Annotated in this window: 44 protein-coding genes; 10 read left to right on the top strand and 34 right to left on the bottom strand. The window is 62.6% G+C overall.

Features of this window, described 5'->3' with window-relative positions; genetic code table 11:
• Window positions 1-206: 206 nt before the first annotated feature.
• Both AC1DUB_RS23390 and AC1DUB_RS23385 read left to right on the top strand, forming a co-directional pair.
• Window positions 207-521: a hypothetical protein gene (locus AC1DUB_RS23390; RefSeq protein ID WP_477731554.1), complete on the top strand. Its 315-nt coding sequence runs from the start codon at window positions 207-209 to the stop codon at window positions 519-521.
• A 310-nt stretch (window positions 522-831) separates the two neighbouring features.
• Window positions 832-1,041, top strand: coding sequence for a DUF1059 domain-containing protein (locus AC1DUB_RS23385; RefSeq protein WP_477717261.1), 210 nt, complete (start codon window positions 832-834; stop codon window positions 1,039-1,041).
• A 174-nt stretch (window positions 1,042-1,215) separates the two neighbouring features.
• Here AC1DUB_RS23385 and AC1DUB_RS23380 read toward each other — a convergent pair whose 3' ends face one another.
• The 8 genes from AC1DUB_RS23380 to AC1DUB_RS23345 form a co-directional block, all read right to left on the bottom strand.
• A complete protein-coding gene (locus AC1DUB_RS23380; RefSeq protein ID WP_477731553.1) occupies window positions 1,216-1,755 on the bottom strand; it encodes a hypothetical protein in 540 nt (179 codons plus the stop codon).
• Between the two features lie 67 nt (window positions 1,756-1,822).
• The gene (locus AC1DUB_RS23375; protein WP_477731552.1) at window positions 1,823-3,853 is read right to left on the bottom strand and encodes an ABC-F family ATP-binding cassette domain-containing protein; all 2,031 of its coding nucleotides are present in this window, start codon (window positions 3,851-3,853) and stop codon (window positions 1,823-1,825) included.
• Window positions 3,854-3,948: 95 nt separating this feature from the next.
• On the bottom strand, window positions 3,949-4,839 hold the full coding sequence (gene prmB, locus AC1DUB_RS23370) for a 50S ribosomal protein L3 N(5)-glutamine methyltransferase (RefSeq protein WP_477731551.1): 891 nt from the start codon (window positions 4,837-4,839) through the stop codon (window positions 3,949-3,951).
• Window positions 4,836-6,125, bottom strand: coding sequence for a succinyl-diaminopimelate desuccinylase (dapE, locus tag AC1DUB_RS23365; RefSeq protein ID WP_477731550.1), 1,290 nt, complete (start codon window positions 6,123-6,125; stop codon window positions 4,836-4,838). Before dapE ends, prmB begins: the two co-directional genes overlap by 4 nt.
• Before the next feature lie 23 nt (window positions 6,126-6,148).
• Window positions 6,149-7,336, bottom strand: a complete 1,188-nt coding sequence (locus AC1DUB_RS23360; protein WP_477731556.1) for a PilT/PilU family type 4a pilus ATPase — start codon at window positions 7,334-7,336, stop codon at window positions 6,149-6,151.
• Between the two features lie 48 nt (window positions 7,337-7,384).
• Window positions 7,385-8,224 (bottom strand): 2,3,4,5-tetrahydropyridine-2,6-dicarboxylate N-succinyltransferase, encoded by an 840-nt coding sequence (dapD, locus tag AC1DUB_RS23355; protein ID WP_477731549.1) that lies wholly within the window; start codon window positions 8,222-8,224, stop codon window positions 7,385-7,387.
• A gap of 23 nt (window positions 8,225-8,247) precedes the next feature.
• Window positions 8,248-9,537: a succinyldiaminopimelate transaminase gene (dapC, locus tag AC1DUB_RS23350; protein ID WP_477731548.1), complete on the bottom strand. Its 1,290-nt coding sequence runs from the start codon at window positions 9,535-9,537 to the stop codon at window positions 8,248-8,250.
• A 286-nt stretch (window positions 9,538-9,823) separates the two neighbouring features.
• Entirely contained in the window at window positions 9,824-10,876 is a 1,053-nt protein-coding gene (locus tag AC1DUB_RS23345; RefSeq protein ID WP_477731547.1) for a quinone-dependent dihydroorotate dehydrogenase, read from the bottom strand.
• A 109-nt stretch (window positions 10,877-10,985) separates the two neighbouring features.
• On the opposite strand from AC1DUB_RS23345, the gene rpiA reads away from it, so the two are divergent.
• Window positions 10,986-11,669, top strand: coding sequence for a ribose-5-phosphate isomerase RpiA (gene rpiA, locus AC1DUB_RS23340; protein ID WP_477731546.1), 684 nt, complete (start codon window positions 10,986-10,988; stop codon window positions 11,667-11,669).
• Window positions 11,670-11,705: 36 nt separating this feature from the next.
• Here rpiA and AC1DUB_RS23335 read toward each other — a convergent pair whose 3' ends face one another.
• From AC1DUB_RS23335 to AC1DUB_RS23325, 3 genes are all read right to left on the bottom strand, one after another.
• The gene (locus AC1DUB_RS23335) at window positions 11,706-12,377 is read right to left on the bottom strand and encodes a glutaredoxin family protein (RefSeq protein ID WP_477731545.1); all 672 of its coding nucleotides are present in this window, start codon (window positions 12,375-12,377) and stop codon (window positions 11,706-11,708) included.
• A 53-nt stretch (window positions 12,378-12,430) separates the two neighbouring features.
• Complete coding sequence (locus AC1DUB_RS23330; RefSeq protein ID WP_477731544.1) at window positions 12,431-14,491, bottom strand: M3 family metallopeptidase; 2,061 nt, start codon at window positions 14,489-14,491, stop codon at window positions 12,431-12,433.
• A 157-nt stretch (window positions 14,492-14,648) separates the two neighbouring features.
• Window positions 14,649-15,122 (bottom strand): YhbY family RNA-binding protein, encoded by a 474-nt coding sequence (locus tag AC1DUB_RS23325; protein ID WP_477717250.1) that lies wholly within the window; start codon window positions 15,120-15,122, stop codon window positions 14,649-14,651.
• Between the two features lie 42 nt (window positions 15,123-15,164).
• Between AC1DUB_RS23325 and AC1DUB_RS23320 the strand changes: the two genes are divergently transcribed.
• The 4 genes from AC1DUB_RS23320 (at window position 15,165) to glmM (ending at window position 20,490) form a co-directional block, all read left to right on the top strand.
• Window positions 15,165-15,908, top strand: coding sequence for an RlmE family RNA methyltransferase (locus AC1DUB_RS23320; RefSeq protein ID WP_477731543.1), 744 nt, complete (start codon window positions 15,165-15,167; stop codon window positions 15,906-15,908).
• Between the two features lie 176 nt (window positions 15,909-16,084).
• Window positions 16,085-18,007, top strand: coding sequence for an ATP-dependent zinc metalloprotease FtsH (gene ftsH / locus AC1DUB_RS23315; RefSeq protein ID WP_477731542.1), 1,923 nt, complete (start codon window positions 16,085-16,087; stop codon window positions 18,005-18,007).
• A gap of 117 nt (window positions 18,008-18,124) precedes the next feature.
• Window positions 18,125-18,982 (top strand): dihydropteroate synthase, encoded by an 858-nt coding sequence (gene folP / locus AC1DUB_RS23310; protein WP_477731541.1) that lies wholly within the window; start codon window positions 18,125-18,127, stop codon window positions 18,980-18,982.
• Window positions 18,983-19,158: 176 nt separating this feature from the next.
• Window positions 19,159-20,490 carry a phosphoglucosamine mutase gene (gene glmM / locus AC1DUB_RS23305; protein ID WP_477731540.1) on the top strand — a complete coding sequence of 444 codons (1,332 nt, stop codon included), beginning with the start codon at window positions 19,159-19,161 and terminating at the stop codon, window positions 20,488-20,490.
• A gap of 78 nt (window positions 20,491-20,568) precedes the next feature.
• Here glmM and AC1DUB_RS23300 read toward each other — a convergent pair whose 3' ends face one another.
• The 15 genes from AC1DUB_RS23300 to AC1DUB_RS23230 all read right to left on the bottom strand — a co-directional run bounded on the left by AC1DUB_RS23300 (window position 20,569) and on the right by AC1DUB_RS23230 (window position 36,355).
• A complete protein-coding gene (locus tag AC1DUB_RS23300; RefSeq protein WP_477731539.1) occupies window positions 20,569-21,543 on the bottom strand; it encodes a tripartite tricarboxylate transporter substrate binding protein in 975 nt (324 codons plus the stop codon).
• A 106-nt stretch (window positions 21,544-21,649) separates the two neighbouring features.
• Window positions 21,650-23,098 (bottom strand): aldehyde dehydrogenase family protein, encoded by a 1,449-nt coding sequence (locus tag AC1DUB_RS23295; protein WP_477731538.1) that lies wholly within the window; start codon window positions 23,096-23,098, stop codon window positions 21,650-21,652.
• A gap of 181 nt (window positions 23,099-23,279) precedes the next feature.
• Window positions 23,280-24,278: a TRAP transporter substrate-binding protein gene (locus tag AC1DUB_RS23290; RefSeq protein ID WP_477731537.1), complete on the bottom strand. Its 999-nt coding sequence runs from the start codon at window positions 24,276-24,278 to the stop codon at window positions 23,280-23,282.
• 25 nt (window positions 24,279-24,303) lie between these two features.
• Window positions 24,304-25,263 carry an amidohydrolase family protein gene (locus tag AC1DUB_RS23285; protein WP_477731536.1) on the bottom strand — a complete coding sequence of 320 codons (960 nt, stop codon included), beginning with the start codon at window positions 25,261-25,263 and terminating at the stop codon, window positions 24,304-24,306.
• A complete protein-coding gene (locus AC1DUB_RS23280; protein WP_477731555.1) occupies window positions 25,254-26,159 on the bottom strand; it encodes an amidohydrolase family protein in 906 nt (301 codons plus the stop codon). The genes AC1DUB_RS23285 and AC1DUB_RS23280 overlap by 10 nt, the downstream gene beginning before the upstream one ends.
• 79 nt (window positions 26,160-26,238) lie before the next feature.
• Window positions 26,239-27,246, bottom strand: coding sequence for a TRAP transporter substrate-binding protein (locus AC1DUB_RS23275; protein ID WP_477731535.1), 1,008 nt, complete (start codon window positions 27,244-27,246; stop codon window positions 26,239-26,241).
• Between the two features lie 42 nt (window positions 27,247-27,288).
• Window positions 27,289-28,233, bottom strand: coding sequence for a YncE family protein (locus tag AC1DUB_RS23270; protein WP_477731534.1), 945 nt, complete (start codon window positions 28,231-28,233; stop codon window positions 27,289-27,291).
• 40 nt (window positions 28,234-28,273) lie between these two features.
• Window positions 28,274-29,242 (bottom strand): DctP family TRAP transporter solute-binding subunit, encoded by a 969-nt coding sequence (locus AC1DUB_RS23265; RefSeq protein WP_477731533.1) that lies wholly within the window; start codon window positions 29,240-29,242, stop codon window positions 28,274-28,276.
• A 70-nt stretch (window positions 29,243-29,312) separates the two neighbouring features.
• Window positions 29,313-30,590, bottom strand: a complete 1,278-nt coding sequence (locus tag AC1DUB_RS23260) for a TRAP transporter large permease subunit (RefSeq protein WP_477717238.1) — start codon at window positions 30,588-30,590, stop codon at window positions 29,313-29,315.
• 15 nt (window positions 30,591-30,605) lie between these two features.
• Window positions 30,606-31,097, bottom strand: a complete 492-nt coding sequence (locus AC1DUB_RS23255; RefSeq protein ID WP_477731532.1) for a TRAP transporter small permease — start codon at window positions 31,095-31,097, stop codon at window positions 30,606-30,608.
• A 33-nt stretch (window positions 31,098-31,130) separates the two neighbouring features.
• On the bottom strand, window positions 31,131-32,114 hold the full coding sequence (locus tag AC1DUB_RS23250) for a TRAP transporter substrate-binding protein (protein WP_477731531.1): 984 nt from the start codon (window positions 32,112-32,114) through the stop codon (window positions 31,131-31,133).
• A 44-nt stretch (window positions 32,115-32,158) separates the two neighbouring features.
• Entirely contained in the window at window positions 32,159-33,076 is a 918-nt protein-coding gene (locus AC1DUB_RS23245) for a dihydrodipicolinate synthase family protein (RefSeq protein ID WP_477717235.1), read from the bottom strand.
• Window positions 33,077-33,081: 5 nt separating this feature from the next.
• Window positions 33,082-34,254 carry an L-rhamnonate dehydratase gene (locus tag AC1DUB_RS23240; protein WP_477717234.1) on the bottom strand — a complete coding sequence of 391 codons (1,173 nt, stop codon included), beginning with the start codon at window positions 34,252-34,254 and terminating at the stop codon, window positions 33,082-33,084.
• 69 nt (window positions 34,255-34,323) lie between these two features.
• Window positions 34,324-35,379 carry a 4-hydroxythreonine-4-phosphate dehydrogenase PdxA gene (locus tag AC1DUB_RS23235; protein ID WP_477731530.1) on the bottom strand — a complete coding sequence of 352 codons (1,056 nt, stop codon included), beginning with the start codon at window positions 35,377-35,379 and terminating at the stop codon, window positions 34,324-34,326.
• Window positions 35,380-35,383: 4 nt separating this feature from the next.
• Window positions 35,384-36,355: a Bug family tripartite tricarboxylate transporter substrate binding protein gene (locus AC1DUB_RS23230; RefSeq protein WP_477731529.1), complete on the bottom strand. Its 972-nt coding sequence runs from the start codon at window positions 36,353-36,355 to the stop codon at window positions 35,384-35,386.
• Window positions 36,356-36,542: 187 nt separating this feature from the next.
• Between AC1DUB_RS23230 and AC1DUB_RS23225 the strand changes: the two genes are divergently transcribed.
• Window positions 36,543-37,493, top strand: a complete 951-nt coding sequence (locus AC1DUB_RS23225; protein ID WP_041388832.1) for a LysR family transcriptional regulator — start codon at window positions 36,543-36,545, stop codon at window positions 37,491-37,493.
• 11 nt (window positions 37,494-37,504) lie between these two features.
• On the opposite strand, the gene AC1DUB_RS23220 is transcribed toward AC1DUB_RS23225, so the two are convergent.
• The 8 genes from AC1DUB_RS23220 to AC1DUB_RS23185 form a co-directional block, all read right to left on the bottom strand.
• Window positions 37,505-39,205 carry a hypothetical protein gene (locus AC1DUB_RS23220; RefSeq protein ID WP_477731528.1) on the bottom strand — a complete coding sequence of 567 codons (1,701 nt, stop codon included), beginning with the start codon at window positions 39,203-39,205 and terminating at the stop codon, window positions 37,505-37,507.
• 175 nt (window positions 39,206-39,380) lie between these two features.
• The gene (locus tag AC1DUB_RS23215) at window positions 39,381-40,526 is read right to left on the bottom strand and encodes a cystathionine gamma-synthase (protein ID WP_477731527.1); all 1,146 of its coding nucleotides are present in this window, start codon (window positions 40,524-40,526) and stop codon (window positions 39,381-39,383) included.
• Window positions 40,527-40,549: 23 nt separating this feature from the next.
• On the bottom strand, window positions 40,550-41,548 hold the full coding sequence (locus AC1DUB_RS23210; protein WP_477731526.1) for a PLP-dependent cysteine synthase family protein: 999 nt from the start codon (window positions 41,546-41,548) through the stop codon (window positions 40,550-40,552).
• Window positions 41,549-41,766: 218 nt separating this feature from the next.
• On the bottom strand, window positions 41,767-43,212 hold the full coding sequence (locus tag AC1DUB_RS23205) for an efflux transporter outer membrane subunit (protein WP_477731525.1): 1,446 nt from the start codon (window positions 43,210-43,212) through the stop codon (window positions 41,767-41,769).
• Window positions 43,213-43,408: 196 nt separating this feature from the next.
• Complete coding sequence (locus AC1DUB_RS23200; RefSeq protein WP_477731524.1) at window positions 43,409-46,732, bottom strand: efflux RND transporter permease subunit; 3,324 nt, start codon at window positions 46,730-46,732, stop codon at window positions 43,409-43,411.
• A gap of 709 nt (window positions 46,733-47,441) precedes the next feature.
• Window positions 47,442-50,531: an efflux RND transporter permease subunit gene (locus AC1DUB_RS23195; RefSeq protein ID WP_477731523.1), complete on the bottom strand. Its 3,090-nt coding sequence runs from the start codon at window positions 50,529-50,531 to the stop codon at window positions 47,442-47,444.
• 79 nt (window positions 50,532-50,610) lie between these two features.
• Window positions 50,611-51,999, bottom strand: coding sequence for an efflux RND transporter periplasmic adaptor subunit (locus AC1DUB_RS23190; RefSeq protein WP_477731522.1), 1,389 nt, complete (start codon window positions 51,997-51,999; stop codon window positions 50,611-50,613).
• A 354-nt stretch (window positions 52,000-52,353) separates the two neighbouring features.
• A complete protein-coding gene (locus AC1DUB_RS23185; protein ID WP_477731521.1) occupies window positions 52,354-53,184 on the bottom strand; it encodes an AraC family transcriptional regulator in 831 nt (276 codons plus the stop codon).
• Between the two features lie 109 nt (window positions 53,185-53,293).
• Here AC1DUB_RS23185 and AC1DUB_RS23180 point away from each other — a divergent pair, with 109 nt between their 5' ends.
• The gene (locus AC1DUB_RS23180; RefSeq protein ID WP_477731520.1) at window positions 53,294-54,562 is read left to right on the top strand and encodes an MFS transporter; all 1,269 of its coding nucleotides are present in this window, start codon (window positions 53,294-53,296) and stop codon (window positions 54,560-54,562) included.
• A 449-nt stretch (window positions 54,563-55,011) separates the two neighbouring features.
• Window positions 55,012-55,965: Ig-like domain-containing protein (locus AC1DUB_RS23175; protein WP_477731519.1), on the top strand; the 954-nt coding region annotated here is incomplete at its 3' end.

Here is a 55,965-nt window from a genome sequence, read left to right as displayed (position 1 = left end):
AAGAAACACCGGGCTAAAAAAAGCGCAGAACTGTGATGCCGTTCTGGACTGCCTTTTTTGGAGTATGGGTAAAAACACACTCCAATTATTTACATAGTCTTTTTGGCTAATGCGGCCTAGTGTCTATCCGGTATTCATGCGGTATTCGCGATCGGCACAGCGAACTGCCTGGGTACAAAAAATCACGTCAGCATCCAGGAGAAATCATGTCTGATATTCCTCATCCTCATCCTCATCCTCATCCTCATCTGCTCTCTCGCGAATGGATGGAATTGCACCCAACGTTTGTGTTGCTTGTCAAAAGAATTGGCGTGCCGCTTGGCATAGGAATGCTGCTCGCACTTGCAGCCTTGTTCGTGACCAGGCTTGAGTTGGAGCTGAATGCGCCACTGAAATTTGGCGGCGCGACCCTGGAGCATTCGGCGCTGTCAGTGCTATCCGTCAATACGGGCTACTTGCCTGATCAGTTTTATCGGCAGCAAAAAGAAGCCCCGGCTTCAGAATTGCCGCCCCAGTTTTAGAGGTTCGCGAGCGGCAAAGGCGCCAATGGCTCAGGTCCGCAGGACTGTTTGGGCCGGTGGATTCGCTCCAGACTATTCCGTATTCACGCATTCCTCTTGCGAGGAGGATGAAAAGCAGTCAAATTTCCCCCACGGAACGGCCCGGTTGCCGGTCATCTTGCCGCCGGTGGCGCCTTGCGTGAAACGGGATTTTTAACTATAAGTAGTAGCGGCCAGTCCGCATTTGCACTTCGCCCGGGTAGACGCCATTCAATAGTGAACTACGCCTTGATCCGAGCCTTGCCATCATTTGCTTGATGAGGAGGTTGAAATGACACGCAAATATATTGATTGCCGGGAATTTCCCAGCACCATGAATTGCACGGTGGCACTGGCTGCCGATTCTGACAAGGAGTTGCTGGAGGCCGCGGTACAGCATGCGGTCGCCATCCATCAGCACCAGGATACGCCGGAATTACGCTCGCAGCTTCAGCAATTGTTCAAGGTCGGCACGCCGCCTGTTGAGGCTCCAGCCAAGTAGACCCCTGGATCAGCTTTGCCTGCCTGTCCGCCTGGATGGGGCAGGCGATGCAATCTGCCTTGCCGAAATACGGCGCCCGTACTCCTCGGGCGAGGCGCACGGCATGTGCGGGAAGCGCTTATGCGCTGTGGAATCGATGCGTATGGCGTCGGGGCACTACCGGGGCAGCGCGAGTTACGCCTGAACCCATTGCTTTCGGGCGCGCGTAGCGCTGGGTGGGCGCGGTGGCGGCAAAAGCCCGGCGGTCTGGGCCACCCGCACGCAGTCGCGGATATGCTCCTCGCCGAAATAGCGGATGGCCGCATAGCCTATCGCGGCCGAGATGGCCTGACCCGCCAGGGGGACGAACCTGGCGGCCTGCTTGCTCGTCAGTCTCACACCCAGGCTGCTCGCGGCCTTGATCACCAGATCACGGCTGATGAATTTTCCGATCAGTACCGAACCCACCATGGCAACTGCTTTCTGGACCTGTTCCCGCTTGCTGGGGTTGAGTTGATCCAGCTGCGCGGGTGTCAGGCCAAACTCCGCGTTAATCTCCGGAATCAGTCGTGAAAGCAGGGCGGCATCGACGGCCCAATCGAGGCCAGGAACGGGCACCGCGCTGGCGACCGCGGCGACCATGGCACGCCGGTTCAGCAGTTGGCGGCTGCGCTTGATGGCAGCCTCCAGTGCGGCGTCACTGGGCGTCTTGTTCAGAACGGTAGCAGCAGGCATTTCAGGACCCTTTCAAACGTGTGAAAAGTCGATGGGTGCTGGGTACTGGATATTGGGTGAAGCTACTTTACACCGTGGCAGTTTCAATCTGCTCGGTCAGTTCCAGCCAGCGTTCCTCGAGCGTGCCGATTTCGTTGTCAATGGCCTTGAGGCGTTTGCCGGCTTGGGCGATTTCCGCCGGTGCGGTGATGGTGGTCAGTGCGGTTTGCAGGTTGTCACGCTCGGTGTTCAGGGACTGCATCCGGCTGTCTATCTTTTCCAGTTCCTTGCGCAGTGGCTTGGTGGCGTCGGATTGCTGCTGGCGGCGCTGGGCTTCATCCTTTTTATGGGGCGGTTTTTTCGCATCAGAACCGGCCTTGACGCCACTGGAATTTGCGCTGCTCGCCATGGTTTTGGTGGCGCTGGCCGTAACCGCTGGTGCAACCCCATTGGTGGTCGACTTTTTGGCTTCTTCGCGCTGCCGCTTGGCTTCATCGAGCAGGTAGCGCTGGTAGTCGTCGAGGTCGCCGTCAAACGGGGCAACGCCGCCATGCGAGACCATCCAGAACTCGTCACAGACGGCGCGCAGCAGTGCCCGGTCATGGCTGACCAGCATGACGGTGCCTTCAAACTCGTTGAGCGCCATCGACAAGGCCTCGCGCGTGGCCAGGTCCAGGTGGTTGGTTGGTTCATCGAGCAGCAGCAGGTTGGGGCGCTGCCAGACGATCATGCACAGTACCAGGCGGGCTTTCTCGCCGCCGCTCATGCTGCCCACGGCCTGTTTGACCATGTCGCCGCCGAAATTGAACATGCCGAGGAAGCTGCGCAGGTCCTGCTCGCGGGTTTGCTGCCCGCTGATTTTCCCGGCTGCGGTGACCTCCTTGACGAGGCGGATCATGTGCTCCAGTGGCGTGTCGGCCGGACGCAGCACGTCCAGCTCCTGCTGTGCAAAATAGCCGATGTTCAGGCCCTTGCCTTCGGTCATCTCGCCGCTGATCGGCGCCAGTGCCCGTGCTATGGTTTTGACCACGGTCGATTTGCCCTGACCGTTGGCCCCCAGGATGCCGATGCGCTGGCCGGCCAGCACCGACTTGCTGACGTTTTGCACAATGACGGTGGGCGGCGTGCCATCGGGCGCGTCTTCGGGCGGCGGGTAGCCAAAGTAGGCGTTCTGCATCGACAGCATCGGATTGGGCAGGTTGGCCGGCTCCTTGAACTCGAAGGTGAAGTCGGCTTCGGCCAGCAGGGGGGCGATTTTCTCCATGCGGTCCAGCGCCTTGACSCGGCTYTGYGCCTGYYKGGCCTTGSTGGCCTTGGCCTTGAAGCGGGCAATGAACTTCTGCAGGTGGGCTATCTTGTCCTGCTGTTTGGCAAAAGCGGTCTGCTGCAAGGCCATCTGTTCCGAGCGCAGGTCTTCAAACTTGCTGTAGTTGCCGCCGTAGCGTGTGAGTTTGGCGTTTTCAATGTGCACCGTGACGTCGGTTACCGCATCCAGAAACTCCCGGTCATGGCTGATGACCAGCATGGTGCCCTGGTAGCGCTTGAGCCATGCCTCCAGCCAGACCAGCGCATCCAGATCCAGGTGGTTGGTCGGTTCGTCCAGCAGCAGGAGGTCGGAAGGGCACATGAGTGCGCGCGCCAGCTGCAGGCGCATGCGCCAGCCGCCCGAGAAGCTGTTGACCGGGTTGTCGAGCTCGCTGACCTTGAACCCCAGGCCCAGAATCAGGGCCTGTGCGCGTGCCTGGGCATCGTGCGCGCCAGCGTCGTACAGATCCATATAGGCGTGGGCCATGCGGTCGCCGTCACCGCTGGCCTCGGAGGCGTCCACTTCAGCCTGCGCGGCCAGCAGGACCACATCACCTTCGACGACATAGCTGGTTGCGCTTTGCTCGGTCTCAGGCATGTCCTGCGCGACCTGGGACATGCGCCACTGTGCGGGAATGGAATATTCGCCGCCATCTTCATGCAGCGTGCCGTTGAGCATGGCAAACAGCGAGGATTTCCCCGCGCCATTGCGACCCACCAGGCCGATTTTCTCGCCGGGGTTGAGGCTGACAGATGCGCTGTCAAGAATTACTTTGGCGCCACGGCGCAGCACCACGTTTTTTAGGGTAATCATTTAAACCACTGACTCAAGATCAATCACGATCAGGAAAATTATTGGGAGGCGCATTGCACCTTCATCGATCCAGGCGCAAATTCCGGGCCAGCGCTTCAGGCCAACTGTTCGCGTGTGAGAAGCATCACCTGGTCACTCCCGGCGCTGGTTTCAAACCAGAGCGGTTCAAGGTGAGGGAAGGCGCGTTCAAAATTCCCGCGCTCGTTGCCGATTTCCAGCACCAAGACGGCATTTTCGCTCATATGGCGGGCCGCGTTCAGAAAAAGGCTTCGAACGAAGTCCATCCCATCGGCGCCGCCGGCCAGCGCCAGCCCGGGTTCGGCCCGGAATTCAGCGGGCAAGGCGGCCATGCTGGCGGCATTGACGTAGGGTGGATTGCACAAAACCAGGTCATAAGGACCGGGGCAGGCGGTCAGGCCATCGGATTCGATCAGCGTGATCCGCTGCTGCAGATGATGCCGCTCCACATTGATGCGAGCCACGGCCAGCGCGTCCAGGCTGATATCGGCGGCATCGACTATGACATCGGGGTAGGTCATCGCCGCCAACACCGCCAAGCTGCCGTTGCCGGTGCACAAATCCAGCACGCGGCGGGTGTTCTCGCCCAGCCAGGGGTCGATGCTGGCGTCTACCAGCAACTCGGCAATGAGGGAGCGCGGAATGATCACGCGCTCGTCGACGTAAAAGGGCAAGCCCATCAGCCAGGCTTCGTGGGTGAGGTAGGCGGTGGGCTTGCGGGTGCTGATGCGTGCTTCAAAAAGCATAGCTACCTGCTCAATATCTGCCGAGGCCACTGGGCTATTTTCCACTGAATCGAGGTCGTCCAGCGGCAGGCCCAGCTTCCACAGCACCAGCCAGGCGGCTTCGTCAAAGGCATTGGTCGTGCCTTGCCCAAAGCCGTTGGAAAAGCTCAGCCCCGCGGCTTCCAGCCTGGCGGCCATTTGCTCGATCAGCGCCAGCACCGTAACAGGCATCGCAGAACTCATGGCGCGGACGCCGAGGACGCCAAATCAGCCACACCATCAACTACGTCAGCCACACTTGCCGTGCCTGCCACGCCAGCCAGCCGCTCCAGGACGCCCCTGTAGATGTTCTTGAGGGGGTCGAGCGAGCTCACGTCCACACATTCGTTGATTTTGTGGATGGATGCGTTGAGCGGGCCAAATTCGATGACCTGCGGGCAGACTTTGGCAATGAACCGGCCGTCGCTGGTACCACCTGTCGTGGACAACTCGGTGTCCAGGCCCGTCTCGGTGCGGATCGCGCCGCGTACCGCATTGACCAGTTCACCGGGGGTCGTCAGAAAGGGCAGGCCGCCTACCGTCCATTTCAGGTCGTAGTCGAGTCCGTGCCGGTCCAGAACCGCTTGCAGTCGCTGTTGCAGGCTCTCGGGCGTGGACTCCGTGCAGAACCGGAAGTTGAAATCCACCACCAGCTCGCCCGGAATCACATTTGACGCGCCGGTGCCGCCATGCACGTTGGACACCTGCCAGCTGGTGGCCGGAAAAAATGCATTGCCCCGGTCCCACTCGGTGGCTACCAGCTCTGCCAGGGCAGGGGCAAACAGGTGAACCGGGTTCCGGGCCAGGTGCGGGTAAGCGATATGGCCCTGCACCCCCTTGATGGTCAGCTTGCCGCTCATGGTGCCGCGCCGGCCGTTTTTGATCATGTCACCGAGATGGCTGACCGACGTCGGCTCGCCCACAATGCAGTAGTCCAGTCTTTCGCCGCGCGCCTTCAGTTGCTCGCAGACCACCACGGTTCCGTCGGTGGCCGGGCCTTCTTCGTCGCTGGTGAGCAGGAAGGCAATTGACAGCCCGGGCTGCGGGTGAGCCGCCAGAAATTCCTCGACCGCAACAACCATGGCGGCAATCGAGGTCTTCATGTCGGCGGCGCCGCGGCCGTACAGCTGGCCGTCGCGGTGGCTGGGCGTGAACGGGTGGCTGTGCCATTGCTCCAGCGGACCGGTGGGCACCACGTCGGTGTGGCCCGCGAAAACCAGTGTTTTGATGGGCGTCGTATGGGCCTCAACCTGATCTGCTACTGATTTTGCAGCTGACTGCCCGCGGTTCTGCTGGGCCAAAGGGCCAAACCCTTCGCGTTTTGCCCACAGGTTGACAACCCGGAAGCTGTCGGGGCCGCTGTCCATGCGCTCACACACAAAGCCCAGCGCAGCAAGCCTGGCGGCAAGGAGGTCGATGCAGCCCTCGTCGAGCGGTGTTACGGACGGGCGGGAAATCAGTTGTTCGGTGAGTCGAAGGGTAGCTGACATAGAAAAGCTTGACGGGGCCGTGCTCAGAGCGAGCCGAAGCCCGTGGTGCCATATTTCGAGCCGTGGTGAACGTCGAGAGTGATCTCGGTGAACGAGGCCTCATCATCCGGCTCTTCCTCGGCTTCCTTCGCCTTGTCCTTGGCTGCCCCGGCAAAGTCGTTCTCAAGGCGCCACATCAGGTTGGTCGGCGAGTCCGCATGCAGGATGCCTTCCTTGCGCGTGACGGTGCCTTCCACGATCATCCGGGCGATGTCCTGTTCAAAGGTCTGCGAGCCTTCGGCCATGGATTTTTCCATGGCCTCCTTGACCCCGGAGAAGTCGCCTTTTTCGATCAGCTCGGCGACCAGCTTGGTGTTGAGCATGACTTCCACCGCCGGCGTGCGGGCGCCGTCCTGTGTGCGCAGCAGGCGCTGCGACACAATGGCCTTGAGCGCCGCGGCCAGGTCGCCCAGCATGGTAGGGCGCACTTCCACCGGGTAAAAGCTCAGGATGCGGTTCAGCGCCTGGTAGCTGTTGTTGGCGTGCATCGTAGCCAGGCACAAATGGCCCGACTGCGCATAGGCAATGGCGGCCGACATGGTTTCGCGGTCGCGGATCTCGCCGATCAGGATCACATCAGGCGCCTGGCGCAGTGCATTTTTTAGCGCCACCTGCAGGGACTGGGTGTCACTGCCCACCTCGCGCTGGTTGACCACCGATTTCTTGTTGGTGAACAGGAATTCGACCGGATCCTCAATGGTGAGGATGTGGCCCAGCGTGGTTTCGTTGCGGTGGTCCATCATGGCCGCCAGCGTGGTGCTCTTGCCTGCGCCGGTGGAGCCCACCATCAGCAGCAGCCCCCGTTTTTCCATGATCAGGCTGGACAGGATGGCCGGCACGTTCAGGGTGTCCAGCGCAGGGATTTCATTCGGAATGAAGCGAATCACCGCCGCATAGGTGCTGCGCTGCCGGAAACCGCTGATGCGGAAATTGCCCAGGCCGGCAATCGGCAGCGCCATGTTGAGTTCGCCCATTTCCTCGAGCTCTTCGATCCGTTCGGGCGGCAGCACTTCGGCCAGCAGGTTGCGCGGCGCGTCGGGCGGCAGGATCTGGGCATTGATGGGAATGGCCTGGCCATTGATCTTGATGAGGGCGGGCGAATGAGCCGACAGGTAAACATCCGAGGCTTTCTTATCCGCCATCAAACGAAGGATCCTCTCCATCGTGCTCATTGTCCGGCCTTCAGTCATGATCAATTATCCTTTCAGGTCGTCAGCAAATCAATCGCGCAGCAGGTCGTTCAGGCTGGTCGTGGCGCGCGTCTTGGCATCCACCCGCTTGACGATCACGGCGCAGTACAGGCTGTACTTGCCACCGGCCTTCGGCAGGTTGCCCGACACCACGACGGAGCCGGCCGGAATGCGGCCGTAGGTGACGGTGTCCGCTTCACGGTCGTAAATCGGCGTGCTCTGGCCGATGTACACGCCCATGGAGATCACCGAGTTTTCTTCAACAATCACGCCTTCGACCACTTCGGAGCGCGCGCCGATAAAGCAGTTGTCTTCAATGATGGTCGGGTTGGCCTGCAAGGGCTCCAGCACGCCGCCCAGCCCCACGCCGCCGGAAAGGTGCACATTGTTGCCGACTTGCGCGCAGCTGCCCACGGTGGCCCAGGTGTCGACCATGGTGCCTTCGCCGACCCAGGCGCCGATATTCACGTAGCTGGGCATCAAAATCGCGCCCTTGGCAATGTAGCTGCCGCGGCGAGCCACGGCTGGGGGAACCACGCGCACGCCGGTGGCGCGCATTTCGTCCTCACTCAGATGCGCAAACTTGGTCTGCACCTTGTCAAAAAAGCCCAGCTCGCCGGCGCGCATGAGCTGGTTGTCCTTGAGGCGAAAGCTCAATAGCACCGCTTTTTTGATCCACTGGTGCGTCGTCCACTGGCCCACGCCTTCGCGCGTGGCGACGCGCAGCTTGCCGCTGTTGAGTTGGGCAATGGTGTGCTCAACCGCTTCCAGCACTTCTTTGGGGGCTGATTTGGGTGACAGGTTGGCGCGATCTTCCCAGGCCGCGTCGATTGTGTTCTGGAGGGTGCTTTGCAGGTTGTCTTGAGTCATGGATTGAGTCTTCGTTAAGTTTTTCAGCGAGCTTTGGATTGAATGAATTGAACGATGCGCTCCGCCGCTTCCACGCATTCGGCGGTTTCCGCCACCAGTGCCATGCGGATTCTGCCGGCGCCGGGGTTATGGCCTTGGGCATCGCGCGCCAGGTAACTGCCCGGCAACACCACCACATTGTAAAGAGCGAGCAGCTCGCGCGAGAATTCGGTGTCCGAGCCCCCCAATATTTCAGGTATGCCGGCCCACAGGTAGAAACCGGCATCGGGCAGGGCCACTTCCATCACCGAGGCCAGCAGTGGCGTCACTCGGGCAAACTTTTCGCGGTACAGGGCGCGGTTGTCCACCACATGCTGCTCGTCGTTCCAGGCCGCAATGCTGGCGGCCTGTACTACCGGGCTCATGGCACTACCGTGGTAGGTGCGGTAGAGCAAAAAGGGCTTGATCAGCGCCGCATCGCCCGCCACAAAACCGCTGCGCAGGCCCGGCACATTGCTGCGCTTGGACAGGCTGGTCAGCGAGATCAGGTTTTTGAAGTCATGCCGGCCCAATTGCGCCGCGGCCTGCAGCCCGCCCAGCGGCGCCTCGTCGCGGAAGTAGATTTCGCTGTAGCACTCGTCCGAGGCGATCACAAAGCCGTACTGGTCGCTCAGCTTGAACAGCAGTTCCCACTCCGTCAGCGACATCACGGCGCCGGTAGGGTTGCCGGGCGAGCAGACAAACACCAGTTGGGTTTTGGCCCACACGGACTCGGGCACACCCGCCCAGTCCACCGCAAAGTTTCGTGCGGGGTCGCTGGGCGCAAACCAGGTCTGCGCGCCGCCCAGCAGCGCGGCGCCTTCGTAGATTTGGTAGAAAGGGTTGGGGCAGATGACAATGGGTGCCCCCACGCTCCCCACGTCGTGTGGTTCGCTGCCCCCCGATGGGGCGTCGCCCGCCTTGGGGCGGCCCGGCGGCGGTCGGGCGCCGGCCTGCGTCGGGTCGATCACGGTTTGTGCCAGTGAAAAAAGCGCCTCCCGCGAGCCGTTGACCGGCAGGATTTGCGTGGCCGGGTCAATCGTCAGGCCATAGCGGCGGGCCAGCCAGTCGCTCATGGCCTGGCGCAATTTGGGCTCACCCAGGGTTGCGGGGTAGCTCGCCAGGCCACTCAGGCTGGCCGTCAGGGCATCCTTGATGAGTTGCGGCGTCGCATGCCGGGGTTCGCCAATGCCCAGGCTGATGGGCCGGTAGGCCGGGTTGGGGGTGACGCCGGCGTGCAGTTGGCGCAGACGTTCAAAAGGGTAGGGCTGGAGGCGGGAGAGCAGGGGATTCATAGCGCAGATTATCCAGCCTTGGCGCTGGGTTGGCTGGGCGGCGTCGTGCCCGCAGGTATGCCATGGTGGCCGCACCGAAAAAAAAGAGCCTTGCAAAGCAAAACCATCACGGTAGTTGCTTCTTCACGGCAGGGCGGGTCGCCATAAGTTCGCCGGCGTTTAGGCATCAACCCGGCAGGCTGCAGCGAAGCGTATCGCGATTCGGGTTGGACTCCCCTGACGTAAGGGACGCAGTGCCCGGTTCGAGCTGCGAGCGAGTAGTTTTCCTTTTGTTGGACTACCCGGGTCAACGACTCTTTTTGATGGCGAGTGCGGCTTCGTTCACAAGTTCAGGGCCCTTGTAGATGAGCCCGGTGTAAATCTGCACGACGTCAGCACCCGCCTTGATTTTGGAGACGGCATCCCGTCCGCTCATCACGCCGCCCACGCCAATGATGGGAAAGCCTGCGCCGAGTGCGGCGCGCAGCTGCTGGATGACGCGGTTGCTGGCTTCGAGCACTGGCGCGCCGCTCAGCCCACCGGCTTCTTCGGCGTGGCGCAGGCCCTTGACGGCGTCGCGGCTCAGGGTGGTGTTGGTCGCAACCACGCCGTCCATGGCATGGCGCTTCAGCGTGGCGGCGATCACGTCGACTTGGGCTTCGTCAAGGTCGGGTGCGATTTTCACAAAAATCGGCACGCGTTTGCCATATTGTCTGGCGAGTGATTCGCGTCGTTCGGCAATCCGGCCCAGCAGCGCGTCGAGGGCTTCATCGCTTTGCAGCGCGCGCAGGTTTTTGGTGTTGGGACTGGAGATATTGACGGTGACATAGTCGGCATGGGGGTACACGCCGTCCAGGCACGCCAGGTAGTCGTCCACCGCGTTTTCAATCGGCGTGGCGGCGTTTTTGCCAATATTCAGACCGAGGATCAACGGGTTGGGCGTGTTCTGCCTGCGAACGCGGGATTGCTGCACGTTGGCCAGGAAGGCGTCCAGCCCGTCATTGTTGAAGCCCAGGCGATTGATCAGCGCATTGGCCTCGGGCAGGCGGAACATGCGGGGCTTCGGGTTGCCGGGCTGCCCCTTGGGCGTAACGGTGCCGACTTCGACAAACCCAAACCCCATGGCCGCCAGGCCGTCGATGCAGCGGGCATTCTTGTCCAGCCCGGCCGCTAGGCCCACGCGGTTGGCAAACTTCAGGCCGGCCAGCTCGATGGGRTCGTTCACGCGGCTGGAGCACCACGCCAGCGACAGCGGCGTGCCCTGGGTGCGCGCCAGCGAGGCCATGGTCAACTCGTGGGCCGTTTCAGGGTCTAGCCCAAATAAAAAGGGACGGGCCAGGGCGTAGGGGAGCAGGGACATTGGATAATTCGACTTGATTTGAAGCAACTTGCTGTGGACAGCCCGGGCAGGGCCCGGACATCGGCTCCGATTGTCGCAAAAACCAACTTCCCACCTTTACAGGCCCAACATGACTCAAGACGAACTCAAAGCCCTGGTCGGCCAAGCCGCCCTGCATTACGTGGAACCCGGCAGCATTGTCGGCGTGGGCACGGGCTCCACCGTCAACAAATTCATTGATGCACTGGCAACGATGAAGGACCGCATTGCCGGGGCGGTTTCCAGCTCGGTGGCGTCTACCGAACGCCTGCAGGCCATTGGTATCAAGGTCTTTGACGCCACCGAAGTGGATGAGCTGGCGGTGTACATCGATGGCGCCGACGAGATCGACCACGCGGGCTACATGATCAAGGGCGGTGGCGCGGCGCTCACGCGCGAAAAAATTGTGGCGGCGCAGTCACGAAAATTTGTCTGCATTGCCGACGAGTCCAAGTTGGTGCAGACCTTGGGCAGCTTTCCCTTGCCGGTGGAGGTGATCCCCATGGCTGCCAGGCGCATTGCACGCCAGTTTGCTGCGCTGGGTGGCACGGCGACCTTGCGGTCCAAAGGTGGAGCGGAGGGCGGGGAGCCGCTGGTGACCGACAACGGCCAGCATATTCTGGATGTGACCGGCCTGAAGATCACCGACCCCCTGGGGTTTGAGTCCCAGGTAAACCAGTGGCCAGGGGTTGTGACGGTGGGGGTGTTTGCTTTCCAGAAGGCTCATGTGTGCCTGCTGGGGGCGTCGGACGGGGTCAGGACCCTGGCGTTTTAACCGCGGTTTTTGGCCCGAGGTGAGGGGCCAGCCTGCTTAAAACTTGATGCCGGCCGGATTGTCGTTCGGCTGGGTTGCTGCGGGAGCCGGGGCTGCAGGGCGTTCCACGAATGCAGGGTTTCCGCCGGCCGCTGGCGCGGGACCGGGTGCGGTCGACACGCTTACCAGTGGTGTAGGCGCCGGACGACGATAGCTGGAAGGCAAGACTGACGACGGCGGGTAGCCGGCTGCGTTCAGGAACTGCGTCCACTCGGAGTCGGAAAACCCCTTCAGTTGCTGGCTTCCGATGGTTGCGAACGGCAGCGATGCAGCGCCGCTCAAACGCTGCAGCGCCTGGATGTCCTCATTGGTGGTGACCGTTTTTTCGGTGAAGGGAATGCCGCGGCTGGTCAACATGGAGCGGGCAGCGCCGCAGGGGGTGCAGTTCTCGCCGGAATACAGCGTGACCGGATATTTGGTGGCAACCTGCCTCAACTCGAAGGGCAGGCCCGTCGGAGCGGCGCCTCCACCCGGACTGGTGTTGGCGCCGCTGACTTTGGCGTTGCTGGAAGCGGGCGGTGGCTGGTCGGAAAAGGTCACTTTGCCGTCAGGCCCCACGATGCGGTACACCTGCTGGGCTTGCGACAGGGGTGAAACAAGACTGCCCGCGGCGAGTGCCAGGGCCAGCAGAGCGTTGGGCATCAAGGATTTAGCAGCATTGAGTCTCATGGTTTTCCAGTCGGTCACAAGTACAAGTTTTCAGTCCAGAGCTTATAACGTTTCTAACCCATGCCTTGATGACGCAGCAAGGCATCAATGGAAGGCTCGCGGCCCCTGAAAGCCTTGAAGGATTCCATGGCAGGGCGGCTTCCACCGGCCTCCAGTATGGCTTGCCGGTATTTTCTGCCGGTTTCCACCGTTACAGTTGTCTTGCTGACATCTTCACCAACGGATGAAGCCGGTGCCGCCGCAGTTTCTTCAAAGGCCGCATAAGCGTCGGCAGACAGCACCTCGGCCCATTTATAGCTGTAGTAACCCGCCGCATAACCACCGGAGAAAATGTGGCTGAAGGTGTGTGCGGTACGGCTGTAGGGCGGGGCCGGAATCACGGCGACTTCCCTGCGCACTTCATGGAGCAGGTCCATCAGGTCATCCGAGGGGTTGTGCGAGGTATGCAAGAGCATGTCGAACAGTGAAAACTCGACCTGGCGCAGGGTCTGCATGCCGCTCTGGAAGTTCTTGGCGGCCAGCATTTTTTCAAACAGCGTGCGTGGCAGGGGCTCACCCGTTTCGACATGAGACGTCATGTGCTTGAGCACATCCCACTCCCAGCAGAAGTTCTCCATGAACTGGCTGGGCAGCTCGACCGCGTCCCATTCGACACCACTGATGCCGGAGACGTCACGCTCGTTGACCTGCGTGAGCATGTGGTGAAGGCCGTGGCCGAATTCGTGAAATAGCGTGGTCACATCGTCGTGGGTCAGCAAGGCAGGCTTGCCGCCAACGCCATCGGCAAAATTGCAGACCAGATGCGCGACGGGCGTCTGCAGCTTGTCGGTGTCGGGGCGCAGCCAGCGTGCGCGCACATCGTCCATCCAGGCCCCCCCGCGCTTGCCGGTGCGGGCCGGCTGGTCCAGGTAGAACTGACCTATCAGCTCATCGTTGCGCTCAATGCGATAAAACGCAACGCCGGGTGTCCAGACGGGCGCGGAATCCTTGCGGATGGTCACTTCAAAGAGGGTCTCGACAATCTTGAACAAGCCCGCCAGCACCTTGGGGGCGGTGAAATACTGTTTGACTTCCTGCTCGCTGAAGGCGTAGCGGGCTTCCTTGAGCTTTTCGCCAATGTAGGCGTAGTCCCATGGCTGTGGATCGGACTGGTTCAGCGTCGCGGCCGCAAATGCGCGCAGGTCAGCGACGTCTTTTTCAGCATAGGGGCGGGCGCGCCGGGCCAGGTCACGCAGAAAGCTGATGACCTCTTCCGGGGATTTGGCCATCTTGGGCACCACCGACACTTCGCCAAAGTTCTGATAGCCCAGCAACCGGGCCTCTTCAAGGCGCAGCGCCAGAATTTCACGCATGACGGCGCTGTTGTCGAACTGGCGGTATTCGGCCGGCGCCTGGTCGCTGGCGCGGGTGGTATAGGCCTTGTAAAGGGTTTCGCGCAGCGCGCTGCTGTCGGCAAATTGCATGACGGGCAGGTAGCTCGGCATCTTCAGGCTGAGCCGGTAGCCAGGCTTGCCCTCGGCTTCTGCCTGGGTGCGTGCCGTTTGCAGCACATCCTCGGGAATGCCGGCCACTTCATCCGCGCTGGCGTAGTAAGCGAAGGCGTCTGTGGCGTCCAGCGCGTTTTCACTGAATTTCTGGCTCAACTCGGCCTGGCGCTCCTGGATCCTGGCAAAGCGCTCCTTGGCGGCGCCGATGAGTTCAGCGCCCGACAGCACAAAGTTGCGAATGGCATTTTTGTGGGCCTGGCGCTGTTCAGCGTTCAGCGCGGCCGGATCAATGGCCTTGTATTTGGCGTAAAGGCGCTCATCAGCGCCCAGGCGTGTCCAGAATTCGGTCACGCGTGGCAGGGCGGCGTTGTAGGCAGCGCGCAGCTCGGGTGTATCGGCCACGCTGTTCAGGTGGCTGACCGCGCCCCATGCGCGGCCGAGGTTTTCGGTGGCCACGTCCAGTACACGGGCGATGTCGCTCCAGGAGGCCGGGAAGTCCGGCGCCGTCACCTGTTCCAGCGCGGCATCCGCCTTGACCAGCAGTTCGTCGACCGCCGGGCCCACATGCTCGGGCTGGATACGGTCAAACAGCGGGAGGTCGGAGAAGTCGAGAAGGGGGTTGGTCATGGTGTCTAACTGTGGGCGAAAACTTGAAATCTAAGGGGCTCACCAGATCCGTGCAACAGGAATGTCGCGATTGCGGCGATTGCGGCGATCGCGCCTTCCGCCTTTCGTCTTCCGCCCTCTGCGCAGGGTGTACCCCRCACCGCTGGCGATCGGCGGGCTAGTCCTGTGAGCTTTTCTTGATGCTGCGCTGCTTGGGCTTGGCGCGTTTGACGGTACCGCCCGGCGTCAGGCGCTGGTTGCCGAGCACGCGCAGGGTTTTAACCTCGGGCCGCTGACCGTAACGTGAGCTGTTTTTCAACACTTTCACATCGCGCGGACCGGGCATGCGGTCTTCGTTGATTTTCTTTTCCTTGGGCGGCATGGGCCGCCACAGCACCAACAGTTTGCCGATGTGCTGGATAGGTGCGGCATTGAGCTCGTTTGCCAGGGTTTGAAAGATTTCTTCGCGGCTGGCGCGGTCATCGGACTGCACCCTTACCTTGATGAGCCCGTGCGCGTTGAGGGCCGCATCAGTTTCTTTCTGAACGGCAGCGGTCAGCCCGTCGGAGCCGATCATGACGACCGCGTTGAGATGATGGGCCTCGGCGCGGTGTTCTTTGCGCTGGGCGGGGGTAAGTTGAATTTGAGCCATTCGCCAATTATCGGTGGAGTCCACAGGAGGACAATAGCCGGCATGAAAGTAAATCCCAAGAACAACCCCAAGGACAACCTCAAGGACAGCCCAAAGGTGAGCGCCAAGGGTAAAAAGGTGAACAAAGCGTGGTTGCATGACCACATCAATGATCCTTACGTCAAACTTGCCCAAAAAGAGGGTTATCGCGCCCGTGCGGCCTACAAACTCAAGGAAATTGACGAAACCCTGGGCCTGATCAGGCCGGGTGATTGCGTGGTGGATCTGGGCAGCACGCCCGGCGCCTGGAGCCAGTATGTGCGGCGCAAGCTTTCGCCCACCGGGGCTGCTGCGGGTGAACTTAACGGCCGCATCATTGGCCTGGACATGCTGCCGATGGACGCCATCGAGGGCGTGACGTTCATTCTGGGCGATTTCCGGGAGCCCGAAGTGCTGCAAAAACTGGAGCAGGCTTTGGCGACGGACAAGGGCCAGGTCAAGGTTGACCTGGTCATTTCGGACATGGCCCCGAATCTTTCGGGCATTGAGTCGGCGGATGCGGCACGCATTGCCCACCTGGTGGAACTGGCGGTGGAGTTTGCCCAGAACCGGATGAAGCCGGACGGCACGCTGGTGGTCAAACTGTTTCACGGGAGCGGCTATGACGAGCTGGTCAAGCTGTTCAGGGCCACCTTCAAGGTGGTCAAACCCATGAAGCCCAAAGCGTCGCGTTCCAATTCTTCTGAAACCTTTCTGGTTGGCAAGGGGCTTAAAAAACGGGCTGACACAGTGTCTGAGAGTGCCTGAGAGTGCCTGAGCCGGCCTGAAAGCCGGCCGGAAGTGCCAAAAGTCACTTAAAACCGCTTCAAACCAAGGGACGTAAGCTGGCTTCTTGTCGTTTTTGTCCTTGAAACGCCTAAAATCGGTCGCATGTGCCATCTCATCGGCTTTGGGTTCTTTCGGCCCTTTCATCGGAGTAGTCCTTGAACAATCAGTGGTTTTCAAAAATTGCAATCTGGCTGGTGATCGCCATGGTGCTGTTCACCGTTTTCAAGCAATTTGATACACGTGGTGGCGCAGGCTCCAACTACCTGGGTTATTCCGAGTTTCTGGAGGAGGTGCGGGGCAAGCGCATCAAGACGGCAACCATTGCTGAAGGCCAGGGCGGCACCGAGATCTCCGCCACGACTACCGACGATCGCAAGGTCCGCACCACGGCAACCTACCTGGACCGCGGCCTGGTGGGCGACCTGATCGCCAATGACGTCAAGTTTGACGTCAAACCCCGCGAAGAAGGTTCCCTCCTGATGACCCTGCTGGTCAGCTGGGGCCCGATGCTGCTGCTGATTGGCGTCTGGGTGTATTTCATGCGGCAAATGCAGGGCGGCGGCAAGGGCGGCGCGTTCAGCTTCGGCAAGTCCAAGGCCCGCATGCTTGATGAGTCCACCAATCCCGTGACCTTTGCCGACGTAGCTGGCTGCGACGAAGCCAAGGAAGAGGTCAAGGAAGTTGTCGACTTCCTGAAAGATCCGCAAAAATTCCAGAAACTGGGCGGTCGTATTCCGCGCGGTTTGCTGCTGGTGGGCCCTCCGGGGACCGGTAAAACCCTGCTCGCCAAAGGTATTGCCGGCGAAGCCAAAGTGCCGTTTTTCTCGATTTCCGGTTCTGATTTCGTCGAAATGTTCGTTGGCGTGGGTGCGGCCCGCGTGCGCGACATGTTCGAGAATGCCAAGAAAAACGCCCCCTGCATCATTTTTATCGATGAAATTGACGCCGTGGGCCGCCAGCGCGGCGCAGGCCTGGGTGGTGGCAATGACGAGCGCGAACAGACGCTGAATCAGATGCTGGTCGAGATGGACGGCTTTGAAACCAATGTAGGCGTGATCGTGGTGGCTGCCACCAACCGCCCCGACATTCTGGACGCCGCGCTGCTGCGCCCAGGCCGTTTTGACCGCCAGGTGTATGTGACGTTGCCCGACATTCGCGGCCGTGAGCAGATCCTGAATGTGCACATGCGCAAGGTCCCGCTTGGCCAGGACGTGAACGCCAGCGTGATCGCCCGCGGCACGCCCGGCATGTCGGGCGCCGACCTCGCCAACCTCTGCAACGAAGCCGCCCTCATGGCTGCGCGCCGCAATGCCCGCACCGTGGAGATGCAGGACTTCGAAAAAGCCAAGGACAAGATCCTCATGGGCCCCGAGCGCAAGAGCATGGTGATGCCTGAGGAAGAGCGCAGGAACACGGCCTACCACGAGTCTGGCCATGCGCTGCTCGGCAAGATGCTGCCCAAGTGTGATCCGGTGCACAAGGTCACCATCATCCCGCGCGGCCGCGCGCTGGGCGTGACCATGAGCCTGCCGGCACAGGACCGCTACAGCTATGACCGCGAGTACATGCTCAGCCAGATCAGCATGCTGTTTGGCGGCCGCATTGCCGAAGAAGTCTTCATGAACCAGATGACCACCGGCGCGAGCAACGACTTCGAGCGTGCCACGGCGCTGGCCCGCGACATGGTCACGCGCTATGGCATGACCGAGGCCCTGGGCCCCATGGTGTATGCCGAAAACGAAGGCGAAGTGTTTTTGGGCCGCTCGGTCACCAAGACCAACAACATGAGCGAGTCGACCCTGCAAAAGGTCGACGCCGAAGTACGCCGCATCATCGACCAGCAGTACGCCCAGGCGCGCAAGCTGATCGAAGACAACAAGGACAAGATACACGCCATGGCCAAGGCCCTGCTTGAGTGGGAAACCATTGATGGCGAGCAGCTTGACGACATTATTGCCGGCAAGGAACCGCGTCCTCCCAAGGACTGGACACCGCGCAACTCCTCCGTGGGCGGCGGTGGTGGCCCCAGCGGCGGTACCCCGGCGGTGAGCACGGATCCAGCGCCCACGGTGGCCTGATCGATCAGCTGAAGACCGTCCGCAAGTGATGACAACCGGGGCCAGTCCCCGGTTTTTTCTTTGTCGCGGGCTTTGTACCGCAACAGCCTCACGGCTCATTTTCAGGAAGACTGCTTCGTGATTTGGCAAACCTCACGTTTTCAAATTGATGTGTCGCAGCCGCGGGTGATGGGCATCGTCAATGTCACGCCCGATTCGTTTTCCGACGGTGGCAAGTACTTCACGCGCAGCGGCGGGTTTTCCGGAGTGTTCGCGCATTGCGAGCAACTGCTCAGCGACGGTGCCGACATGCTCGACATCGGCGGCGAATCAACCCGCCCCGGCGCGTCGCCGGTACCGCTTCAGGACGAGCTGGCGCGCGTGTTGCCGGTTGTTCGCCACGCGGCCACTCTCGGCGTACCGCTCTCGGTAGATACCTACAAACCCGAGGTCATGCAGGCTGTGCTGGATTTGGGCGCCGACATCATCAATGACATTTGGGCCCTGCGCCAGCCGGGCGCCAGGCAGGTCGTGGCCGGTCACCCGAGTTGCGGCGTCTGCCTGATGCACATGCATCGCGAGCCGCAAACCATGCAGATGGCCCCCATGGAAGGGGATGTGGTGCCTCAGGTGCTGTCGTTTCTGGAGCATGCTGCGCGCGAGCTGCAATCCGCCGGCGTTGACAGGGCCCGCATCGTGCTCGACGCGGGTGTGGGGTTCGGGAAAACCGTGGCACAGAATTTTTCGCTGCTGGCACGCCAGCGGGAGTTCCTGGCCGCTGGCTACCCGCTGCTGGCCGCGTGGTCTCGCAAATCGTCACTGGTGGCGGTGAGCAGAACTTCACCAGCCGACGCCCCGCTGGCGATTGAAGACCGCCTGGTGCCCAGCGTGGCGGCCGCCTTGCTGGCCGTAGAGCGGGGAGCCCGGGTGGTGCGCGTGCACGATGTGCGCGAAACCGTTCAGGCCCTGAAGGTATGGTCGGCTGCGAGCAGTTAAGTTGCCTGCGTTTGTTTCTGTACTTTGCCGCTGCTTGCCGAGTTTTTTCCCCGAGGGAAAGCGTTCGAAACAACGCCTGACACTTCTCCTGGGCGAATTTGGGCGAACGACCGAGCCTGCAAACCTAAAATAGGCACACACTTCCTGCACAACCAGGCTTCACAGGGACAAGAAACATGACCAGAAAATACTTCGGCACCGACGGCATCCGCGGCACCGTGGGCCAGCCGCCCATCACGCCAGACTTTGTGCTGCGGCTGGCACATGCGGTGGGTCGGGTGCTTCGCCGAACGGAATCACGCCCGACCGTACTGATTGGCAAGGACACCCGGATTTCCGGCTACATGCTCGAAAGCGCGCTGGAGTCCGGTTTCAACTCCGCTGGCGTGGACGTGGTGCTTCTCGGGCCCCTGCCAACCCCCGGCGTGGCCTACCTCACGCGGGCCCAGCGCGCCAGTCTGGGGGTCGTCATCAGTGCCAGCCACAATGCCTTCCCCGACAACGGCATCAAGTTTTTCAGCGCCCAGGGCACCAAGCTCAGCGACGAGTGGGAACTGGCCGTGGAGGCGACGCTGGAGGAACCCCCAGTATGGGCGGATTCGGCCACGCTGGGCAAGGCGCGCCGCCTGGACGATGCGGCGGGGCGTTACATCGAATTTTGCAAGAGCACGTTTGCCTATGACCTGACGCTCAAGGGCCTGAAGATCGTGGTGGACGGTGCCCACGGGGCGGCCTATCACATCGCACCCAAGGTCTTTCATGAACTGGGTGCCGAAGTGATCGCCATCGGCTGCGCGCCTGATGGCCTGAACATCAATCACGAGGTCGGCGCGACCCATCCTGATGCGCTGATCACGGCAGTCAGGGCCAACCAGGCCGATTACGGCATTGCACTCGATGGCGATGCCGACCGCCTGCAGATGGTGGACGCCGAAGGACGGCTTTTCAACGGCGATGAGGTGCTGTTCCTGATGGTCAGCGAACGCCTGGCGCGCGGCGAAAAAGTGCCGGGCACGGTCGGCACGCTGATGACCAACATGGCCGTGGAGCTGGCCCTGAAAAGCAGGGGAGTCGAGTTTGTGCGCGCCAAGGTGGGCGACCGCTACGTGCTGGAGGAACTCGAAAAGCGTGGCTGGCTGCTGGGCGGTGAGGGCTCGGGCCATTTGCTGGCGCTGGACAAACACACCACCGGCGATGGCCTGATCAGCGCGCTGCAGGTATTGCAGGCCTGTGTGCGCAGCGGGAAAACCATTGCCCAGTTGCTGGGCGATGTGGTGCTCTTTCCCCAGACGCTGGTCAATGTGCGGCTCAAGCCCGGGCAGGACTGGAAAGCCAGCGAAAAACTGGCGCTTGAGACCAAAGCGGTGGAAGCCGAACTGGGCGACACAGGCCGCTTGCTGATTCGTGCGAGTGGCACCGAACCGCTGCTGCGCGTGATGGTCGAAGCGCGCGACGCTCAGCAGGCCAAGGCCTGTGCCGAGCGTGTGGCCGATACGGTTCGCTCCTGAAAAGCCGTTTTCCAGCATGCGCTTTCGGCGTGGTGATGAACCCATCGGTTCGAATGCGTGCCCGGTCTGTCCCTGTTGTTACTTCTGGATGACCAGCTTCGCCAGCACCTTCTTCAGTGACTCGCGGTCGCTCTCGATCGATGCCTTGAAGGGCGTGGCATCGAGATAAGCCTCGCCCAGGTTGGCCTTGACCAGCGTCTCTTTGTAAGCCGCGTCGCTCGCCGTGCTGCGCGCGGCATTCTTCAACACCTCCACCACGTCTGGCGGCGTATTTTTGGGCACGGCAAGACCACGCCACACGCCGATGGCGAGGTCGATCTTCCTTTCCTTGAGCGTCGGCGAATCGGCAAACACGCCGCCCAGTCGTTGCTCGGACATCACGGCCAGCGTGCGCAATTTGCCGCTCTGCACGTGCGACATCACCTCGCCGGGGCTGACGGAGACGGCGTCCACGTGGCCACCCAGCAGGCTGAGAATGGCCGGCGACGCGCCCTGGAAGGGCACATGGTTGAGCTGGGTGCCGGTTCGGTCCTCAAACGCAGCAGAGGCTACATGCCAGATGTCGCCGACCCCGCCATTGCCCACCTGCATTGCGCCGGGCCGTTTTTTGGCGTCGGCGATGAATTCCTCTATCGTTTTCCAGGGAGCATCGGCCCGCACCGTGATCGCCGAGGGATCGTAGTTCAGGCGCGCGATCGGGATGAAGTCGTCGCTGGTGAGCTTCATGAGGTTCAGCGCCGGCAGGATCACCAGGTTGACGCTGACCACGGCGACCTTGTAGCCGTCGGGCTTGGCGTTGGCGACATCGCCGAAACCGATCGCGCTGGCGGCGCCGGGCTTGTTGATCACGATGATAGGTTGCGGGAAGTGCTTGCGCGCCGCGTCGGCGAAAGCACGCGCCATCACGTCCGTTCCGCCCCCGGCCGAGGCGGCGACCACCAGTTCGACCGGCCGGGTCGGGTAGTCGGCGGCCAGCACTGCAGTGGCGGCCAGCGGTAGCAGGGCAAGGGTCAAGGCGCGACCCGCGCGAGCGAGAGTCCGGGGGATGTTCATGGTGTCTCCGTTATTAAAATTTGAGGGCAGAAAAAGGGGTAGAAAAAGGGGCAGAAAAAGGGGCAGACCCCCTGCATGGGGACCAATCCGCCGGGCGGTCGCTGCGTCAGGCCAGCGTGTAGGCGGTCTTCACCGTCGTGAAAAATTCCTGCGCATACCGGCCTTGCTCGCGCGGGCCGTAGCTGCTGCCTTTGCGTCCACCGAATGGCACGTGGTAGTCCACCCCTGCGGTGGGCAGGTTGACCATCACCATGCCGGTTTGGCTGTGCCGTTTGAAGTGGGTGGCGTATTTCAGCGACGTGGTGGCAATGCCCGCAGACAGGCCAAATGGTGTGTCGTTGGCGGCAGCCAGGGCCGCCTCGTAATCCTTGACGCGGATGATGCTGGCGACCGGGCCGAAGATCTCTTCGCGGTTGATGCGCATGCCGGCCATGCTTTCGCTGAACAGCGCCGGTGCCATGAAGTAGCCTTCTGCGCCGCTGCCGGTGTGGCATTGCACACGGGCACCGCCGAATGCCAGCGTCGCGCCTTCAGCTTTGCCGATCGCGATGTAGCTCAGGTCCTGCTCCAGTTGCGCCTGCGAGGACACGGGCCCGATGTCGGTGCCCGCGGTCAGCGCATCGCCCACCTTGATCCGGGCCATGCGTTCCTGCAGGGCTTTGACAAAGGCCGGGTAAATGCCGTCCGTCACGATGAGGCGGCTGGACGCCGTGCAGCGCTGACCGGTGGAATAAAAAGCGCTCTGCGCGCTCAGTTCCACCGCCTGGCTGAGGTCTGCATCGTCCAGGATGACCTGCGGGTTCTTGCCGCCCATCTCGATCTGTACCTTCTTGAGGTTCTTCGCACAGGCCTCGGCAATACGGCTGCCCACGCCGACCGAGCCGGTGAAGCTGATGGCGTTGATGCCCGGATGATTGACCAGCGCGTCGCCGATCACGCGTCCCGACCCCATCACCAGGTTGAAGACACCCGCCGGGATGCCGGAGCGCGAGATGATCTCGGCCAGGGCCCACGCGCTGCCCGGCACCAGGTCGGCCGGCTTCAGGACCACACAGTTGCCATGGGCCAGCGCGGGCGCGATTTTCCAGGCGGGAATGGCAATCGGAAAATTCCAAGGCGTGATCAGGCCGACGACACCCACAGGCTCGCGGGTAATTTCCACGCCGATGCCGGGACGCACCGACGGAACGGTTTCACCCGACAGGCGCAGGCATTCACCGGCAAAGAACTTGAAGATCTGGCCGGCGCGGGTGGCTTCGCCAATGCCCTCCGGTTTCGTTTTTCCTTCTTCGCGCGAGAGCAGGGTGCCTAGCTCCTCACGGCGCGCCAGAATCTCGGTGCCGATCTTGTCGAGTGCATCCGAGCGGGCCTGGATGCCGGAGGTGGACCAGGCGGGGAAGGCCGCTTGCGCCGCCTGCACGGCCGCATCAAGGCCTGCAGCATCGGCCTGCGCGTACTCGCCGATGACGTCGGACAGGTTGGAGGGATTGAGGTTGGCACTGGTGCTGTTGCCGGCCAGCCACTCGCCGTTGATGAAGTTGTTGTGTTGAATCATATGGTTTATTTCGCGGTGATTTTGGCTTGGGTGATGAGGCGTTTGTAAGACACGTACTCTGCAAGATTGAAGCGCGCAAAGGTTTCGCCGTACATCGGCAAAATGTCGCCGCCCATGCGAATGCGGGCCTTGACTTCAGGCAGTGCCAGTACGCGTCCGAAGGCCGGGTCTCTCTTCAGTGTCAGTTTGTGCGGGCCTTGTTGACTTCGGCAAAGAATTCGCGTGCCACATCCTCGCCGGCGCCGGCCATGTGTTTGGTAATGACGGGTTGCAGCTTCTCGCGCATGCGGGCTTTTTCCTGCGGGGAAACTTCATTGATCTGCATGCCGAGCTTGACCAGTTCCTGACGCAGCCGGGCGTTGAGTTCGCGGCTGGTCTTGCGTTCGAACGCGGTGGACTCGACGGCGGCTTCCTGCACGGCTTTCTGGTCGGCCGGTGCGAGCCGGTCCCAGAATTTTTTGGAGACGAGCAACACCAGCGCGTCGTAGGCATGGCCCGTGGTCGAGAGATACTTCTGGACGTCGTAGAACTTCTGCGCATGAACGACTGTGTAGGGGTTCTCCTGCGCGTCCACGGCCCGGGATTCCAGTGCCGGGAACAGCTCGGTCACGGCCATCGGCACGGCGTTGGCACCCAAGCCGCCGAACATGTCGATGTACAGGCTGTTTTGCATGGTTCGAATCTTCAGGCCGGCGATGTCTTCGGCATGCACGATGGGACGTTTACTGTTGGTGACATTGCGAAAGCCGTTCTCCCAATACGCCAGGCCGACCAGGCCCTTGTCCGGCAACCTGGCGAGCAGCTTTCGACCGAACGGTCCATCCAGCACAGTGTCGGCTTCTTTTTCGGTTGTGAACGAGAACGGCAGTCCCAGCACGCCGAAGTCCTTCACCAGCCCCGTCAGCGTGGCCGTCGAAGGCGCCGTGAATTCCTGGGTGCCGCCTTGCAGCGCCCCCTGCATCTGCACGTCGTTGCCGAGCTGGCCACCTGGATACACCGAGACCTTGATGCGCCCGGCTGTCCTGGCCTCCACCAGCTCGGCGAACTTGCGCGCGCCCAGGGTCTGCGGGTGGCTGTCGGGCAGGCTGGTGCCAAACTTGGCACGGATCTCCTGCGCCTGGACCAAGGCGCAAGCGCCCAGCGCGATGGCCAGTACAGTCAGTTTCAATGCGTTTCTCATCGTCGTTTCCTGGTGGTAGTAAAAATCAGCTCAGGCCGTACAAGCGAACGGCGTTGTCGCAAAACAGGGCCAGGCGCTGCTCCGCCGGCACTTGCGCCGTCAGCGTCTTGAAGCCCTGGAAGATATCGTCCAGCGATGCGATCAGCGCATCGACCGGATGGTTGCTGGCAAACATGCAGCGCTGCCAGCCGAAAATGCGTATTGCGTCGCCCACCACGGGGGCTTGCAGCTGTGGCGTCCAGCGCTGGCCGGCGACACCAAGGCCTGAAATTTTCAGGAAAGCGTTGGACTGGCCCGCCATCGCTTCCAGGGCCAGGCGCCAGTCTGCGAGCGATTGCGCATCGCGCTCCGAGGGCAGCCCCGTGTGGTTGATCACGATGGTGGTGCGCGGGAAATCGCGCGCCAGTTCGACCGCCTCATGAAAGTGCCACCAGGGCGCCTGTAGTTCGAACATCAGCCCGGCGGCTTCGAGCTGTGCGTAACCTGCGCGCCAACGAGGGCAGCGCATCGAACCCGGCGCAGCATAGTCAGGCGTGTGCCCGGCGCGGGCCACGCTGCGTGGCTTGTGCCGTACGCTGCGCACCAGGGGCAGCCCGGCATAGATGGCCAGCAATTCACCCAGGTCTTCCCGGTCAAGCCAGGCCTGCGCTGCCATGGCGTGCGGCGTGCCGGTCTGTTGCGCCAGCGTGTGGACCCAGCGCGCTTCACCCGCGGGGTCGCGCGGGTCCCACTCGCCTTCCATCAGAACATTGCGCAGCACCCGATGCCGACTGACCAGGCGGCGGTAGTCCCCGGGCAGGAAGTTGCGGCAGATGGCGCTGTAGTCGCCGTAACGAAAGGCAATTGGCGGCTGCTGCGTCAACCAAGGGTGGGGGTTGCGCTGTACATCCCAAAAATGGTGATGGGCATCGACGATGGGCAGAAATTGCTCATCTCCCGTCGTGAGAAAGTCCTTCCTCGCCTGCGCCAGGTCATTCAGGCGCATCGCGCGATTCGGTAGAAGGCCAGCGCGTTGTCGCACATCACGGCTCGCTGCTGTGCGGGCGTCAGGCCATCGAGCATGCGCAGCACACCGCTGACCAGTTCCGGGTAGCCGATGCGCAAACCCGCCACCGGAAAATTGCTGGCAAACATGCAGCGCTGCCAGCCGAAGATGGCGAGCGTGTCGCGCACGATGCGGGCGTTGTCCTGCCAGTCCCAAGCGCTGTCGCGCAGCCCGAATTCGGACAGCTTCACATGCACGTTGGGCTGACGCGCCAGCACTTCCATCCAGCCACGCCAGCGCTTCAGGCCTTCCTCGCTGCGGTCCCAGGCAAAGCCGTGGTGGTTCAGCACGATGGGTACATCCGGGAACATCTGCGCCACCTGCGCCGCCTCGGGCAAATGCCAGGCGGGTACCCGCAGGTCCCAACTCAGGCCATGTTTGTGCAGCAACGAGAAGCCACGCAGCCAGGGTTCGTCCTGCATGGTGCCGGGCTGGCCCTGCACGCTGTCGGCGGGCGAGCGGGAAGTGACGGGCTTGCTGCGGATGCCGCGCACCAGCGGGTAGCGCAGGTGGTTAAGAAGACATTCCTCGGTGTCGGGCCGGTCAAACCAGGCGTGCGCCACCACCGCGTTGGGGAAGCCGTATTCAGCATGTACCTCGTGCAGCCAGGCGGTCTCGGCTACCTGTTCGCTGCGGTCGCGCTCGGCTTCCACGTGGACGGTAGCGAGCACATTGCAGTCATTGCTGGCTGCCCGGTAGTCCGCCGGCAGGAAATTGCGGCACAAAGGCTGGTAGTCGCCCAGGAAGAATTCCTGCGGGTTGTAAGCGCCCTGCAGCCACGGATAGCGGCCGCGCGACAGGTCCCACAGATGATGATGTGCATCGACGATGGGCATGGCATCCTGCCGGGAAGTCGGGTCGTTCACGGTGCGCGCTTTATAAGAAATGCAAGGGGGCGAAGTTCGAGGGGGCGGATCAGCGGGCGCCCTGCACCGCGTCCACCAGTTGCGTGCCGTGTTTCTCGGCAAACAGCTGCTTGATGGGTTCTCCCACCAGCTTGCGAAACGGTTCCGGATTGATGTTTTCCTCGATCTGCATGCCTTGGGACTTCAGGTAGGCGATGTCACCGGCCTCGCTCTTGCGGTTCAGCTCGCGCTGAAAGGTGCCGGCCTCGCGTGCGGCGTCGAGCAACACCTTCTGCTGCGCGGGCGTCAGGCTGTCAAAGCGGGCCTTGTTGATGATCACCGGCATGGCGGTATAGGCATGCCGGGTCAGCGACATGTACTTCTGCGCTTCATAAAGCTTGGCTGCCCTGACGATGATCACGGGGTTTTCCTGCCCGTCCACCGTCTTGCTTTCCAGGGCGGGGAAAACCTCTGAAAAGGGCATGGGCGTCGGGCTGGCCCCCAGAATCTGGAACGCCTTGATGTGTGCCGGATTGGGTGTAGTGCGCACCTTCAGGCCCTTGATGTCCTCGGGGCTCCTGATCGCGCGGCGCGAATTGGTCAGGCTGCGAAAACCCACTTCCCAGTACGCCAGGCCCTTCATGCCGTGCGCGTCGAGTTCATCCAGCAGTCCACGGCCGATGGCCCCATCCAGCACTTTGTAGGCGTGCTCGGCATTGGCAAAAATGTAGGGCAGGTCCAGCACGTTCATGCGCCCGACGATGCCGGTGTAGTACGGCGTGCCCGAGGTCGCCATGTCAATGGTGCCGCCCCGTACCCCGGCGATCGAGCTGGTGTCATTGCCCAGCGCACTGTTGGGATAGACCTGCACTTCCACCTGGCCGTTGCTTCGCTCCTTGACCTTGCGCGCGAACTCCAGCGCCGCCGCGTGCTGCGAGTCGGCTTCGGTGCCCGAATGGCTGAAGCGCAGTTTGACCGCCTGCGCCTGCGCGAGTTGCGGCAGTGCCAGCGTCATGGCCAGCAAACTGCCGGCGATGGTGGTGGTGATGGCGCGCAGCGCGGTCCGGCGAATCTTCATGCTTTGTCTCCTGTTGCATTTATGAAGCTGGGGCTCGAACTATCAGTGTTGCCACACGTAGGAAGAATCAGGCTCGCGCAAGGTCTTGATCTCCTGCTCGAACTCGAAACTGTCGAGGTTGAGGCGGCGCACCGTCTCGTCCTGAAACGAGATGTAGACCGCGCGCTCCACAGGGTGAAACGACAGCGCCAGCGGATTGCTGGGCAGGGCAAAGCAACGCTGCTCTTGCAGATCGGTGCCGAAGATGGACAGCGAGTGCTCGCCCGAATTGGTGGTGAGCAGCAGGTCCTGGCCTTGCGCGCCGCGGAAGCGGTAGACCCGGTTCGGATCACGCCGTGTCTTGCCCGACGCGACCACTTTCATGCTGGCCGTGTCGACGGCGACGATGGTGTCGTCACCCCGGTTGGCCACATACAGCAGCGACTCATCCGCAGACAGCACATTGCCTTCGGGCACCGGGCCCGGCACCATGGCCACCGGCGTGAAGGTCGGGTCATTCGGCTTGATTTTGGTGACCGTGTTCGACAGCAGGTTGAGCGCATACGCAGTTTGCGCGTCCTTCGTCAAGGCGAACAAGTGGGTCTTGTAGCCACCGGAGGGAACGGCGAGGTCGGGCACATGGCGGTTGACCGGGTCGGAGAAGCGCAGCAGCGTGTTGTGTGCCTCCGACATCACGTACAGGCGGCCTTCGGCATCTACCGTCAGGCCGTGCGGGCGGTAAAAGGGCCAGATATTCAGCGTTGCCACATGCTCTTGCTTGTCAAGATCGATCACGAAGACCGAGTGCCCGCCTACGTCGCCCAGGTGGCTGGCGGTCTCGATGCCGTAGTGACCCACATAGGCGCGCCGGCGTACCGGGTCTACCGTGAACTCGTGCGGAAAATTGGGCAGCACGATGTGTTTTTTAGCCTGGCCAGTGCTCAGGTCGTAAAAGCTGAAGGTGTGGGCGCATTTCTGCACCAGGAGCAAGGTTTCGCGGGATGACATGGCAAACTTTCGTGAGGTTCGTTGATTGGCTATTTATTGCTTATTTGCTGTGGGTCAACTCGGATGAGGCGAGTCTGCGGGAGAAATAGCTTCCACTCTGCTTCGTAGCCAGCAGGCGGAACGGCCTGGAGTCCACTGACTCCAGCACGTTCACACCCTGGCGCCTGAGGTCGGCCAGAATGGTTTTTTCGTTCTTTGCATTCAGCTCCCGCTGGAAATTGCGGCCGGCCACGGCCGCCTCCATCAGCGCTTTCTGTTGTACCGCAGTCAGCGACTCGAAGCGGCCCGCGTTGATCGCCACCATCAGGGCCGTGTAGGCATGCCGCGTCATCGTGACGTACTTTTGCACTTCATAGAGCCTGGAGCTGTAGGTGATGGGCAGCGGATGGTCCTGCGCATCGAGCTTGCCGGCCCGGATGGCCTCGTAGAGCTCACCCAGCGGCATGGTCACGGTCTGCGCTCCCAGGGCCTTGAAAAACTCGTGCTGCTCAGGATTGCCCACCACACGCAGCCGGAGCCCCTTCAGGTCATCGGGCGTTTTCACAAACCCCTTGTTGCTGGTGATGATGCGAAAGCCTACTTCCCAGAAGGCCAGACCCTTGATGCCTTTGGCCAGCGGCTCATTGAGCAGTGATTGGCCATAGAACTTCGAGTCCAGCTCCTGGTAGGCCCGCTGTGGCGTGTCGAACGAATAGGGCAGGTCGATTTCGACCAGCCGCGGCGCAAGGGCGACGAAGTTGGGGCTGCCGGCCATCACCATGTCCAGTGCGCCCTTTTGTGTGTCGGCAATTGCCTTGGCATCGTTGCCCAGCTGGCTTTCGGGGTAAACGTCAATGCGCAGCGCGCCCTGCGTCTTTTCCTTCACGACTTCGGCCATCCTGAGCGCCGCCAGATGCTGGCTGGAACTCAGCGAGCCCGCGTGACTGAGGCGCAGGACGGTCTGGGCAGACACCGTGAGACTGCAAAACCCCAGCAGTGAGCACAGCGCGAGGCGATGGACGATGCGCATGATGATTCCTGGCATGAAGGGGTGGAAGGGATGGATCGGATGGAAGGGGTTGGAAGCACCCACCGGGTGTTCAGCGGAACCAGGCCGCCGGCCCCGTGATGAGTTGTGGGAACAACACGAACAGAAACAGCAAAACCGTTTGCGCCAGCAGGAAGGGCCAGACGCCCTTGATGACTTTGTCCAGGTTGACCCTGGCGACACCTGCCACCACATTGAGTACCGTTCCTACGGGGGGTGTCAGCAAACCAATCGCGTTGTTGATGATGAACATCACGCCGAAATAGACCGGGTCAATACCCGCTTGCCTGACCACCGGCATCAAAATGGGCGTCAGGATCAAGACGGTGGGCATGAAGTCCAGCGCGGTGCCCACCACAATGACCAGCAGCATCATCACCAGCATGAGCAGCTTGGGGCTGTCCATGAACGGCTGCAGCAACGCAACGGCCTGTGCTGGAATGTCGGCGATGGTGATGAGCCAGGCAGAGACCAGTGCGGTAGCCACCAAAAACATGATGGTGCTGGAGGTCTTGGCGGCGGCCAGCATCAGTTCGGGCAGCTCTGCCAGTTTGAGCTCGCCATAGACAAACAGGCCGACCCCGAGGGAATACACCACCGCAACCACGGCCGCTTCGGTTGGCGTGAACACACCAAATTTCATGCCGCCGATGATCACGATGGGCAATGCCAGCGCCCAGGTGCCACTTACGATGGCGCTAGCCACTTTGGCCAGGCTAAAGGCGCCGCCATTGATCAGCGGCTCCTTCTTGGCGCAAAACCACCACGTGATCCCGAGCGCCACGCCCATCATCACACCCGGAACAATGCCGGCCATGAACAGCTTGGTAATGGATACCTGCGCGGCCACTCCAAAGACCACAAAGCCAATCGAGGGCGGAATGATGGGCGCGATGATGCCGCCCGAGGCAATGAGGCCTGCGGCACGCGGCACGTTGTAGCCCGCCTTGCGCATCATGGGTATCAGTAGCGCTGCCAAGGCAGCCGTATCGGCCACCGCAGAGCCGGAAATACTGGCCATGACGACCGCCGCAATGATGGCGGTGTAACCCAGCCCACCGCGAACATGGCCCACCAGGGCGTTGGCCACGTCGACAATGCGCCGCGACAGGCCGCCGGCATTCATCAGCTCACCGGCGAGCATGAAGAACGGAACAGCCATCAACGGGTAGTTATTGGCACCTTCGAGGAGGTTTTGCGCCAGGATTTGCGTGTCAAAACTGTTCAGGTGCACCATCAGGGCGACGCCGCACACCAGCAGGGAGAACGCAATGGGAACGCCCAGGGTCATGGCTCCCATCAGGGAGGTCAAAAAAATCACAATGGTCATGATGGTCTTTCGCGCTTATTCGCCGCCGTCGCCGCTATGGGAAACGAGCTCTTCTCTTGGCATTCGCCCCGTGGCTTGCCGCCACAGCGACCAGGTCATGACCAGCGCCATTCCGGCGCTGCTGATGAGCAGGCTCATGTAGATCAGGCCCAGAGGGATATCGGTCACAGGGGCCCGGTTATCCATGCCAAGCACCACCTGTTTCCAGGTGCCGTGGGCCAGCAGGGCACAGCACGTAAATGTCAGGCTGTCGGCCAAAAAGCGGCAAATGCGCTGCCCCTTCTCGCCCAGGCGGTCTATCAGGCTTGTCATGCCCAGATGAGCGTTGTCCTTCATCACCACCAGCGCACCGATCAAGGTGAGCCACATGAAGACAAAGCGCGAGACCTCCTCAGAAAATACGATGCCGGAATTAAACCCGTAGCGCAGAACCACGTTGCCGAAAATCAGGACGACCATCGTTCCAAGCAGGACGATGAGCAACCAGTCCACGGCGCGGGTGAACATTTTGACTGCCATAAAGCGTTACCGAGTGGCTGCTTACTTGACGGCTTCGACTGCGACAAGCAGCTCGGGCCCGTTTTTGGCGGTGTAGGTTTTCCGTACTTCTTCGCCCACCACGGCTTTGAAGGGGGCCGGGTCAAAGGTCTCGATCACGTTCATGCCGTTCTTGCGCAGATCGGCAATGATTCCTGCCTCGTTTTTCTGGTTCATGGTGCGTTGGAAAACTTTTGCATCGGCCGCCGATGACAACAACACCTTTTGCAGTTCCGGGTTGAGTGCGTCAAACTTTGTTTTGCTGAAGACGACAGGCATCGCGGTAAAGGCGTGCCTGGTCATGGTGAGATGCTTTTGCACTTCGTAAAATTTGGCCGCGTAGGTGATGTCAACCGGGTGTTCCTGTGCATCCACCGCACCCGATTCGAGCGCCTGGTACAACTCGCCCAAAGGCATCGGAACCGGGTTGGTGCCAAGCAGCTTCCAGGCTTGCAGGTGAATCGGGTTGGGCATGGTGCGAATCTTCAAACCCTTGACATCGGCCGGTGTCTTGACAGGCCGGTTTTTTGTCGTGATGGAGCGAAAGCCCACCTCCCAAAACGCCAGTTGCTTCAGACCGTTGCCTTCGAGCTCTTTCATCAGGCCCTGACCGATTGCACCGTCTACTGTGGCATAGGCATGCGCCGGGCTACGGAACAAAAAGGGAATGTCCAGCACTTCAAAATGCGAGGCCATGCCTGAGAAATTGCCGCTGCCTGCCATCATCATGTCGATGGTGCCGCCGCGCACCGCGCCCAAAACGGTCGAGTCATTACCCAGTTGGCTACCGGGGTAGACCTGAACCTCCAATTGCCCCTTGCTGCGGTCTTTGACGAGTTTGGCAAACTCCAGCGCGGCCAGATGCTGCGACGCGGTTTCCGGCCCGGCATGGGCAAAGCGGATTTTGGTGGTTTGCGCGTTGGCGCCCAGGGCTGAGGCAAGCACAGCGACAGAAAGAGCGAGTTTGAGAAAGGAACGGGTTTTCATGGTTTGTCTCCAGATTCAGAATTTTTTAAGGGCCAGCTAAGAAACTATTTGCCCCAGCGCAGGACCATGGGGTCGAGCCTCTGGGCGGTTTCGATCAGGCCTTTGCGGACTTCGGGATGCATCGCAGGAAAGGGGTGGCGTGGGGCTTCGCAGGAGATGACGCCACCGGCCTTCATTAGCGCCTTGGCCGTCAGGATGCCGCCCTGGCGGTTTTCGTAGTTGATCAGCGGCAGCCAGCGGGTGTACTCGGCCACAGCTTCTTCGCGGCGGCCCGCGGCATAGGCGTCCACGATGCGGCGTATGCCATCGGGGTAGCCGCCGCCGGTCATGGCGCCAGTGGCACCCGCGTCCAGGTCGGGCAGTAGGGTGATGGCTTCTTCGCCGTCCCACGGGCCTTCAATGGCATCGCCGCCCAGGCGGATCAGCTCGCGCAGTTTGGAAGCGGCACCGGCTGTTTCAATTTTGAAGTACGACACCTGCTTGATCTCTTTGGCCATGCGCGCCAGGAACGCTGGAGACAGCGGCGTGCCGCTCATGGGGGCATCCTGGATCATGATCGGGATGTTGATGGCGTCTGATAGCGCTGCGTAGAATTCGTAAATCTTCTCCTCGCTCGCTCGCAGGGTGGCGCCGTGGTAGGGCGGCATGACCATCACCATGGCGGCGCCAGCATCCTGTGCGCGGCGGCTGCGCTCGGCGCATACCCGCGTGCCAAAGTGCGTGGTGGTCACAACCACCGGCACCCGGCCCGCGACGTGCTTGAGGATGGTTTGCGTGAGCGTTTCGCGCTCGTCATCCGACAGCAAAAACTGTTCGGAAAAATTCGCCAGGATGCACAGGCCGTTCGAGCCCGCGTCTATCATGAAGTCGATGCAACGCTTCTGGCTTTCGAGGTCCAGCTCGCCCGCATCGTTGAAGGTGGTGGGCACCACCGGAAATACGCCCTTGAACCTGGCTGCCATGGTGCTCACTCGATGATGTTGAAGTCTTTGAGGAACTCGGTCTTGAGCGTCAGGCCCAGGCCGGGCTTGTTGTCGTCGAGCTGCAGGAAGCCGTTTTCCGCCACCGGCTCGCCGTCAAAGATGTAATAAAACAGCTCGTTGCCCACTTCCACGTCAAACATCGGGAAGTACTCGCTCATGGGCGAGGCCAGAGTGCTCATGGTCAGGTGGTAGTTGTGCATCTGTCCGGCGTGCGGAATCACCGGTACGCTATATGCCTCGCACAAGGCATTGATCTTGTGGGCCGCCGTGATGCCGCCCACGCGGTTGGTGTCGTACTGCACCACCGACACCGCTTTTTTGTCGAGCAACTGCTTGAAGCCGTACAGCGAAAACTCATGCTCGCCACCCGAAATCGGGATGCTGGTGAGCTGGTTCAGTTCGGCGTAGCCGTCAATGTCGTCGGCGATCACCGGTTCCTCGACCCAGCGCGGCTGGAATTTCTCCAGCTTGGGCAGCATGCGCTTGGCGTACTCCAGGTTCCAGCCCATGTAGCACTCGAGCATCAGGTCGTTGTCGTAGCCGATCACTTCGCGGATCGCTTCGACTGCCTTCAGGTTTTCCGCCACGCCCTTGGTGCCGTGGGCAGGGCCGTAACCGAAGCGCGACTTGAACATGGTGAAACCCTGGTCCAGGTATTTCTGCGCTTCGTCCTGCATGGCTTTGAGGTCGGTGCGGTAGAGCTTGGAGTAGTAGCAGGGGATTTTTTCCTTGGTCCGGCCGCCCAGCAGCTTGAACACCGGCTTGTTCACCGACTTGCCCAGGATGTCCCAGATAGCCAGGTCGATTGCCGAGATGGCGGCCATGGTCACGCCCTTGCGGCCCCAGGCGTGCGTGGCACGGTACATGCGCTGCCACAGGTACTCGTAGTCCCAAGGGTCCTGGCCCAGCACCAGCGGTGTGAGGTACTGGTCAATGATGGCTTTGGCGATAGCGGGCGCCAGTGCCACGTTGCCCAGGCCGATGATGCCGTCGTCGGTTTCAATTTCAACCACCGTCCAGGAGTGGAAGCGGAAGGTGCTCATGGTCTCCTTGTTGGAGTAGAGCAGGTCCATGGCGTTGGAGCAGAAATTACCCTGAGGCGGAACGGTTTTGCCTTTCCACTCAAACACACGTGCGCGAACTGATTTGATTTTCATGCTGGTTTCCTGTGAGGTGAATCTTTCGAGCCCTCTCCCGGGGGGAGGGTTGGGGAGGGGTGAGCCGGATTACTTCCCTTGGGGAGGTGCCGTCAGGCGTCCTCCCATGCGCTGCGCAATCTGAAAAGCGTTGAGCATGGCATTCACATCGGCCACGCCCTGGCCCGCAATGTCGTAAGCCGTGCCGTGTGCCGGCGTGGTAATGGGCACCGGCAAGCCGCCTTGCACCGTCACGCCCTTGCTGAAGCCCATGAGCTTGATGGCGATCTGCCCCTGGTCGTGGTACATGGTGACGATGGCCTGGTACTGACCATCGCGCGCCTTGAGAAAGATGGTGTCGGCGGGGAAGGGGCCATCGACCGGGAAGCCGCTGGCGCGCAACTCGCGCACGGCCGGCTCGATGATGTCGATCTCTTCGCGTCCGCACATACCGCCATCCCCGCCATGCGGGTTGAAGGCCGCGATCGCCACTGTGGGGCTGGCGGTGCCGCTGGCCTGCAGTGACCGGTAAATCAGGCGGGCGGCATCCACGATGCGCTCTTGGCTGAGCATGGACGCCGCGTCTTTCAGCGGAATGTGCGAGGACACGCGCGAGGTCCACAAGTCGCCGAGGGTGTTGAACTCGCAGAAGTAGCCGGTCACGCCCAGGTATTCGGCAAAGTGGTGCAGTTCGTCCTCGTGCTTCAGGCCGCCCAGCTTCATCGCCTGCTTGTTCAGCGGGGCAAAGCAAATGGCGTCGACCTCGCCGCGTTTGGCGCCGTCCATGCACAGGTTGAGCACCCGCAGTACCGCGGCGCCGCAAGCGGCCTGCGCCTGGCTGCGCTGTACCTGTTCCGGGCGAATGGTGTCGACGGCGAGAAAGGCCGGCAGGCGCTGGTCGGGGCGCTGGCGCACCTCGGCGAGGCTGGCAACGGCTTGCGTGGCCACGGTCTGCCCGGCAATGGCTTGGCCGTCCTGCCAGAGCCAGGGGTCGCCGATCAGCACGATATTGGCGTTGGCGGTGATGCCGGGCTGGCTCAGCAACCGCGCGATCAGCTCGGGACCGATGCCTGCAGCATCGCCCAACGTCAGGGCAATGACCGGTGTGGCTGCCGGTGTGGTTGCCGGTGTGGTGTGTTGGCTCATGGGTTCAATCCAGTCTGATGTTCTTTTTGGCGATCAGGTCGCCGTAGCGTTTGTTTTCAGCCGTGTGAAACTGTGCGAACTGCGCCTGCGTCATGGGCGTCAGGTCCGCGCCGATCGCGCCCAGGCGGGTCTGCGTTTCGGGCATGGCCAGTACCTTGGTGACTTCGGCGTAAACGCGCTCCTGCACGGCTTTGGGTGTGGAGGCCGGCATGTAGATGCCGTACCAGGCGCTCATTTCCACGCCCTTGAGACCGGCTTCGGCCATGGTGGGCACATCGGGAAGCTGCGGGTTGCGGCGGGAAGCCGCCACGGCCAGGGCCCGGATGCGGCCGTTCTTGATCTGCCCGATCACCGAGGGCATGGTGTCAAAGCTCAGCTGCACCTGGCCGCCGACCAGGTCGACCAGAGCCGGGCCGCTGCCGCGGTAAGGAATGTGCGTGATGAAGACGCCGGCCTGATCCTTGAACAGCTCGGCCGCGATGTGCTGCGTGCTGCCGGCGCCGCTGGTGGCGTAATTCAGTTTGCCGGGCTGGCTCTTGGCGAGCTTGACGAGCGACTGGACAGAATCAACTGGCAGGGCGTTGTTGACCACCAGTACATTGGGCACCGCGCCGACAAACACCACCGGCACCAGGTCCTTGTTGTTGTCGTAGCCGAGCTTGAGCAGGTGCGGTGCGATGGCGTGAGCGGTGGAAACACCCATCACCATGGTGTGGCCGTCAGTGGCCTTGGCGGTGACGTCGGCGGCCAGTGTGTTGGACACACCCGGGCGGTTTTCCACCACCACCGGTTGCTTGAGCAGCGGGCCCAACCGGTCCGCCACGGCACGGGCCATGGCGTCGGTTCCGCCACCGGGAGCCGAGCCCACCAGAATGCGGACGGGCTTGGTCGGCCAGTCCTGGGCCAGCGCCTGGGTTGCGCCGGCCAGCGCGCAGGCGGCTACCAGTAGGGAAGGGAGGAATTTCAAGGGTTTCATCGGCAGTCTCCTGATCATTGTTATGAGTGAATGCGCTGATGGTAGAGGCGGTAACAGTTAACGTAAATTGAAAATTGATGATTATTTGATAATCTGTAGTTATCATTAAAAATACTCGTCGAGGCCCTCAAGGCCCTCAAGGCCCTCAAGGCTCTCAAGGTCCTCATCTTTTTTCTGCACTGCTGTCATGTCCCATCCTGCACCCATTCCCCAGCTTCTTAACCGCCTGCGCATGCGCCAGGTGGCCCTCATCCTGGCGGTGGGCGAGCACGGCACCCTGCGCAAGGCTTCGGCCGAGCTGGGCATGACGCAGCCAGCGGCCACCAAAATGATCCAGGAGCTAGAGTCGGCCCTGGGTCAGCGCCTGTTTGAACGGGTCGGGCGCGGGCAGAAGCTCACCGCAGCGGGCACCAGCGTGCTGGGCTACTTTCGCGGCATGCGGGGCTCGATGGAATCGATGACGCGCGAACTGGCCGAGTTGCAGCTGGGCTCTTCGGGGCGGCTCTCCATCGGTACCATCATGGCGCCTTCACCCACCTTGCTGACGAACGCCATCATTGCGCTCAAGAAGGCCTACCCACTGTTGTCGGTCGGCATCACCATGGACACCAGCGACCGACTGCTGGAGTTGCTGCGCGAAGGCGCGCTGGACGTGGCGATTGGCCGTATGCGTGATGAACACTGGCAGGACTACAGTTTTGCGTCGCTGGATAACGAAGCGCTGTCGGTGGTGGTGGGGGCGCACCACCCGCTGGGCCACAAAAAATCGGTGAAGTTCGCCAGCCTGCTGGACTACCCCTGGATATTGCAGCCTACCGGCAGCCCGATGCGTGAGGTGCTGGACCAGGAGTTTCGCATGCTGCAGATGCCGGCGCCCCGAAGCCTGATTGAAACCGCTTCCATCCTGACCACGACCGACCTGATCGACAAGACGGACATGATTGCCGTCATGCCGCGGTCGATTGCCGACACCTATGCCCAACATGGCCTGCTCAAGGTCCTGCCTTGCGAGATCCGGCACAAGATGGAGTCGTTCGGCTCCATCACCCGCAAGGACCGGCCGCTCAGCGAGGCGGCGCGGTTTTTCCTCGGGGCGCTGCATCAGCGGGCGCCGTCTGGCCTCGCCGATGGGGTGTAGTTACCTGAAATTCAATCCGTATCCGACCGCCAGACCCGCGCCAGCGCAGCGAGCTTGCCGCGCACGCTGAGGCGGTCATTCGACAGTGCGTCGATAAAGTCGGACAGCTGTTTTGACTTGACCATGGTGTACAGCGTAAGCGTGGTGGTGGCGACAAACACCACGCCAAACCAGATTGCCTTGCGCCACAGCGGTGCGTCCGCCTCGGCCAGCAGGTTCATGCCCAGAAAGCCGGTCGTGATGGTGCCTATCAAACCGAACAGCGTGACCACGGTCAGCCGCACTACCGTGCTGGCCTGGCGACGCAGGCTGTCGGCGTCCAGGTAGGTGTTCATGTCGGCAATGCGCTCTTTGACCTCGTTGTAGAGCGGGTCAAGCCCCAGGTGGGTGGTGCACAGGTGTGACAGTGCGCGTACCTGGGCTTGCTCTGAAATCTCGTGAAACCAGTAGCGGTGGGTGAAGCGCAGAAAGCGCTCAAAACTGGCACGAATGGCGCGCTTGAAGTCCTTGACGCTGGGCGTGTTGTGGATGTCCAGCCGCTTGAGTGCCTCGACCAGCTGGTCGGAAAACATCAGCAGGGCGGCTTTTTGAAAGTGCGCAATCAGGAACAGCAGGAAGTGCTGGTGCCGAAACTGCGCCAGCACGCCGCGGTCGCCGCAGCAAAAGAAGGCTGAGTGTGCGTCGCCCACCACAATCAGGGCGTGGCCGTTGCACAGGTAGCGTGTGTTGGGTGCCGCGCCGGTATCGCCCCAGAAGCGGTCGTAGCAGTAGCGCTGTTCAAAATCAGCCAGGTGTTGTGCGGCGTGGGGCAGATTTCCGTCGGTCGCGCCCGCGCCAGTGACCAGCCCGAGCCGGATGAAGTCGGTGCGCGTGAGGCGGCGCGGGTCGTCGAGTGACAGATAGGCCATCACCGGCATCCGGTGGTACTCAATCTGGCGGTAGCGCAGGGTACCGGGCGTCTCCGAATGGTCGCTCACCAAGGGCTGCATCAGATAGGCCCAGTGGGCGGCAATGCGCGGCGCCCGGTGCTGGGCGACATGCGACAGGAATGCTTCGCGTTGCTGCGCGTCGGAGCTGGCGAGCACGGTGCCGTCGGCGGCCAGCCACTCCACGCTGGCCATGCAGTGCTGCGCAGCACCGTCGGCATCCCAGCCAGCGGGGTACGCGCGGCCGAAGCGGTAAAGCAGCTCTTGGGCCTGCGCCAGGCTCAGGTCGTTGGCGCAAATCTCAAGGTTGAGCAGCACCACGTCGATATCGAAGAAAAAATGGAGGTTGCAATGCTCCACGGCAAGCGTGACGGCCGCATCACCGGGCTGCGCCACCACGCGTACCGCGGCAATGTCGCGGCGCCGGAAGACCCGCATGGGCGAATCGCCATCGCTGCCGGGCGCTTTGCTGCCCTTGTTTTGCGAGCGTCCTTCGCCATACAGAAAACGCTGCACATAGGGCAAAAAGCTCACAAATTCGCTGTAGTGGCGCTCATGAAAACCTTCCCGGTCGCCGGTGTACTCGTCAAATTCTTCGCGCCAGGGTGTGGCATCTCCGAGCTCCCGAAGAACCTCCCAGGGGCCGTGGTGCAGGCGCTTTGCGTCTGCCGCCGCTATAAGACGCAACGGCCAAAGCAGGGATTGGCGAAACTGCTTCACGGCTGGTGTACTGGAAGCGGCGCTTGCGTCCCCGGAAGTGGGGCTGGTGATGGGGGGAGTCAGCATCGCCTCAGTGTAAGTGTGCAGGTCTGCCGGAGCATCCGGTATGCCCCCTATAAAACCGGTTTTATGTGCCGCAGCCCGTCGCATCGAAACCCGGCCGGCCGCCGCCCGGCGACTGGGTCATGGCCGCGGTGGCGATTTGGTGGTCCACCCTGGCTTGCCCCCGTGCGCACCGCCCTTAGCGCGATGTTTCGATCGCCCGGTCCACGTCCTCGATCAGGTCCTCGATGTCTTCGAGACCGACTGACAGGCGCACCAGCGCGTCGGGCAATCCGGCCTGCTGGCGCTGCGCGGGCGGGATGGCGGCGTGCGTCATCACCGTGGGCAGGCCGACCAGGGACTCGACACCGCCCAGGCTCTCGGCCAGCGCGAACAGCTTTGTCTGGGTCGTGAAACGGATATTGCGCTCCACCCCGCCTTGCAGCTCCAGCGAGATCATGCCGCCATAGGCGCGCATCTGCCGGCTGGCGAGCGCGTGATGGGGGCTGGACTCCAGGCCCGGGTAGGCGAGCTGCTTGACCTCAGGGTGGGCTGCCAGGTGGCGCGCCAGCTGCAGCGCGTTGTCACAATGCTGGCGCATGCGCACGGCCAGGGTTTTGATGCCGCGCAGCACGAGGAAGCAGTCCAGCGGACCCGGCACCGCGCCCACTGCGTTTTGCAGGAACTTGAGCTCCTGATACAGCGCTTCGTCATTGAGCACAAGGGCGCCGCCTATCACATCCGAGTGGCCGCCCAGGTATTTGGTGGTGCTGTGGATGACGATGTCCGCGCCCAGCCGCAGCGGCTGCTGCAGGTAGGGCGAGGCGAAGGTGTTGTCGACGGCAAGCCTGGCCTGGTGTTCGTGCGCGAGTTCGGCGATGGCGGCAATGTCGCACACGGTCAGCAGCGGGTTGCTCGGGGTTTCCAGCCAGACCAGCCGGCTTTGCGGGCGCAGCGCGGCGCGGATCGCGTCGAGCGACGTCGCGTCGACGAAGCTGGCCTGGATGCCAAAGCGCGCAAAGACCCTGGTCATCAGCCGGTAGGTCCCGCCATACAGGTCCTGCCCGCAGACCACATGGTCGCCGCTGCTGAGCGACTGCAGCACGGTGGACTCTGCCGCCAGGCCGCTGGCGAAGGCCAGGCCGTAAGCCCCGTCCTCCAGCGCCGCCAGATTCGCCTCCAGCGCGCTGCGCGTGGGGTTGGCGGTGCGCCCGTAGTCGTAGCCCTTGTGCTGGCCGGGTGCTTGCTGCACGAAGGTGGAGCTCAGGTACACCGGTGTCATGATCGCGCCGGTGGTCGGGTCCGCCGGCTGGCCGGCGTGAATGGCTTGGGTGGAAAAGCGCATGGCGTGCCTCGCTGAATCTGAAATCAGGATAGCGGTGCTGAATCGGGCTTGGCGTCGAGGTAGCCATGCTCCCGCATCCAGTCGTCGTTGTAGAGCTTGCCCAGGTACTGGCGGCCGCCGTCGGGCAGCACTACCACCATGAGGTCGTTCGGGCCCAGTTTTTCAGCCGCCTGCAGCGCGGCCAGCATCGCGGCGCCCGAGGAGCCGCCGGCGAAGATGCCCTCGTCGCGGGCGAGCCGGCGCGCCATCAGGAAGCTGTCCCGGTCGCTGACCTGGATCACGTCGTCGATGACGTGCCAGTCCAGCGCCTTGGGGATGAAGTCTTCGCCTATGCCTTCGAGCCGGTAGACGTGGGGCTGCACCGTCGCCCCGCGGTGGAACAGCTCATGGAAGATCGAACCCTGCGGATCGACGCCGATCACCCGGACCATGGCGTTTTGTTCCTTGAGGTAGCGGCCGGCGCCGCTGATGGTGCCGCAAGTGCCCATGCCGCAGATGAAATGGGTGACCATGCCCCCGGTGTCGTTCCAGATTTCGGGGCCGGTGCTCGCGTAGTGCGCCAGCGTGTTGTCCGGGTTGTCGTACTGGTTGCAGAGGAAGGCGCCGGGGATGTCACGCGCCAGCCGCTGCGCCACCTGGATGTAGCCGCGCGGATCGTCGGGCGGCACGTCGGTGGGGCAGACGATGACCTCGGCGCCCATGGCCCGCAGCATGTCGATTTTTTCCTTGGACTGCTTGTCGGCGATGGTGAACACCGTCTTGTAGCCGCGCCCGGCGGCAAACAGCGCCAGGCCCATGCCGGTGTTGCCCGAGGTGCATTCCACGATGGTCGCACCGGGGACTATCTCGCCGCGCCGCTCGGCCTGCTGGATCATGTACATGCCGATGCGGTCCTTGACCGAACCACCCGGGCTCAGGAACTCCAGCTTGGCATAGACCGCGCAGGGCAGGTGCCGGGTGAGCTGGTTCAGGCGCACCAGCGGCGTGTGGCCGATCGCGTCCAGGATGCTTTCATATCTCATGGCAGCCCCCATTGGCGTGTTGCGACATGCGAGCCCGGCTGTGGGAACGGCACGGGCTGTTCATCCACTGTAGTCGCTTCACGCCGGTTCGTGAAGCCGCCCGGTCATCCGTTCTACCTTCTGCCCGCGAACCGGGCCGCCCGGGTAAACGGGAGGGCGTTCAGGGATGTAGCGTGATGCGCTATCAAAACTATAGTGACTGCGGGCGCGTGGCCGCTTTACCGTCCATCCTGCCAACCGCCGCCCAGCGACTGGATCAAGGCTACGGCGGTGGTTTGGCGGTCGGCCATGGCCTGCACCAGCGCGCGCCGTGCGCTCAGCGCCGTGGCCTGCGCGGTGATGACTTCGGTGTAGCCGACCTGGCCGCCGCGATAGCGGTTGAACACCTGTTGCTCGACCTGGTCGGCGGCGTCTGAGGCCTGGCGCCGCAAGTCCTGCTGCACCAGCAGCACGCGGGTGGCGGAAAGCTGGTCTTCCACATCCTGGAACGCCGCCAGCACGGCCTGCCGGTAACGCGCCACAGCCTGTTCGTGCGAAGCCTGCGCGCCTTCGACACGGGCGCCGGTGGCTCCCGCATTGAACAGCACCTGCGCGGCCGACAGGCCCAGCGACCAGAAGCTGGTGGAGGCTTTGAAGAGGTCGGCCACACGGCTGGCGGCGCTACCGGCCGAGGCGCTCAGGTTGAGGCTGGGGAAGTAGGCGCTTTTGGCGATGCCGATCTGCTCGTTAGCCTGGGCCACGCGGCGCTCGGCTGCCGCGATATCGGGCCGGCGCTGCAGCAGCGTGGAAGGCACGCCGACCGGAACCTCTGGCACCACGGGTGTCCAGGCGGTGGGCGCGAGCGTGAAATTGCCGGGCGCCTCGCCCACCAGCACCGCGATGGCATGCTCGAGCTGGGCCCGCTGGCGCACCAGCCCTGCGGCTTCGGCCCTGGCGTTGGCCAGTTGGGTTTGCGCCTGCAGCACATCGGTCTTGGCGGCAATGCTGGCCGCGTAGCGGTTTTGCGTGATCTCGAGTGCACGCTCGTAGCCGGCAATCGTGTTTTCCAGCAAGGCTTTTTGCGCGTCGGTCTGGCGCAGCGAAAGGTAGTTGACGGCGAGTTCGCCCTGGGCCGAGAGTTTGGCCGAGGCCAAGTCTGCTGCGCTCGCCTGCGCACCGGCACTGGCGCCGTCGACGGCCCGGCCCAGGCGGCCCCAGACGTCGGGCTCCCAGCTGCCGCCTATGCTGAGCTGGTAGTTGTTGCCGATGCGCCCGCCAGCGCCAGCGCCAGAACTGCTGCTGCCACTGCCGCTGCTCTTCGAACGGCTGGCTCCGCCGTCGAGCGTGACCGAAGGAAAGAGCGATGCCCGCTGCTCGCGTACCAGGGCACGCGCCTGCGCGTAGGCGGCCACCGCCAGCGCCACGTTCTGGTTGGACACCTCGACCCGTGACTGCAGCTGGTCCAGCACCGGGTCGCCAAACAACGCCCACCACGGGCCGCGCTCCAGCGCATCGGCCGGCGCGGCGGGCACCCAGCCTTCGGCTTCCTTGAAGGCGCTGACCTCTGCGGTGGCCGGGCGCTTGTAATCCGGGCCGACCGCGCAGCCTGTGGCCAGCAGTGTCAGTGCGGCGGCCATCACGTAGTGATAGTAGCGGCAGGGGTGCAATTTCAATTCCTTGTACATACTTTTTCACCTTTTGGTGCCATACCTGTCACGCTTGTTCCTTCGACTTTCCCTCGCTGGGGGAAGGCAGGGGATGGGGGGCCCTGTTGTATGGATTCACTGCCGGTCAAACAGTCAGTCGCCGCAGGCCCCCATCCCAACCTTCCCCCAGCGGGGGAAGGAGCGAGAGCCAGGTATTGTTGATGTCGGTTATCACTCATTGCAGTTGCAGTGGAGCGCCGGGCGGCGGCACGCCGGGTTCGTCGGGGTGGCGGCTGAGCAGGCGCTCCGACGGGCTGCGGCGGCGCAGCTTGTCGAGCAGTACATAAACCACCGGCGTGGTCAATAAGGTGAGCAACTGGCTGGCAATCAGCCCGCCAATGATGGAAATGCCCAGCGGGCGGCGCAGCTCGGCGCCCTCGCCAAAGCCTATGGCCAGCGGCAGGGCGCCGACGATGGCGGCCAGCGTGGTCATCAGGATGGGGCGAAAGCGCAGCAGGCAGGCTTCGCGCACCGCCTGCGTGGCGGAGAGGCCGCGTGCCCGTTCGGCTTCCAGCGCAAAGTCAATGATCAGGATGGCATTTTTCTTCACGATGCCGATCAGCAGGAAAATGCCGATCAGTGCAATGATGGAAAAGTCCATCTTGAACAGCAGCAGCGCCAGCACTGCCCCCACGCCGGCCGAGGGCAGGGTGGACAGCACAGTGAGGGGGTGGATCAGGCTCTCGTACAAGATGCCAAGCACGATATAGATCACCACCAGCGCGGCCAAAATCAGCAGCGGCTGCTTGTTTTGCGATTCCTGGGCATCCCGCGCCGACCCGGAAAAACTGCCGCGCACATTGTTGGGCAGGCGAATCTCGGCTTCAGCCTGCTTCACGGCAGCCTGGGCATCGCTGAGCGTGCTGCCCTCCGCCAGGTTGTAGGAAATCGTGGTGGAGAGCTCGCCGTCCTCGTGGTTGACCGATGCGGCCTTGGCGTTTTCGCTGAACCGCGCAACGGTCGACAGCGGCACCATGGTGGTGGCCGACGAGCTCAGGGCCTGGCCGCTGGACGGGTCGCGCAGGGCCGGGTTGATGACGGTTGTGGATGCGCTGGATGCGGATGCGGTCGTCGTGGCGGAGCTGGTGCCCGAGGTGGTGCTTGAAGTTGTGCCTGAGGTTGTGTTTGACGTGGTGAGGCTGCTGGTCTTCGCCGGAATGTAGATGTCCTTGAGCGCCTCGGGGCTGCGGATAAACCGTGGCGCCACCTCCATGACCACCCGGTACTGGTTCAGGTCGGCATAGATGGTGGCCACCTGGCGCTGGCCGAAGGCGTTGTACAAGGCGTTGTCCACGTCGCGCGAGCTGATGCCCAGACGCGCCGCGCTGTCCTTGTCCACGGTGACCATGGTCTCCACGCCGTTTTCCTGCTGGTCGGTGTCCACGTCGGTCAGCGCATCCTGGCGCTTCATCTGGTCGGCCAGCCGCATCGCCCAATCGCGCAGGTCGGCCGCGTTGTCACTTTTGAGCGTGTACTGATAGGTCGAACTGCTCTGGCGGCCACCACCGCGCAGGTCCTGCACGGTGTTGAGGAAAAGGCTGACGCCCGTGACTTGCGCCAGCTGCGGGCGCAGCCGTGCAATGACCGCCTGGCCGGATTCGGTGCGCTGGGCCACGGGTTTGAGGTTGATGAACATGAAGCCGCCGCCCGCCCGCGAGCCGCCGGTGAAGCCGACCACGGTGTCCACGGCCGGGTCGCGCCGGATGATGTCGACCAGCTGCCGCAGCTTGCCCTGCAGGGCCTGAAAGGAAATGCTCCTGTCGGCGCGCAGGCCGGCGTTGATCTGCCCGGTGTCCTGTTGCGGGAAAAACCCCTTGGGCGCCTTGACGTAGAGGTAGACATTGAGCGCCACCACCGTCAGCAAAATCAGCATGACCAGCAGCTTGCTGGCCAGTGCCCAGTCCAGGCTCACCTCGTAGCTGCGGTGCACACGCTGATAAGCGCCTTCAAGCCAGCGCGGGATGAAGGCAAAGCGCCCGGGCGGCTTGCGGGCGCGTCCGGCCGTGGAGGGGGGCTTGAGCATCCAGGCACACATCATCGGTGTGGTGGTCAGCGAGATCAGCAGGGAAATCATCACCGCCGCCGACAGCGTCACGGCAAATTCGCGAAACAGCCGTCCGGTTTGCCCGCCCATGAACAGCAGCGGAATGAACACCGCCACCAGCGACAGGCTGATGGACAGCACGGTGAAGCCGACTTCGCGCGCACCCAGCAGCGCGGCCTTGAAGCGGTCCATGCCGGCCTCGATGTGGCGGCTGGTGTTCTCCAGCACGACGATGGCGTCGTCCACCACAAAGCCGGTGGCCACGGTGAGCGCCATCAGGCTCAGGTTGTTGAGGCTGAACCCGAGCAAATACATCACGCCAAAGGTGCCGAGCAGGGAGACGATGGTGGCCACGGCTGGAATGACCGTGGCGCGCGCACTGCGCAAAAATGCGCTGACCACCAGCACCACCAGTGCAATCGAGATCAGCAGGGTGAGCTCAATCTCGCGGAGCGAGGCGCGTATCGAGTTGGTGCTGTCCGAGGCCACCTGTAACTGCACATCCTGCGGCAACTGGGCCTGCAGCTCGGGCAGCAGGGCGCGTACGCCATCCACGGTCTCAATCACATTGGCGCCTGGCTGGCGCGTGACCAGCACAATGACGGCCGGGCTGCCGTTGAACAGGCCCAGGGTGTTGGTGTTTTCCACGCCATCCACCACCTCGGCCACATCGCCCAGCCGCAGGGCCGCGCCATTGCGCCAGGCCACCACCAGACCCCGGTAGTCGGCCGCCTTGAGCCCGCCCGTGGCGGTGTTGGCGCCAGAATAAATCTGCAGGCGCTGGCCATTGCCTTCAATCGCGCCCTTGGGCCGGTTGGCGTTGGAGGCCTGCAGGGCCGCCCGCACATCTTCCATGCTGACGCCATAGCGGTTGAGGGCGAATGGGTTCAACTCGACGCGCACGGCAGGCAGTGAACCGCCGCCCAGCTCGACATCGCCCACACCCGGCACCTGGGCGATTTTTTGCTGCACCACATTCGACACTTCGTCGTAGATCTGCCCCGGTGAACGGGTTTTGGACGTGAGCGCCAGGATGATGACGGGCGCTGAAGCCGGGTTGGCCTTGCGGTAGGTCGGGTTGCTGCGCAGCGTGGCTGGCAAGTCCGCGCGCGAGGCATTGATGGCGGCCTGCACTTCACGCGCGGCGGCATCGATGCTGCGGTTCAGGTCAAACTGCAGGCTGACACGGGTGGAGCCCGTGCCGCTGTTGGAGGTTATTTCATTCACGCCGGCAATCACGCCAAGGCGCCGTTCCAGCGGCGTGGCGACGCTGCTGGCCATGGTGTCGGGGCTGGCGCCGGGCAGCGAGGCGCTGACCGAGATGACCGGGAAATCAACCTGCGGCAGGGGCGAGACGGGCAGCACAAAGAACGCGCCTATGCCGGCCAGGGCGATGCCTATGGTCAGGAGGACGGTGGCGACCGGGCGGCGGACGAAGGGCTCGGAGAGGTTCATGACACAGCTCCCGCTGGGTCGTGGTGCGGTCGGGTACTCGTCGGCAGGGACTCTTGCTTAGGATGGAGGCCGGGGGTAGCCCGGCGGCTAGTAACTTTCTTTTGCTTCGCCAAAAGAAAGTCACCAAAGAAAAGGCGACCCGCAGTCTGGGTCCCTTCGCTGCGCTGCGGGCAACCTGCGCTGCTCGACTCCGGCGGGGGGCCGCAGAACTCGCTTCGCTCAAACAACTGCGGCCCTGATCCCGCCTCCATCTGCGCTGCTCGGCCCAGCCAGAACGGGGCAGTCCGAATACCAAATACCGAACCCCAAGACAAAGACGACCAAGACAAACAAGGACACGCCATGGCGTGTCCTCGTGGTTTTAGGTATTCGGCTTTGGTATTCCTTGCCCCCACCCCTTCTGTATGCGCCGAGGAGCGCAGGGCCAGGCGGATCAGGGATCGCGATTGTCTGAGCCGCAGGCGAGTTGAGCGAGACCCCGCCTGGACCGAGCACCGCAGGTTGCCCCGGAGCGAAGCGCAGGGGACGCAGACAGCAGGGTCGCCTTTTGGTATTCGCGTAACTTCGCCTTGCGAAGTGAGCGAATCCCCACTGCGTGAACTTTGCTTACTTTCTTTTGGCGAAGCAAAAGAAAGTGAGTTGCCGCCGGGCAACCCCCGGCCAGCAGTCCTCAGCAAAGACCGACCGGCTTGAAAGCAGGAAACAGCTCTCACACCACAACCTCCACCTTCCGCCCCCGCCCAAACCTGCGCCCCATCCGGTCAAACGCCAGGTAAATCACCGGCGTGGTGAACAGCGTCAGCATCTGGCTCACGATCAGGCCGCCGAAGATAGCGAGGCCCAGCGGCCGGCGTAGCTCGGCGCCTTCGCCCCAGCCCAGCATTAGCGGCACCGCGGCAAACAACGCCGCCAGCGTCGTCATGAGGATGGGGCGAAAGCGCAGCAGGGCCGCCTGATGGATCGCCTCCTGCGCTGACTTGCCTTCGTTGCGCTCGGCGTCAATTGCAAAGTCGATCATCATGATGGCGTTCTTTTTCACAATGCCGATCAGCAAAATGATGCCGATGATGCCGATCACCCCCAGGTCGGAGCCGCTGATCATCAGCGCCAGCAATGCGCCGACGCCGGCAGAGGGCAGGGTGGAAAGAATGGTCAGCGGATGGATATAGCTTTCATAGAGCACGCCCAGCACGATGTACACGCAGACGATCGCCGCCAGGATCAGCCAGAGCTGGTTGGATAGCGACGACTGGTAGGCGCCGGCCGCGCCCAGGAAGGTCATGGTCACGCTGCCCGGCATGGCGATATCTTTGGCCACCTGTTTGATCTCACTGACGGCCTTTCCCAGCGAAACACCCGGTGCCGTGTCAAAGCCCAGCGTGGTGGCGGGGTACTGGGCCACGTGGGTAATTTGCAGGGGGGCGGGCCGCTCTGCAATGGTGGCAATCGCCGAGAGCGGGGTGGTGATGCCTGAGCCTGTTTTCAGTTGCAGGTTGCCGAGCGCGGCCGGCGTCGTCAGCTGATCGGGCATGGCTTCGAGGATCACGCGGTACTGGTTGGTCTCGGTAAAAATTGTGGAGACTATGCGCTGGCCAAAGGCGCTGTAGAGCGCGTCGTCGATGGAAGAGGCCGTGATGGACAGCCGTGACGCCGTGTCGCGGTCTACCGTGATGTAGGCCGCTGCACCGCTGGAGCCGGCATCGGACGCCACATTGCGCACGCTGCCAAGCGTCTGCATGCGCTGCGCGAGTTTGGTGGCCCATTGCACGACCGTGGCGTCGTCGGCACCTTCGATGGACACGCGGAACTGGGTCGGGCCGGTTTCGGCATCGATGGTCAGGTCCTGCGTGGGTTGCAGGTAGAGCGTCACGCCGGCGACCTTGCCCACGCGCTCCTTCAGGCGGTCCATGGTGGCCTGCTGGCTGCCGCTGCGTTCGCGCTTGAGGTTGATCAGCATGCGGCCGGTGTGCAGCATGGTGTTGTTGGCGGCATCCACACCGATGAAGGAGCTCAGCGTGTTGACATCGGGATCTTCCAGAATGGCTTGGGCTGCCGCCTGCTGCAAGTCGGCCATGCGGGCGTACGAAACCGACTGCGCGGTTTCGATGCGGGCCTGCAGCTGGCCGGTGTCCTGGGTGGGGAAGAGGCCTTTGGGAATCACTATATAGAGCAGCACCGTCAGCAGCAGCGTGCCCAGCGCCACCAGCAAGGTGGCGCCCTGGCGCTGGAGCACCCAGCTCAGCCAGCGGTCATACCGTGCAATCACGCGGTCCGTCAGGGCCTGCAGCCGCGCGCCTGTCTTGCTGCCTTCGCCCGCAGGCAGGTGCCTGAGCCAGCGTGCCGACATCATGGGCACCAGCGTCAGCGACACCACGGCCGAAATTAGGATCGTGATGGCCAGGGTGACCGCGAATTCGCGGAACAGCCGACCCACCACGTCGCCCATGAAGAGCAGCGGAATCAGCACGGCAATCAGCGAGACGGTGAGCGAAATAATGGTGAAGCCGATCTGCTTGGCTCCCTTGAATGCAGCGGCCAGAGGCTCTTCGCCTTGCTCGATGTAGCGCGAGATGTTTTCAATCATCACGATGGCGTCGTCCACCACAAAGCCGGTGGCAATCGTGAGTGCCATCAGGCTGAGGTTGTTCAGGCTGTAGCCCAGCAGGTACATGGCGCCGCAGGTGCCGATCAGCGAGATCGGCACGGCCAGGCTGGCAATCACGGTGGCGCGCACGCTGTGCAAGAAGACAAAGATCACCAGCACCACCAGCAGCACGGCCAGCAGCAGCTCGATCTCCACATGCAGGACCGAGGCGCGTATGCCGGTGGTGCGGTCGCTCAGCACATCGACCTTCATCGACGCCGGCAAGCCGGTCTGCAACTCGGGCAGGCGCGCCTTGATGGCATCAACCGTGGCGATGACATTGGCGCCGGGCTGGCGCTGCACGTTCAGGATGATGGCCGGTTTCAGACCGCTCCAGGCGCCAAGCTTGATGTTCTCGGCGCTGTCAACCACCTGGGCCACTTCAGAAAGGCGAACGGCCGCGCCGTTGCGCCAGGCAACGATCAGGTTTTGGTAGTCGGTGGCGGCCAGCAGCTGGTCGTTGGAGTTGATGGAATAAGCGCGGGTCGGACCGTCGATGCTGCCCTTGGCGCCATTGGCATTGGCGGCGCTGATGGCGGTGCGCAGCGAGTCGAGCGCCAGCCCGTAAGAGGCCAGCGCCCGGGTGTCTGCCTGGATGCGCACGGCGGGGCGCTGTCCGCCGCTGAGCGACACCAGCCCCACGCCGTTGACCTGGCTGATTTTCAGGGCCAGGCGGGTATTGACAATGTTCTGCACCTCCGTGAGCGGCATGGTGTCGGAGGTAATGGCCAGGGTGAGCACCGGCGCGTCCGCCGGGTTGACCTTGGCATACACCGGCGGCGCAGGCAGGTCGGCCGGCAACAGCGAGCCACCGGCGTTGATGGCCGCCTGCACTTCCTGTTCGGCCACATCGAGCGTGAGGCCGAGGCTGAACTGCAAGGTGACGATGGATACGCCGGCGGCGCTGGTCGAGCTCATGCGCTGCAGCCCGGCCATCTGGCCGAACTGGCGCTCCAGCGGCGCCGTCACGGTTTGCGCCATGACTTCCGGGCTGGCGCCGGGGTAGAGCGTTTGCACCTGGATCGTCGGGTAATCGACCTGCGGCAATGCCGACAGCGGCAGGAACTTGAAGCCGACCAGGCCCGCCAGCACGATGGCGACCATCAGCAGCGAGGTGGCTACCGGCCGGAGGATGAAGGGGCTTGACGGGCTCATGCTGTCTTGACTCCCGCTCTTGCCGGAGTTGCTCCCTCCCTTTCCGGGGACGGGCAAAGGAAGGAGCAATACATGCCCGTCATGAGCCGTCAGCTGGCGAAGCGCGGCGCCGCCGCCGTGGGCCGGAGGCCGGGTCCGCAGGCGCCTCGGCGGCAGGGCCAGAAGCCGATGCGGACGGGGATGATGCGGGCCCGCCGGGACGCTGGCGCTTGCCGGCGAAACCGGAGCCGCCACCACCGCCAGCGGGCTGGTCACCGGGCAGGATCACCTTGGCGCCGTCCTTCAGGCGGTCGGCGCCTTCCGTGATGACGCGCTCGCCGGGCTGCAGCCCGGACGCGATCACAATCTTGTCGACCGTGGCCTGGCCGCGTTGCACGGGCCGCAGGCTCACGGTGCGCTCGGCGGTATTGACCACATACACATAGTCGCCGGTGCTGCCATGGCGCAGTGCCGTCACGGGCACCACCACGGCGTTGTCAATCGTCTTGACCAGCAGTTGCACATTGACGAACTGGCTGGGGAAGAGCGTCAGCTTGCTGTTGGCAAAGCGTGCCTTGGCCTTGATCGTGCCGGTTTGCGTGTCGACCTGGTTGTCCAGCGAGGCGAACACGCCGGTGTCCAGCGTGGTGGATCGCGTCCGGTCGAGCGCTGTGACCTTCATGGCGGCGCTGCCGCCAGCGCTTTGCTGCAGCTCGCCAAGCTGGTCCTGCGGAATGGAAAACACCACGTCAATCGGGCTGACCTGCGTGATCAGCGCGATGCCGTTGGCGTCGCTGCTGCTCACTACGTTGCCGACGTCCACCGTGCGCAGGCCCACCCGGCCACTGACCGGCGCCACGACCCGGGTGTAGCCCAGGTTGAGGCGGGCCGTGCCCTCGGTGGCCTTGTCAATGACAACCGTGCCTTCCAGCTGCTTGACCAGTGCGGCCTGGGTGTCGACTTCCTGGCGGGCAATCGAGTCCTGCTCCAGCAGGGTCTTGAAGCGCTGCAGGGTGACGCGGGCGCTGTCGAGTTGCGCTTCGTCGCGCTGGCGCTGGCCGGAGGCCTGCATCAACGCCATTTCAAACTGGCGCGGGTCTATGGTGGCCAGCAGGTCGCCGGCCTTGACCATCTGGCCTTCCTTGAACAGCACTTTTTCCATGACACCGGACACCTGGGGGCGCACCTTGACGGTGGCCTGCGGTGTGACGGTACCCAGCGCCTCAAGAACCACCGGAATGCTGGCCTGCTCGGCGGTGGCTACTCCCACCGTGGTGGCGGGTGGTCCACGCCGTCCGGCAGCGCCCCCCGGCCCGGCTGCCGTATTGCCAGCTTCCGACGAAGGATGGGTCAGGTGCCAGGCCAGCCAGCCGGTACCGGCCAGGGCCAGCACTGCCAGCACGCCGCCGATGATGGATGCACGGCGGCTCAATCGTTTACCGGGATGGGGCGCGGCGCTGGTGTGCGGCGTTTCGGCTTTGGGGTCCATCAGCAGTCCTTGTTGCCTGCCACGACAACGGGATCGCCGTGGCATTTATTGTTTGTGTTTGATGGGTGCTATCGGTGTTCTGCATGCTCCGCATGAACTTCAGGGTGGCGCATTCCTCGTGATCGCCGCCAGGCCTGCATCGCATGCTCACAATTAATTATCACTGCAACCCTCCGGGCGCAGGTGTACCGCTCGAAAGCTCTGCGTAAACGTCCGGTAAAGAGAAACGCCTGCCACGTCACCCCACGTCACCGTTTGTCAGCCGCAGGACGCCAGCGGGCATTCGAGTCAATGATTGCTATTGTTCTGATAGCGGTTTGTTTCGGGGTTTTTCAGGTTTTTTTGGCTGGTGGCTTATTTGTTCTGAAAATGGCCAGGTGTCTGTCCCATTGCCGATTTGAACATGGCTGAGAACGCGCTGTCGCTTGCATAGCCACTGGCCGCGGCCACCAAACTCACCGGCGTGCCACGCGCCAGCAGGGGCAGGGCGTGCGCCAGGATGGCCTGCTGACGCCATTGGTGGTAGCTCAGGCCCAGTTCGTCGCGAAAAAGCCGCGCCACCGTGCGCTCGCTGGCGCCAATCCCGGCGGCCCACTCGGCCAGCGTGGCGCGTTCCGAGGGCGCGCCCAGCACGGCTTCGCACAGCGCGCGCAGCCGCTTGTCGCCGGTTTGCGGATGCGGCAGCGGTACACCCAGCGCCTGGGTGTCGGCATGGGTGATCTCGTCAAGCACCAGGCTGCTGAGCAACTGTTCGCGTGCGGCCGTCAGGGGTCGCCCGGCGGGTGCGTCAAGCGCATGAATCGACTCCCGCAGAAGCGGCGATACCACCATGACGCGGCACCCTTCCCAGCCTTCGGGCGTGACACTCGCGTCGATGTAGAGCGTGCGTAACTCGGCGGCTTCCAGCACCGTGACGTGATGCCGCGCACCGGGGGCAATCCAGACCGCGCGCGACGGCGGAACGATGTAGGTGATCTCGCCCCCGGCCTTGTCGCCCTGCTCGGCCGTGACCTGCACGACACCGGTGGCGCAATAGGCCAGTTGTGCCCAGGCATGCGAATGCGGTTTGAAATGCGTGTCGACCGGCATGGCGCGGGCCCGCACGCGCACGGGGCGTTGCCGGCTGGGCGTGAAGGGGTCCGTGTCGCCCACCGGCATGAATTGGAGGCGGGTGTTACGGGCCATGGTGCAGCGGCACCCCGGGGAGAGGGGTGTTTGATGGTTTGTCTGAAATTCGCAGAATCATGGCTTTTTGTCGTATTCCGGCAAGTGAGACCAATACTACGATAGCGCCATGAATACTTCAAGCACTGCGAATGTGGCTGTGGCAGCTGTTACTACAGCTCCCGCCTCTACTCCGGCCGCTGCTTCGTTGCGGCAGGACGCCAGCATCATCGGCCTGGTCGGCACCGCCCACCTGATCAGCCACTTCAGCCAGCTTTTGCTGGCGCCGCTGTTCCCCTGGCTCAAGGAAGCGTTCAGCGTGAGTTACGCCGAGCTGGGGTTTTTGATGACGATTTTTTTCGTCGTCTCCTGCGCGGTGCAGGCTTTGTCGGGTTTTGCGGTGGACCGTTTTGGCCCGCGCCCTGTTCTGTTTGGCGGGCTGAGCCTGCTCGGCATTGCCGCCCTGGGTTATTCCATCAGCACCAGCTACTGGATGATGGCCGGGTTTGCCGTGATCGCCGGTCTGGGCAATGGCGTGTTTCATCCGGTGGACTACACGCTGATCAACCGCAAGGTGAGTCCGTCGCGCCTGGGCCATGCCTACAGTGTGCATGGCATCACCGGCAGCCTGGGCTGGGCGCTGGCGCCGGCGCTGGTGGTCACACTCACTTTTGCCGCGTCATGGCGTGTGGCATTGGCCGCAGCGGGCGTGCTGGTCTTTGCGGTGATGGGAGTGCTGCTGCTGAATCGCGACAAGCTCACACTCAATGTAACAACGCCCGGCAAGGGTGCCGCTGCTCCCGACAGCTCCTTGAGCTTTCTCAGGATTCCCGCGGTGTGGATGTGCTTTGCGTTCTTCTTCTGGTACGCCATTGTGCTGAGCGTGGTGCAGGCCTTTGCACCCGAAGCTGCCCGTCATCTGCATGGCGTGCCCCTGGCGCTGGTGGCGATGTGCCTGACGATCTACATGGTGTGCAGCGCGGGCGGCATGGTGCTGGGCGGCTTTCTGGCCGCCGACCCCGCCCGTTGCGAGCGCATCGTCGGCATTGGTTTCGGGGCGGCGGCCGTTGTAGCGCTGCTGCTGGCCCTGGGCAGCTTTGCCGCGTGGATGGTGCCCGTGCTGTTCGGCGCCATGGGTTTTGCATCGGGCATTGCGGCGCCTTCGCGGGATTTGCTGGTCAAGCGCTCCACGCCTGACAACGCCTCCGGCCGCGTCTACGGCGTGGTGTATGCGGGGCTCGACATTGGCCAGGCTGTCGCGCCGCTGATCTTTGGCGTGATGATGGACCACGGCCAGTACCGCGGCGTGCTGCTGGGTTTGGCGCTGGTGCAAGCGGTGCTGATTGCCAGCGCGTTCAAGGTGCGCAAGGTGCGGCGAACCGCGCAGGCTATCGCCTGAGGCGCGTGCGCTGGATGCCGCTGGGGGGCGCGTTCAATGTGGCGCTGCACGCTTGCAGGCACCCATAAATCCGTTGGAGTCTTGCTCAGGGTAAGGCGTTAGCGGTAATTGTTTCAAAAGTCACAAATTGTGACAATTATTGCAGTAAGTAGAACGCATGGGTTTATGCGGCTAATAACCGGACGTTGGCCGCGCCGGCGCACACCGTGCCAATGTTATGGGGTATGTCGGGCCTGTCCTGATAAATCGCCCCTTCTGATTCGGACGTGCCTCACTGAAGTCAGGTGCCGCCTTTGGACTCTTATACATGAGTGCAAAAGAGCGGAAAAACTGGGGATGGCAGGGCGCTACAACTGGTTGCAAACTTTCACCAACGGATCGAGCCGGGCTCGCCGCAGGGATGAAAGTCCACGCATTCATTGACACAGCAGAGCCGAAGGAGAGTTGACATGGCTGAAATTCTTGGAACCAGCAGCAATGAAGTCCTGACGGGGGGGGCTGGCACCGACACAATTGATGGTGGTGGCGGCAACGACATCATCAACTCCGGAGCCGGCAACGACATCATCGATGGCGGCTCCGGCAGCGACCGGCTCAATGGGGGATCGGGTAGCGATACGTTGGTTTACAACCTCAGCGACCTTGGCGTTCAATTATTACCGAGCACCGATATCTATACGGGTGGGGCGGGGAAGGACACGCTCGTCATCAATTTAGCATCTACGGCGGAGTGGAATACCTATCAAACCCAAATCCAGGACTACTTGGCAAAGCTGGTTGCCGTTACCAATGCGAAGACGGGTGAGGTTTCAAATGGGAGCGGGAGCGACTTTAATTTCACATTCGGATCATCTACCTTAACGGTGCAGATGATCGAGAAACTGGAGGTTTACGTCGGGAACGTCAAGATCGTTGACTCTACTGACACGTTAAACCCGAGCGTGACGGTCAATATCGCCGCCGCATCTCTCAACGACGCCACCAACAGCTCGGTGGTGACCTTTAACTTCAGCGAGGCGCCCATCGGCTTCACCGCCGCCGACATTACGGCGACCCACGGCTTGATCACCAACCTGGTGGTCGATGCGACCAACCCGCTGGTCTATACCGCCACCTTCACGGCCGACAACGGCTTTGAGGGCCAGGGCTCGGTGACGGTGGTGGCGGCCAGCTACACCGACGTGACCGGCAACACCGGTTCTGCGGGCAGCGACAGCGTGACGATCGACACGGAAAACCCGACGGTGGCGATCGCCTTCGTCGACAGCGCGTTGAGCGACACCGACAACAGCTCTGTGGTGAACTTCACCTTCAGCGAGGCGCCGGGCGCCAGCTTCGTCCTGGGCGACATCAGCGCGACCCACGGCACGGTGACGGACCTGGTGCAGGACGACGCCACGCAC

The sequence above is a fragment of the Polaromonas sp. P4_F9 genome, from assembly GCF_056401235.1.
Note: the sequence above shows the minus strand (reverse complement) of the source record. Positions and strands in the feature narration are given on the sequence as shown.

Coding starts and splice junctions, on each gene's coding strand:
- AC1DUB_RS23390 (WP_477731554.1), top strand. CDS start 207: ATGTCTGATATTCCTCATCCTCATCCTCATCCTCATCCTCATCTGCTC.
- AC1DUB_RS23385 (WP_477717261.1), top strand. CDS start 832: ATGACACGCAAATATATTGATTGCCGGGAATTTCCCAGCACCATGAAT.
- AC1DUB_RS23380 (WP_477731553.1), bottom strand. CDS start 1,755: ATGCCTGCTGCTACCGTTCTGAACAAGACGCCCAGTGACGCCGCACTG.
- prmB (WP_477731551.1), bottom strand. CDS start 4,839: ATGAGTTCTGCGATGCCTGTTACGGTGCTGGCGCTGATCGAGCAAATG.
- dapE (WP_477731550.1), bottom strand. CDS start 6,125: ATGTCAGCTACCCTTCGACTCACCGAACAACTGATTTCCCGCCCGTCC.
- AC1DUB_RS23360 (WP_477731556.1), bottom strand. CDS start 7,336: ATGAGCACGATGGAGAGGATCCTTCGTTTGATGGCGGATAAGAAAGCC.
- dapD (WP_477731549.1), bottom strand. CDS start 8,224: ATGACTCAAGACAACCTGCAAAGCACCCTCCAGAACACAATCGACGCG.
- dapC (WP_477731548.1), bottom strand. CDS start 9,537: ATGAATCCCCTGCTCTCCCGCCTCCAGCCCTACCCTTTTGAACGTCTG.
- rpiA (WP_477731546.1), top strand. CDS start 10,986: ATGACTCAAGACGAACTCAAAGCCCTGGTCGGCCAAGCCGCCCTGCAT.
- AC1DUB_RS23335 (WP_477731545.1), bottom strand. CDS start 12,377: ATGAGACTCAATGCTGCTAAATCCTTGATGCCCAACGCTCTGCTGGCC.
- AC1DUB_RS23330 (WP_477731544.1), bottom strand. CDS start 14,491: ATGACCAACCCCCTTCTCGACTTCTCCGACCTCCCGCTGTTTGACCGT.
- AC1DUB_RS23325 (WP_477717250.1), bottom strand. CDS start 15,122: ATGGCTCAAATTCAACTTACCCCCGCCCAGCGCAAAGAACACCGCGCC.
- AC1DUB_RS23320 (WP_477731543.1), top strand. CDS start 15,165: ATGAAAGTAAATCCCAAGAACAACCCCAAGGACAACCTCAAGGACAGC.
- glmM (WP_477731540.1), top strand. CDS start 19,159: ATGACCAGAAAATACTTCGGCACCGACGGCATCCGCGGCACCGTGGGC.
- AC1DUB_RS23300 (WP_477731539.1), bottom strand. CDS start 21,543: ATGAACATCCCCCGGACTCTCGCTCGCGCGGGTCGCGCCTTGACCCTT.
- AC1DUB_RS23295 (WP_477731538.1), bottom strand. CDS start 23,098: ATGATTCAACACAACAACTTCATCAACGGCGAGTGGCTGGCCGGCAAC.
- AC1DUB_RS23290 (WP_477731537.1), bottom strand. CDS start 24,278: ATGAGAAACGCATTGAAACTGACTGTACTGGCCATCGCGCTGGGCGCT.
- AC1DUB_RS23285 (WP_477731536.1), bottom strand. CDS start 25,263: ATGCGCCTGAATGACCTGGCGCAGGCGAGGAAGGACTTTCTCACGACG.
- AC1DUB_RS23280 (WP_477731555.1), bottom strand. CDS start 26,159: ATGCCCATCGTCGATGCACATCATCATCTGTGGGACCTGTCGCGCGGC.
- AC1DUB_RS23275 (WP_477731535.1), bottom strand. CDS start 27,246: ATGAAGATTCGCCGGACCGCGCTGCGCGCCATCACCACCACCATCGCC.
- AC1DUB_RS23270 (WP_477731534.1), bottom strand. CDS start 28,233: ATGTCATCCCGCGAAACCTTGCTCCTGGTGCAGAAATGCGCCCACACC.
- AC1DUB_RS23265 (WP_477731533.1), bottom strand. CDS start 29,242: ATGCGCATCGTCCATCGCCTCGCGCTGTGCTCACTGCTGGGGTTTTGC.
- AC1DUB_RS23260 (WP_477717238.1), bottom strand. CDS start 30,590: ATGACCATTGTGATTTTTTTGACCTCCCTGATGGGAGCCATGACCCTG.
- AC1DUB_RS23255 (WP_477731532.1), bottom strand. CDS start 31,097: ATGTTCACCCGCGCCGTGGACTGGTTGCTCATCGTCCTGCTTGGAACG.
- AC1DUB_RS23250 (WP_477731531.1), bottom strand. CDS start 32,114: ATGAAAACCCGTTCCTTTCTCAAACTCGCTCTTTCTGTCGCTGTGCTT.
- AC1DUB_RS23245 (WP_477717235.1), bottom strand. CDS start 33,076: ATGGCAGCCAGGTTCAAGGGCGTATTTCCGGTGGTGCCCACCACCTTC.
- AC1DUB_RS23240 (WP_477717234.1), bottom strand. CDS start 34,254: ATGAAAATCAAATCAGTTCGCGCACGTGTGTTTGAGTGGAAAGGCAAA.
- AC1DUB_RS23235 (WP_477731530.1), bottom strand. CDS start 35,379: ATGAGCCAACACACCACACCGGCAACCACACCGGCAGCCACACCGGTC.
- AC1DUB_RS23230 (WP_477731529.1), bottom strand. CDS start 36,355: ATGAAACCCTTGAAATTCCTCCCTTCCCTACTGGTAGCCGCCTGCGCG.
- AC1DUB_RS23225 (WP_041388832.1), top strand. CDS start 36,543: ATGTCCCATCCTGCACCCATTCCCCAGCTTCTTAACCGCCTGCGCATG.
- AC1DUB_RS23220 (WP_477731528.1), bottom strand. CDS start 39,205: ATGCTGACTCCCCCCATCACCAGCCCCACTTCCGGGGACGCAAGCGCC.
- AC1DUB_RS23215 (WP_477731527.1), bottom strand. CDS start 40,526: ATGCGCTTTTCCACCCAAGCCATTCACGCCGGCCAGCCGGCGGACCCG.
- AC1DUB_RS23210 (WP_477731526.1), bottom strand. CDS start 41,548: ATGAGATATGAAAGCATCCTGGACGCGATCGGCCACACGCCGCTGGTG.
- AC1DUB_RS23205 (WP_477731525.1), bottom strand. CDS start 43,212: ATGTACAAGGAATTGAAATTGCACCCCTGCCGCTACTATCACTACGTG.
- AC1DUB_RS23200 (WP_477731524.1), bottom strand. CDS start 46,732: ATGAACCTCTCCGAGCCCTTCGTCCGCCGCCCGGTCGCCACCGTCCTC.
- AC1DUB_RS23195 (WP_477731523.1), bottom strand. CDS start 50,531: ATGAGCCCGTCAAGCCCCTTCATCCTCCGGCCGGTAGCCACCTCGCTG.
- AC1DUB_RS23190 (WP_477731522.1), bottom strand. CDS start 51,999: ATGGACCCCAAAGCCGAAACGCCGCACACCAGCGCCGCGCCCCATCCC.
- AC1DUB_RS23185 (WP_477731521.1), bottom strand. CDS start 53,184: ATGGCCCGTAACACCCGCCTCCAATTCATGCCGGTGGGCGACACGGAC.
- AC1DUB_RS23180 (WP_477731520.1), top strand. CDS start 53,294: ATGAATACTTCAAGCACTGCGAATGTGGCTGTGGCAGCTGTTACTACA.